Source organism: Pseudomonas sp., assembly GCF_050739775.1.
Classification (GTDB): Bacteria; Pseudomonadota; Gammaproteobacteria; order Pseudomonadales; family Pseudomonadaceae; genus Aquipseudomonas.
In genome coordinates, this window is sequence record NZ_JBOICA010000022.1 from 1 (window position 1) to 57388 (window position 57388).

Consider the following 57388-nt stretch of genomic DNA (forward strand, 5'->3'; position numbering starts at 1 on the left):
GGGCAAGCCCACTCCTACAGGAGCGGGCTTGCCCCGCGATGAAGTCAGGTCCGGTACTCGGCGTTGATTTTCACGTACTCGTGGGACAGGTCAGTAGTCCAGATGGTTTCGCTGCACTGGCCACGACCCAACTCGATACGGATGGTGATTTCCTCTTCGGCCATCACCGCTGAACCCTGGGCCTCAGTGTAGCTGGCACTGCGGCCGCCCTTGCTGGCGATGCAGACATCGCCCAGATAAACGTCGATCAGGCTGACGTCCAGCTCAGGCACACCGGCACGACCAACAGCAGCAAGGATACGGCCCCAGTTCGGGTCGGAGGCGAACAGCGCAGTCTTGATCAGTGGCGAGTGGGCCACGGCGTAACCGACATCCAGGCATTCCTGATGGTTGCCGCCGCCGTTGACTTCGACGGTGACGAACTTGGTTGCGCCTTCGCCGTCACGGACGATGGCTTGAGCCACTTCCATGCACACCTCGAACACGGCTTTTTTCAGCGCCTCGAACAGTGGGCCGCTGGCCTCGCTGACTTCTGCGACATCCGCCTTGCCGGTAGCAATCAGCATGCAGCAATCGTTGGTCGAAGTATCGCCGTCGATGGTGATGCGGTTGAACGACTTGTTGGCGCCGTCGAGCATCAAGTCCTTGAGCACCCGAGGTGCGACCTTGGCGTCGGTGGCAATGTAACCGAGCATGGTGGCCATGTTCGGACGGATCATCCCGGCGCCCTTGCTGATGCCGGTGACGGTGATGGTCACACCGTCATGCTGAAACTGACGGCTGGCGCCCTTGGGCAGGGTGTCGGTGGTCATGATTCCGGTAGCCGCAGCAGCCCAGTTGTTTTCCGACAGATCGTCCAGCGCGGCTTGCAGGGCGCCTTCGATTTTTTCGACGGGCAGTGGCTCACCGATAACACCGGTTGAAAATGGCAATACTGCACTGGCCTCGACGCCAGTCAGCTCGGCCAGCTTGGCGCAGGTGCGCTCGGCGGCAGCCAGGCCCGGAGCGCCGGTACCGGCATTGGCATTACCGGTGTTGGTCAGCAGGTAGCGTACGGTGCCTTGCACGCGTTGCTTGGCGAGGATCACTGGCGCTGCGCAGAAGGCATTGAGGGTGAACACGCCGGCAACGCTGGAGCCTTCGGCGCAGCGCATGACCACCACGTCCTTGCGCCCCGGGCGCTTGATACCCGCAGAGGCGATGCCGAGTTCAAAACCTGGAACCGGGTGCAACGTTGGCAAAGGACCAAGACCAACAGCCATGTAAGCGCTCCTAGAAAAAGTACACCGGGTCGAATAGGCCGGTGCTTGAGATGGAACAACGCCGCGACGGTACGGGCCGGTCGCGGCGCGGTGTTCGTGGATCAGCGGACTGCCGGGCAGATGTCTTTAGTTGATCTGACCGTGGCAGTGCTTGAACTTCTTGCCCGAACCACACCAGCACAGTTCGTTGCGACCCAGCTTCTGGTCGTTGCGCACCGGGGCAGCGGCGACGGCGACTTCAGCGCCCTCTTCCTGCGCCTCGGCTTGCTCCAGACCTGGAACTGAAGCATGCTGGAACTGCATGCGCGCAGCCAGTTCCTCTGCCTCGTGGCGCAGGCGGGCTTCTTCTTCGGCAGGATCTTCGCGACGAACCTGAACGTGCGAGAGCACACGGATGGTGTCACGCTTTATCGAGTCGAGCAGTTCCTGGAACAGGTTGAACGACTCGCGCTTGTACTCCTGCTTCGGGTTCTTCTGCGCATAGCCACGCAGGTGGATACCGTGACGCAGGTGGTCCATGGTCGACAGGTGGTCTTTCCACAGATCGTCCAGTACGCGCAGCAGAATCTGCTTCTCGAAGGTGCGCAGGGCTTCGGCGCTGGCCTGCTCTTCCTTCTCGTTGTAGGCCGCCAGCAGCTCGCTCATGAGCTTCTCGCGCAGGGTCTCTTCGTACAGGTGATCGTCTTCGTCGAGCCACTGCTGGATCGGCAGCTTGACCCCGAAATCGCTGGCCAGCGCTGCTTCCAGGCCTGCCACGTCCCACTGCTCGGGCAGCGATTGCGGCGGGATGTGCTGGGCGACGGTGGCGTCGAGCACTTCCTGACGGAAGTCGGCGATGGTGTCGCCAATGTTGTCGGCTGCCAGCAGGCTGTTACGCATGTGGTAGATGACTTTACGTTGCTCGTTGGCCACGTCGTCGAATTCGAGCAGCTGTTTGCGGATGTCGAAGTTGCGGCCTTCGACCTTGCGCTGGGCTTTCTCGATGGCGTTGGTAACCATGCGGTGCTCGATGGCCTCGCCGGATTGCATACCCAGCGCCTTCATGAAGTTCTTCACCCGGTCAGAGGCGAAGATACGCATCAGACTGTCTTCCAGCGACAAGTAGAAACGGCTGGAACCCGGGTCACCCTGGCGACCGGCACGGCCGCGCAGCTGGTTGTCGATACGACGGGACTCGTGGCGCTCGGAGGCAATCACATGCAGGCCACCGGTTTCGATCACCTGCTGGTGACGCTTCTGCCAATCGGCCTTGATCTGCGCGATCTGCTCGGGGCTCGGGTTTTCCATGGCCGCGACTTCCACTTCCCAGTTACCGCCCAGGAGGATGTCGGTACCACGACCGGCCATGTTGGTAGCAATGGTCAGCGCACCTGGCCGGCCGGCCTGGGCGATGATCTCGGCTTCTTTCTCGTGGTACTTGGCGTTCAATACCTTGTGATCGATGCCTTCCTGCTTGAGCAGGTTGGACATGTGCTCGGAGGTCTCGATGGTGGCAGTACCGACCAGCACCGGACGGCCCTGGGCCATGCTTTCCTTGATGTCGGCGATGATCGCCGCGTACTTCTCGTCAGCGGTCAGGTAGACCAGATCGTTGAAGTCCTTACGCGCCAGCGGCTTGTTCGGCGGGATCACCATCACGTTGAGCTGGTAGATCTGGGCAAACTCGAAGGCTTCGGTGTCAGCGGTACCGGTCATGCCGGACAGCTTGTTGTACAGACGGAAGTAGTTCTGGAAGGTGGTCGACGCCAGGGTCTGGCTTTCGGCCTGGATATTCAGGTTTTCCTTCGCTTCGATGGCCTGGTGCAGGCCTTCGGACAAGCGGCGGCCCGGCATGGTACGGCCGGTGTGCTCGTCGATCAGCAGGATCTGACCGTCCTGGACGATGTACTCGACGTTGCGATGGAACAGCTTGTGCGCACGCAGGCCGGCATAGACGTGGGTCAGCAGGCTCAGGTTATGCGCCGAATAGAGACTCTCGCCCTCGGCCAGCAGGCCGACCTGGGTGAGCATCTCTTCGATGAACTGGTGACCGGCTTCGTTGAGTTCGACCTGACGGCTTTTCTCGTCGATGCTGTAGTGGCCTTCCTGGGTAACTTCGCCCTCGACTTCCTCGATGTGCTGCTTGAGGCGCGGGATCAGCTTGTTGACCTCGATGTACAGCTTGGAACTGTCTTCGGCCTGGCCGGAGATGATCAGCGGGGTCCGCGCTTCGTCGATCAGGATGGAGTCGACTTCGTCGATCACGGCGAAATTCAGCTCGCGCTGGAATTTCTCTTCCATGCTGAAGGCCATGTTGTCGCGCAGATAATCAAAGCCGAATTCGTTGTTGGTGCCGTAGGTGATGTCTGCAGCATAGGCAGCGCGCTTTTCTTCCGGCGGCTGGAACGGCGTGACGACGCCGACGGTCAGACCGAGGAACTCATACAGCGGACGCATCCAGTTGGCGTCACGGCGGGCCAGGTAGTCGTTGACCGTGACCACGTGCACGCCCTTGCCGGACAGTGCGTTGAGGTACACGCCCAGGGTTGCGACCAAGGTCTTGCCTTCACCGGTGCGCATTTCTGCGATAGTGCCTTCATGCAAGGCCATGCCGCCGATCAGCTGGACATCGAAGTGGCGCATGCCCATGACCCGCTTGCCGGCCTCGCGCGCGACGGCGAAGGCCTCCGACAGCAACTGGTCGAGGGTCTCGCCTTTGGCCAGGCGCTCTTTGAACTCTGCGGTCTTGGCACGCAGTTGTTCGTCCGAGAGGGCGACCATCTTCTCTTCGAAGGCATTGACGGACTGCACCGCCTTGAGCAGGCGTTTCACCTCGCGCTCGTTCTTGCTTCCAAAAAGTTTTTTTAACAAAGGCGCAAACATATCGGCAGGATCTTCCACACATAGGGATGGAGGGCGGCCCCGTGAGTCGCCCGTGCAGCCCTTATGGCCGCATGCGAACGAGCATTCTACCCGGAAACGACGGTGAGGAAAGTGGCGGATTTCCACGATGCTGGCACAGCGCTTTGACGGGGCTTTTTTACAATAAGGGCTTTTTCCACAACTTCAACCCATCGGCTACATGAAGTTTTCCCCCAGGCACCCGGACAAGGCGCACGCTGGGGGATCTGATAAGATGCCGGTACTGTAACTTCAGGTGTCCCTTCATGGCTTTTCGCCCCTTGCCGGCTCGCGCCCCCGCTGTTCTTCTGCGCGAAGCCCGGCCGCTCAAAGCCCTGTTCAGCCAGGCCCAGCGCCTGGCGCAACTGCAGAAGCTGCTCGACAGCCAGCTGCAGCCGGCTGCCCGTGAGCACTGCCACATTGCTTCCTGGCGCGAAGGTACCCTGTTACTGATCGTCACCGATGGCCACTGGGCCACCCGCCTGCGCTACCAGCAAAAACGCCTGCAACGCCAGCTGCAGACTCTGGACGCCTTCGCCAGCCTGACCCGGATCCTCTTCAAGGTGCAGCCACCCACCACCCAGAGCCGTGCAGCAGTGCATACCGCCGACCTGTCCACGCGTGCTGCCGAAAGCATCCAGGCGACCGCCGAAGGTATCAGCGATCCGAAACTGCGCGCGGCGCTGGAGCGTCTGGCCAGTCATGCGCGGGACAAGGATCTGTCGAACGGCTGATGCCCAAAAAACAGGCATAAAAAAGGCCACCCGAAGGTGGCCTTAATCACTAGAGAGAGTGTTCGAACTTACACTGCCGCAACCGGACGCATGTAAGAGATCGGTGCCGTACTGGCATCTTCGAAGGTCACCACTTCCCAGGCATCTGTTTCCTCGATCAGCTTGCGCAGCAGCTGGTTGTTCAGCGCGTGTCCGGACTTGTAGCCCTTGAACTCGCCGATCAGGCTGTTGCCCAGCAGGTAGAGGTCGCCGATGGCGTCGAGGATCTTGTGCTTGACGAATTCGTCTTCGTAACGAAGGCCGTCTTCATTGAGCACGCCGTCCTTGTCGACCACGATGGCGTTTTCCACGCTGCCGCCGAGCGCGAGGTTGTGCTTGCGCAGGTACTCGATATCGCTCATGAACCCGAAGGTCCGGGCGCGACTGACTTCCTTCACGAACGAGGTGCTGGAAAAGTCCACGCTGGCACTTTGGGTCCGGTTACGGAACACCGGGTGATCGAAATCGATCTCGAAACTCACCTTGAATCCGTCGAACGGCAGGAAAGTGGCGCGCTTGTCGCCGTCTTCCACTGTCACTTCACGCAGGATGCGGATGAATTTCTTGGCTGCGTCCTGTTCTTCCAGGCCGGCAGATTGAATCAGGAATACGAAGGGTCCTGCGCTACCGTCCATGATCGGCACTTCGGACGCGGAGAGCTCGACGTAGGCGTTATCGATGCCCAGGCCAGCCATGGCCGAGAGCAAGTGCTCAACCGTGTCTACCTTGGTATCGCCATTGACCAGTGTCGTCGACATGGTGGTCTCGCCGACATTTGCCGCGCGGGCGGGAATTTCCACCACGGGGTCGAGGTCGGCACGGCGAAATACGATGCCGGTATCCACAGGTGCAGGTTTGAGGGTCAGGTATACCTTCTCCCCGGAGTGCAGGCCGACACCTGTGGCACGGATGATATTCTTCAGGGTGCGTTGTTTAATCATGGCATTGGCCGCTTCAGCGCAAATTGCGAACTGGTATCAACAAAGGCTGAGGATAATACCAGACCCGGCCTTTGCTGAACACCAATCACCCTTATACCCCTGATAAATTTCATCAATCGGCCTGACGACGCAGGAACGCTGGAATGTCCAGATAGTCCAGATCGTCTTGCGGATTGAGCTTGGCAGCGGCGGCTGCACCAGCATGCGCCTGGTTGCGCATCACGGTCGGACGCTCCAGATCACGGTAGTTCACCGACGCTTGCTCGTGACGAACAGGCGCCGGAGCGGCGGTCTGCACGGCAGCAGTTTGCAGGGTGTTGTCGATAACCTTGAGCGGTTTCTCGATCTTCGCGCCCAGACCAGTGGCAACTACGGTCACGTGCAGCTCGTCGCGCATGTCCGGATCGATTACGGTACCGACCTTGACCATGGCGTGATCGGAAGCGAAGGCTTCGATGATGCTACCCACGTCCGAGTACTCACCCAGCGACAGGTCGGGACCTGCGGTGATGTTGACCAGGATGCCGCGAGCGCCCTGCAGGTTGACGTCTTCAAGCAGCGGGTTGCGGATCGCCGCTTCAGTCGCTTCACGTGCACGGTTCGGACCGCTGGCACAGCCAGTACCCATCATCGCCATGCCCATTTCGCTCATCACGGTGCGCACGTCGGCGAAGTCGACGTTGATCATGCCCGGACGCTTGATGATGTCGGAAATACCGCGAACGGCACCCGCCAGTACGTCGTCAGCCTTGGCGAACGCGGACAGCAGGCTGGCGTCCTTGCCAAGGATGGTCAGCAGCTTCTCGTTCGGGATGGTGATCAGCGAATCGACGCTGTCTGCCAGCGCACGGATGCCTTCATCGGCGATCTGCATGCGCTTGCGGCCTTCGAACGGGAACGGACGGGTCACCACCGCAACGGTGAGGATCCCCATCTCCTTGGCCACTTCGGCGATGATCGGCGCAGCACCGGTACCGGTACCGCCGCCCATGCCGGTGGTGATGAACACCATGTTGGTGCCCTGCAACACTTCGGCGATGCGCTCACGGTCTTCCAGCGCGGCCTGACGGCCGACTTCCGGATTGGCACCGGCACCCAGGCCCTTGGTCACGCCGGTACCCAGTTGCAGGATGGTACGTGCGCCGATGTTTTTCAGCGCCTGAGCATCGGTGTTGGCGCAGATGAACTCGACGCCTTCGATGTTGCTCTTGACCATATGATTGACGGCGTTGCCACCGCCGCCACCGACGCCGATCACTTTGATGACCGGACTTTGCGGGACGTTGTCTACGAGCTCGAACATTTTCCCTCTCCTTACAGTTCTCTAGTTTTTGCGCCTACTACTACTGCTTTGAAACTTTAAAAGTTGCCTTTGACCCAGCGTGTGAAACGCTCGAACGCTGGTGCCTTTGGTTCATCGCCATAGTTGTTGCTGCTGTTACCGGTCAGGCTGACGCCGTCGGACTGCTTGAGCAGTCCGTAGGTCAGTAAGCCCACACCAGTGGAATAGATCGGGTTGCGCACGACGTCGCTCAGGCCCCGAACGCTATGCGGCACGCCCAGGCGTACCGGCATGTGGAAAATCTCTTCGGCCAGTTCTACGGCACCTTCCATCTTCGCCGTGCCGCCGGTCAGGACGATGCCCGCTGGCACCAGGTCCTCGTAGCCACTACGACGCAGCTCGGCCTGGATCAGGGTGAACAGCTCGTCGTAACGTGGCTCGACCACTTCGGCCAGGGCCTGGCGCGACAGTTCGCGCGGCGGACGGTCGCCGACACTCGGCACCTTGATGGTTTCACCGGCACCGGCCAGCTTGGCCAGGGCGCAGGCGTAACGGATCTTGATCTCTTCGGCGTACTGGGTCGGGGTGCGCAGGGCCATGGCGATATCGTTGGTTACCTGGTCGCCGGCAATCGGGATCACCGCGGTGTGGCGGATCGCGCCTTCGGTGAAGATGGCGATGTCGGTGGTACCGCCACCGATGTCCACCAGGCACACACCCAGCTCTTTCTCGTCATCGGTCAGCACCGAGTAGGCCGAGGCCAGTTGCTCGAGGATGATGTCGTCGATTTCCAGGCCACAGCGGCGCACGCACTTCTCGATGTTCTGTGCCGCATTGACGGCGCAGGTGACCACGTGGACCTTGGCTTCCAGACGCACGCCGGACATGCCCAGGGGTTCGCGCACGCCTTCCTGGTTGTCGATCACGTAGTCCTGCGGCAGGGTGTGCAGGACCCGCTGGTCAGCTGGAATGGCAACGGCTTGAGCGGCGTCGAGGACGCGCTCAAGGTCAGCCGCACTGACTTCACGGTCGCGGATCGCGACGATGCCGTGGGAGTTCAGACTACGGATGTGATTGCCGGCCACGCCAACGAACGCCGAGTGGATCCGGCAGCCGGCCATCAGCTGGGCTTCTTCCACCGCGCGCTGGATCGACTGCACGGTCGATTCGATATTGACCACCACGCCCTTCTTCAGGCCGCGAGAAGGATGGGTGCCGATACCGACGATTTCCAGGGTACCGTCGGCCGCGACTTCGCCGACCAGCGCCACTACCTTGGAGGTGCCGATATCCAGCCCGACGATCATTTTGCCGCTATGCGCATTTGCCATGGTCCTGCCTCTCTCTAATTCTTCGCAACGGCGGGTTGGGCCGTCGTCGGTGCAATCGGTTCCCGCCAGCCAACGGCCAGGCCATTGGCGTAACGCAGATCGATGCGGGCGATATTCGTGATCTGTTCTTTGAGTGTCTTGTCGTAAATGGCAATGAAACGGCGCATTTTTTCCACCAGATGATCGCGCCCCAGCAGCAGTTCGATACCTGGCCCGGCGCTACCGGCGCCAGTGGTCAGAAACCAGCTGCCGCGCTCGCGCACCTCCAGCCGGGCAATCGAAAAGCCCATTGGCCGCAACATCTGGCTCAGTACCTGATATTGCTGCATCACTTGTTGCTGCGCCCGCTGCGGCCCGAACAGCTGCGGCAGGTGCTCATAGTTGGCCAATTCGCGCGGGGTGAAGGCCTGCCCCTGGTTATTGAGCAAGGCTTCCTCGCCCCAACGCGCCACTGGCAACTGTTCTTCCAGGCGGATCACCACCTCGTCCGGCCAGACCCGACGTACTTCGGCATGGGCGATCCAGGGCATCTTCTCCAGCTCTGCGCGCATGCTCGCCAGATCAACGGTGAAGAAGCTCGCCGCCACATAGGGGGCGATTCGCTGCTGCACCGCTTGCTGGCTGATGTAGCTGAGGTCGCCCTGCACGGCAATCTTGGTGATCGGCCGGTCGGCGTACGGCATCAGGCGTTGCGCGCCTTCATAGGCGGCAAAACCTGCGGCAACCAGCAGCACCGGCCAGAGCAGACGCTTGAAGACGCTGAAATTGGCCTTGGGCAGGCGCGCCGACAGTGGCTCCTTGGCCACCATCCGGCTGGCACCACGCGGCACCGGCTTGTTGCGGCCGGTGGCGGGTTGCTGATGACGTAACATCGCGCCTTGCATGGGCTTAACCTCGCGCCTCGACGCTGGCCGCCAGGATCGCCAGCACCAACTGCTGGAAGTCCAGACCGGCCGCGCGTGCCGCCATGGGGACCAGGCTGTGATCAGTCATGCCTGGTGCGGTGTTGACTTCGAGCAGCCAGAAACGCCCCTGCTCGTCCTGCATGACGTCCAGGCGCCCCCAGCCAGCGATGCCGATGGCGTCGCAGGCACGAGCGGTCAGGTCGATCAGTTCTTGTTCCTTCTGTGCGCTCAAGCCACAAGGGATCTGGTACTGGGTATCGGAAGCCAGGTACTTGGCGTCGTAGTCGTAGAACGTGTGCGGCGTGCCCAGAGCGATCGGTGGCAATACATGGCCACGCAAGGTCGCGACAGTGAACTCAGGACCGTGAATCCATTGTTCGACCAACACTTGCGAATCGTAGGTAGCGGCGTCCTTCCAGGCGGCGATCAATTCGTTGACACCGTTCACTTTCGCCATACCGATACTGGAACCTTCATGGGCCGGTTTGACGATCAAAGGGAAGCCCAGTTCCGCACCTGCAGAAATACAGTCGACTTCGCTGGTGAGCACGGCGTGACGCGGGGTCGGAATGCCCAGGCTGTGCCAGACCTGTTTGGTCCGCAACTTGTCCATGGCCAGCGCCGAAGCCAGGATGCCACTGCCGGTGTAAGGGATGCCCAGGCACTCCAGCAGCCCCTGCATGCTGCCGTCTTCACCACCACGGCCGTGAAGGATGATGAAGGCGCGGTCGATCTTCTCGCGCTGCAGGCGATCGAGCAGGTCATCGCCGACATCAATGGCGACCACGTCGACACCGGCGCTGGCCAGCGCTTCGACTACTGCAGCGCCGGATTTCAGCGACACCGGGCGCTCGGCGCTCTTGCCGCCATAGAGCACGGCAACGCGGCCGAAGTCTTTCGCAGCAATGGTCGAGTGCAACGTGGCGTATGCGTTATCAGTCATTTCGACTTCCCCTGACTGGTAACAGCACCAGCGAACAACGGACTCTTGAGTAATTGCGGGGCCAGGCCACCAATATCTCCGGCGCCCTGACACAGCAGGATGTCACCGGCACGCAGCAGCGGCTTGACCAGCGGCGCCAGTTCGATGCCGCGCTCGATGTAGATCGGGTCGAGCTGACCGCGCTGACGGATGCTGTGGCACAGCTGACGGCTGTCGGCGCCGGGGATCGGCTCTTCACCGGCTGGATAGACTTCCATCAGCAGCAGTACGTTGGCGTCGGCCAGGACCTGGACGAAGTCGTCGTACAGGTCGCGGGTACGGCTGTAACGGTGCGGTTGATAGACCATCACCAGACGGCGCTCCGGCCAGCCACCACGCACGGCCTTGATCACCGCGGCTACTTCGGTCGGGTGGTGACCGTAGTCGTCGACCAGCATGACGCTGCCCCCGTCCACCGGCAGTTCGCCGTAGACCTGGAAGCGTCGCCCTACCCCCTGGAACCCCGACAAGCCCTGGACGATGGCTTCATCACTGATGCCTTCGTCGGTGGCAATGGCGATGGTCGCCAGGGCGTTGAGCACATTGTGGTTACCCGGCATGTTGACCGACACGTCCAGTGGTTCGCGGTCGCGGCGCAGTACGGTGAAGTGGGTCTGCATGCCCGACTGGCGAACGTTGATCGCACGCACGTCGGCTTCTTCGCTGAAGCCGTAGGTGACCGCCGGACGCTTGACCTGCGGCAGGATCTCGCGCACCACCGGGTCGTCCAGGCACATCACCGCCAGGCCGTAGAACGGCAGGTTGTGCAGGAACTCGACGAAGGTCTTCTTCAGTTTGTTGAAGTCGCCTTCGTAGGTCGCCATATGGTCGGCATCGATGTTGGTGACCACGGCCACCAGCGGCTGCAGGTGCAGGAAGCTGGCGTCGCTCTCGTCGGCTTCGGCGATCAGGTAGCGGCTGGTGCCGAGCTGGGCATTGGTGCCGGCGGCATTCAGACGGCCACCGATGACGAATGTCGGGTCCAGGCCACCGGCGGCGAACACCGAGGCCAGCAGGCTGGTGGTGGTGGTCTTGCCATGGGTACCAGCGACTGCAATGCCGTGGCGGTAGCGCATCAGCTCGGCGAGCATTTCAGCGCGCGGCACCACTGGAATACGCCGCTCAAGCGCGGTGGCGACTTCCGGGTTAGCAGGGTTGATGGCACTGGAAACCACCAGTACATCGGCGCTGGCGGCGTTCTCGGCACGGTGACCGATGAAAATCTGTGCACCGAAGGATTCCAGGCGCTCGGTGACCGCTGAGGTCTTGAGGTCCGAGCCCGAGACCTGGTAACCCAGGTTCAGCAGTACCTCGGCAATCCCGCACATGCCTACGCCGCCGATACCGACGAAGTGGATGCGACGGATACGGCGCATTTCCGGGTGAGGCATGGCTTTTTGAGTTTCAACCATGGGCCACCTCCAGACAGATATCGACCACGGTGCGGGTGGCCGCAGGTTTTGCCAGGCGCCGGGCAGTGGCGGCCATGGCGGAGAGTTTTTCCGGTTGCATCAGCACCTCGTTCAGGCGTTCAGCGAGTTGCGCTGCGCCAGTTGTCGCTTGTGGCATCAGGAAGGCAGCGCCTTCACGGGCCAGATAATGGGCGTTGTGGGTCTGGTGATCGTCGATGGCATGAGGCAAAGGCACCAGCATCGATGGCAAGCCGGCCGCAGCCAGCTCACTGACGGTCAAGGCGCCTGCGCGGCAGACCACCAGATCGGCCCAGGCGTACGCCTTGGCCATGTCCTTGATAAAGGGCTCTACCTGAGCCTCGACTCCAGCCTCGCGATAGCGCTCAGCGGTAATCTGGTCATGCTGCTTGCCAGCCTGATGGAACACCTCGGGACGAATGTCCGCGGGCACCTGAGCCAGGGCCTGGGGCAGCAATTTGTTCAGCGGTTCGGCGCCCAGGCTGCCGCCCAGCACCAGCAAGCGTGGCCGGCGCGCGCCCAGGGGCTCGCGCGGGGTTTGCATGAACAGTTCGCTGCGCACCGGATTACCGGTGGTGCGCAACTTGTCAGACGCGGTAAAAGTACCGGGGAAAGCTTCGCAGACTCGACCGGCCAAAGGCACCAGCAGCCGATTGGCGGTACCGGCGCGGGCATTCTGCTCGTGAACCACTACAGGTACACCACAGAGCCGGGAGGCAACGCCGCCCGGGCCGGTCACATAGCCACCGAAGCCGATTACGCAAACCGGCTTGAGCTGACGAATGATCCGCCGCGCCTGCAACACAGCCTTGATCAGGGTGAACGGTGCCTTGAGCAGCGACAGCTTGCTCTTGCCACGCAGGCCGGCAACCTGAATCAGGTGCAACTGCAGACCCACCTGGGGTACCAGTTCGTTCTCGATACCACGCGGGGTGCCCAGCCAGTGCACGGCATAGCCGCGCGCCTGGAACTCACGGGCACAGGCCAGCGCCGGGAACACGTGGCCGCCGGTGCCGCCTGCCATGATCAGTACATTCTTGCCGTCAGCGGCCATGATTCGGCTCCTCGGCAAAATCGCTTTCATCAAATTCGTGTTCTTCGCTACCCAGGTGGGTGCGACTTTCCCACTCGATCCGTAGCAACAGCCCGACACAAGCGCAGCAAATCACCAGCGAGCTACCGCCGTAGCTGAGGAACGGCAGGGTCAGGCCCTTGGTCGGCAGCAGACCGACGTTCACGCCGATATTGATCAGGAACTGACCAATCCACAGAAAGGCCAGACCAAAGGCCATGTAGGCGGCAAAGTACTGCTTGGCTTTCTCGGCCCACAGGCCGATGTACAAGGCGCGTACGGTGACAAACACAAACAGCGCCACGGTGACCAGCGAGCCGATCACACCCAGCTCTTCGGCGAGTACCGAGAACACGAAGTCGGTGTGCGCTTCAGGCAGGTAGAACTGTTTCTGCACGCTGTTGCCAAGACCAACGCCAAGCCACTCGCCACGCCCGAAAGCGATCAGCGCCTGGGTCAGCTGGTAGCCGGAACCGAACTGGTCGGACCAGGGGTCAGTGAAGGTGATCAGTCGCGCCATCCGGTAAGGCTGAGCCTGAACCAGGACAAACACTGCCGCCACCGCCAGTACCACCATCAAGCTGAAGCGGAACAGGCCCACCCCGCCGAGGAACAGCATAGCGGCGGCCGCGCCCATCATTACCACGGTGGCGCCGAAGTCCGGCTCCATCAGCAGCAGACCGGCCATCGGCAGCAATACGATGAACGGTTTGAAGAAGCCCATCCAGCTTTCGCGCACCTCGGTCTGACGCCGGACCAGGTAACCGGCCAGGTAGATCACCACGAAGACCTTGGCGATTTCCGAAGGCTGCACGTTGAAGAAGCTGAAACCGATCCAGCGCATCGAGCCGTTTACTTCGCGGCCGATGCCCGGCACTAGTACCAGCACCAGCAAACCAAAGGCGCCGACCAGCATGGTGAAGCCCATCTTCTGCCAGGTGGCGATCGGCACCATCATGGTGACGAGGCAGGCGAACACGCCGATGGCCACATACACCAGGTGGCGGAACATGTGATACAGCGGGTTGCCCGATTGCGCCGCGGCCACTTCCGAGGACGCCGAGGTGATCATCACCAGGCCAAGGCCGAGCAACGCCAGGCAACCGGCGAGCATGGCGAAATCGAGGTCTATGCCGCGACCGCTGATCAGCGGTGACGGATAGGGCTTGATCATGCCGAAGATCATGCCAACCCTCCTACGGCTTGAGCGAACAGGCGCCCACGCTCTTCAAAGTTCTTGAACATGTCGAGACTGGCGCAGGCCGGCGAGAGCAATACGGCGTCGCCAGACTGAGCCAGTTCGGCCGAGCGCTGTACAGCTTCATCGAGGGTCTTGACGCGAATCAGCGGCACTTCATCACCCAGCGCCTGGGCCAGCAGTTCAGCATCGCGACCCAACAGCACGACAGCGCGGCAGTGAGCCGCAACCGGGGCACGCAGGGCGCTGAAATCAGCACCTTTGCCATCGCCGCCAGCAACCAGCACCAGCTTGCCGTCAATATCGGCACCCAAACCTTCGATGGCCGCCAGTGCCGCACCGACGTTGGTGGCCTTGGAGTCGTCGTACCAGTTCACGCCGTCGCGCTCGCGAATCCACTGGCAGCGATGGGCCAGGCCCGCGAAGGTACGCAGGCTGGACAACATGGCGTCCATCGGCAAACCGACCGCATGCCCCAGGGCCAGCGCCGCCAAGGCATTGGACTGGTTGTGAGCACCGCGGATTTTCAGTTCGCGTACCGGCATCAGATTCTGGAACTCGAACGCCAGGTACTTCTCGCCATTCTCTTCACGCAGGCCAAAGGCCTTGAAATCAGGCATGTTCAGACCAAAGGTCCAGACCGGTTGGCCCTCGGCCAGCAACGGACGGCTCAGGGCGTCCTGGCGGTTGACCACCACTTGCCGCGCACCACGGAAGATCCGGTGTTTGGCCAGATGATAGGCCGGCAGGCCGCTGTAGCGGTCCATATGGTCTTCGCTGACGTTGAGCACGGTGGCGACTTCAGCGTTGAGCTGGTCGGTGGTCTCCAGTTGGAAACTCGACAGTTCCATTACATACAGCTCAACATCGTCGCTGAGCAGCTCCAGTGCCGGGGTACCGAGATTGCCACCCACGGCCACGCGCTTACCCGCCGCAGCCGCCATTTCACCAACCAGGGTAGTCACCGTGCTTTTCGCGTTGGAGCCGCTGATCGCAATGATCGGCGCCTTGGCATTGCGTGCAAACAGTTCGATATCACCGGACAGCTTGACGCCACGGGCAGCGGCTTGCTGCAGCGCCGGGGTGGCCAAGGCCAGGCCAGGGCTGACATACAGCTCGTCTGCGCGGCAGAGGAACTCTACGTCCAGGTCGCCACAGCGCACTTCCACCTGCGGGTAATCGCGGCGCAGGGTTTCCAGCTCCGGCGGTTGCTCACGGGTGTCGGCGACCGCAAAGGCAACGCCCCGGTTCGCCAGGAAGCGAACCAGGGACATGCCGCTCTTGCCGAGGCCGACAACGATGCGGAAGTGGTCAGAAGCGATCAGTGACACGCGTTTCTACCTCAGTTTCAGGGTGGCAAGGCCGATCAGCACCAGAATCACGGTGATAATCCAGAAGCGGACGATCACCCGAGGCTCGGGCCAACCCTTGAGTTCAAAGTGGTGGTGAATCGGGGCCATGCGGAACACCCGCTTGCCGGTCAACTTGAACGAAGCCACCTGGATTACCACCGACAGGGTCTCCATGACGAACACGCCGCCCATGATGAACAGTACGATTTCCTGACGAACGATGACCGCAATGGTGCCCAGCGCCGCACCCAATGCCAGGGCACCGACGTCGCCCATGAACACCTGGGCCGGATAAGTGTTGAACCACAGGAAGCCCAGACCGGCACCGATCAGCGCGCCGCAGAACACGATCAGCTCACCGGCGCCCGGCACGTAAGGAATCAGCAGGTACTCAGCGAATTTCACGTTACCCGACAGGTAGCAGAAGATGCCTAGGGCGCCACCGACCATGACCGTAGGCATGATCGCCAGGCCATCGAGGCCATCGGTCAGGTTCACCGCGTTGCTCGAACCGACGATCACGAAATACGTCAGCACCACGAAACCGATACCCAACGGAATGGTGACATCCTTGAGCATCGGCACGATCAGGGTGGTTTCCACGCTGGTCGGTGCAGTCATATAAAGGAAAATCGCCGCGCCCAGGCCGAACACCGACTGCCAGAAGTATTTCCAGCGGCTTGGCAGGCCACGCGAGTTCTTCTCGATCACCTTGCGGTAGTCGTCGACCCAGCCGATGGCACCGAACAGCAAGGTGACGATCAGTACCACCCAGACATAACGGTTGGTCAGGTCGGCCCACAGCAGTGTGCTGATGCCGATGGCCGAAAGAATCAGGGCGCCCCCCATGGTCGGGGTGCCGGACTTGGACAGGTGCGATTGCGGGCCGTCGTTACGAACCGCTTGGCCGATCTGGCGAATCTGCAGGGTACGAATCATCCAGGGGCCCAACCACAGGGCCAGCGACAACGCGGTCAGTACACCGAGAATTCCGCGCAGGGACAGGTACTGGAAGACCGCGAAGCCTTTGTAGAACTGTTGCAGATACTCAGCCAGCAGCAGCAGCATTAATGTTTCTCCCCGCTGGAACCGCACAAAGCCGCCACGACGTTCTCCATCGCAGCGCTGCGCGAACCCTTGATCAAAATGGTGGTGTTGCTGGCCTGCTCGGCGGCGCTAACGGCGTCGATCAGGTCAGCTTGATTAGCGAAATGTCGGGCATTGGTACCGAACGCTGCTACCGCGTGAGCCATGTTCGGGCCCACCGCATACAGTGCCGAAACCTTGTCTTTGGCGTACTCGCCTACCTGCCGATGCCCTTCCTCAGCCCACTGGCCCAATTCGCCGATATCCCCGAGCACCAGGACGGTGCGGCCGGAAAAGCCGGCGAGTATATCAACGGCAGCGCACATCGAGGTGGGGTTTGCGTTGTAAGTGTCGTCAATCACCCGCACGCCGTTCGGCGCCATCTGCACCACAGTGCGGCCCTTGACCGGTTGCACGGCATTCAAGCCCTGGACGATACCGTCCAGCGTCAGACCAAAGGCATGCGCGGCGGCAGCGGCGGCCAATGCGTTGGCAACGTTGTGGGTGCCGAGCAGGTTGAGCTGAACCCGCGCCACACCCAATGGGCTGTGCAGGTCGAAAGACGGGCAACCGCGCTCATCGTGAGCAATGTTGCCGGCGTGGAAATCTGCATCAATATGGTTCAGCGCAAATGTCAGCACCGCACGATTGCTGGCGCGCTGCTTCCAGGTGCCAAAGGCCTTGTCTTCAAGGTTCAATACGGCCACGCCATCCTGCCCCAGGCCTTCGAGGATTTCGCCCTTGGCTTCGACAATCTTTTCTGGCCCGCCGAACTCGCCGACATGAGCGGTACCGGCATTGTTGATCAGTGCCACCTGCGGTTTAGTCAGACCGACGGTGTAGGCGATTTCGCCAATGCGCGAAGCACCCAGCTCGATGACCGCTGCAGTATGTTCCGGGGCAATTTCGAGCAGGGTCAACGGTGCACCGAGGTCATTGTTCAGGTTGCCGCGAGTAGCCAGGACCGGACCACGGGTACGCAAGATGCTGGCGAGCATTTCCTTGACCGTGGTCTTGCCGCTGGAACCGGTAATGGCGGCGACAGGCTTGTCGAAGACGGCGCGGTTCAGGGCGCCCAGTTGACCCAGGGCCAGTCGACAGTCAGCAACCAGCAGCTGCGGCAGGTTGCTGCCCGGCACTGCACGTTCGACCAGGGCAGCAACAGCGCCCTTGGCCTGTACTTCATTCAAGTAGTCGTGACCATCGAAACGCGGCCCGGCCAGGGCGACAAAAAGTTGCCCGGCAACGATTGCGCGGCTGTCGATACTCACACCGGTAAAGGTGGCATCACCACTCACCAGGCGGCCCTGCAGAGGCGCAGTCAACTGGCTGAGGGTCAATGGCTTAAGCATGGGGAACCTCCCAGACAGCGAGCGCCTTCTCGGCTTCGACCAGATCGGAAAAGTCATGACGCTGACCGTTGATTTCCTGGTAGTCCTCGTGGCCCTTGCCGGCCAGGACGATCACATCGTCGACACCAGCGCTGGCAATCAACTGGGCGATGGCGGTTCCGCGCCCGGCAACGAATTCGACTGCATCGGCCTTGGCAAAACCCGGGCGAATGTCGGCAAAGATCTGCTGCGGGTCTTCTGTACGCGGGTTGTCATCGGTGACCAGCACGCGGTCAGCCAGGCGCTCGGCCACTTCGGCCATCAAGGGGCGCTTGCCGCGATCGCGATCGCCACCACAGCCGAACAGGCACAGCAACTGGCCCTTGGCGTGCGGGCGCAGGGCTTGAAGCACTTGCTCCAGCGCATCAGGGGTGTGGGCGTAATCGACCACCACCAGCGGCTTGCTGCCGCCGCCCAGGCGCTGCATGCGTCCGATCGGGCCTTCCAGCGCCGGGGTGACCTTGAGAATTTCATCCAGCGCATAGTCCAGCGCCAGCAGGGTACCGACCGCCGCCAACATATTACTCAGGTTGAAACGGCCGAGCAGGCGGCTGCGCAGGGTGCGTTCGCCCTGGGCAGTGACGATCACTGCGCGCACACCGTCGTCGTCAAAATGCGCTTCGCGGCAGTACAGCGAAGCGTCGCTGTCCTTGAGGCTGTAGCTGATCAGACGCGACTCAGCGTGCTCAGCCGCCAGCCGACGACCGAAGTCGTCATCCAGGTTGACCACCCGGCACCGCAGGTTCGGCCAGGCGAACAGGCGTGCCTTGGCGTCTTCGTAGGCCTGCATGCTGCCGTGGTAATCGAGATGATCACGCGACAGGTTGGTCATCACCGCGATGTCGAATTCCAGGGCTGCGACCCGCCCCTGATCCAGGGCATGGGAGGAAACCTCCATGGCGACAGCTTTCGCCCCGCCCTTCTTCAAGTCATTCAGGGTGGCCTGCACGGCAATCGGATCTGGCGTGGTCAGGCGACCGCTTTGCAGCTCGCCATAGAAGCCAGTACCCAGGGTGCCGATCAAACCGCAGCGCTGGCCGAGCTTGTCCAAGGCCTGGGCCACCAGCTGAGTGACGCTGGTCTTGCCGTTGGTGCCAGTGACACCCACCAGATTCAGTTGACGGCTCGGCTCGCCATAGAAGCGTCCGGCAATATCCGACAGCTGGGCAATCAAGCCCTTGACCGGAATCAGCGGCACTTCGGTAATCGGCAGCACGCTGGCGCCTTCAGCCTCATAGGCCACCGCAGCCGCGCCGCGCTTGAGCGCATCGGCAATGTGCTGGCGACCATCGACCTGCGCACCGGGCACCGCCAGGAACAGGTCTCCCGGACGGATGTTACGGCTATCCAGCGTCAGCTCGCGAATCAGCGGATCGCGGCTGGCCTGGGGGAAAAGCTTACTCAATGGCATCGTCATCAACCGCGCCCTCCCTTGGCGGGCGCAGCATCAACCTGCTGCTGTGGAATGACCGGCGGCAGGTTGTCCGGCGGAATGTTCATCAGGCGCAACGTGCCGGACATGACCTTGCTGAAGACCGGTGCCGAGACCAGACCACCGAAGTAGCCACCCTTGCTCGGTTCGTCGATGACCACGACCACGGCATAGCGCGGATCGCTCATCGGCCCAAAACCGGCGAACAGCGAGCGGTAGGAATTCTCGGTGTAGCCTTTGGAACCGATAGTGGCTTTTCGAGCGGTACCACTCTTGCCACCGACGTGATAGAACGGCACCTGGGCCCGGTACACGCCGCGTGGTGCTTCAATGACTTGCTGGACCATGCCCTGGATGGTCTTGGCGACCTCCTTGGGCACGACCTGAGTGGATTCTGGCGTCTTGTCGACTTTAAGGATGCTCAACGGTACCATCTTGCCATCGTTGGCCAGTGCAGCGTAGGCATGCACCAGCTGCAGCGCGGTCACCGACAAGCCGTAGCCATAGGACAGGGTCGCGGTTTCAGCCTTGCGCCACTCGCGGTGGTTCGGCAGGTTGCCGACCCGCTCACCGGGGAAGCCCAGGCCGGTGTACTGGCCCAGACCGAGCTGGGACATCACCCGGTAAATCGATTCGCCGCCGATATCGAAGGCGATCTTGCTCATGCCGACGTTACTGGAGTTGATCAGGATGCCGGTCAGGTCGAGGATCGGCCCCTCACTCTTGGACACGTCACGAATGGTGTAACGACCCAGCTGCAAGGTACCCGGATAGACTTCGACCTTGTCGGTCGGTTTCCAGCGCCCGCTCTGCAGCGCAGCACTCATGGACAACGGCTTGACCGTGGAACCGGGCTCGAACACATCGATGATCGCGCGGTTACGCATGGCCGCCGGGAACATGCTGCGGCGGTTGTTGGGGTTGTAGGTAGGCTGGTTGACCATGGCCAGCACTTCACCGGTCTTCACATCCAGGATCACCAGGCTGCCCGCCTTGGCTTCCTGCTCGGCAATCGCATTGCGCAGCTCGCGGGTCGCCAGGTATTGCAGGCGCAGGTCGATAGACAACGCCAAGGTCTTTCCGGCCTTGGCGTTTTTGGTTACCTGGATGTCTTTAATCAGCCGGCCGCGCCGGTCCTTGATGACTTGGCGCTTGCCGGGCACACCGGCCAGCCATTCATCGTAGGCCAGCTCCACCCCTTCGCGACCGTGGTCATCGAGATCGGTAAAGCCAACCATGTGCGCGGCGACATCACCGGCCGGGTAGAAGCGACGAAATTCCTCGATGCCATAGACACCAGGAATCTTCAGATCAAGCACCACCTGCCCCTGCTCCGGGGTCAAGCCACGCACCAGGTAGATGAACTCCTTGCTGGCTGTTTGCTCCAGGCGTTGGGTCAACTGTTGCGGACTTTGCTTGAGCGCGGCGGCCAGTGCCGGCCAGCGCTCCTTGGACGCCTGCATTTCCTTGGGGTTGGCCCACAGGGTGGTGACCGGGGTACTGACCGCCAGCGGTTCACCGTTGCGGTCAGTGATGAGTCCGCGGTGCGCAGGAATCGGGATATGGCGCAGGCTGCGAGCATCGCCCTGGCCCTTGAGGAAGTCACGGTCAACGACCTGCAGGTCGATGATACGCCAGGCAATCGCACCGACCATCAGCGCCAGCAAGGCGATGACCACGCGGAACCGCCACGGATAGAGTGCGCCTTCAAGTTTCATCATGGCGCCACCATCCGTACTTCATCGGCGGCAGGGATGCGCATCTTCAGTTGTTCACTGGCCAGGTTCTCGATACGGCTGTGGGCAGTCCAGGTGCTTTGTTCAAGAATCAACCGGCCCCACTCGGCCTGGGCCTTGTCACGCTCACTGAGTTCACCGAACAGGGTATTGAGCAACTGACGGTTCCAGTGTGCGCTATACGACACCGCCACCGAAGAAACGAGCACGGCAATGAACAGCAGAAGCATCAGCAAGCTTCCGCCTGGCAAAGGCTTGGCGAACAAGCGGCTCACCGCAGTTTCTCGGCAACGCGCATGACGGCGCTGCGCGAACGAGGGTTGGCCTTGAGCTCGGCTTCGGAGGCGAACTGCGCCTTGCCGTGCACCTTGATCTTCGGCTCGAAATGCTTGTGCTGCACGGGCAGGTTACGCGGCAGGTTGTCGGCTTCGCCCTTGACCAGCTTGCGCATGAACAGTTTGACGATGCGGTCTTCCAGGGAATGGAAGCTGATCACCACCAGACGGCCACCCACTTCCAACGCCTCGAGCGCTGCTTCAAGGCCGGTTTCAAGGTCGCCGAGCTCGTTGTTGACGTGAATGCGCAAGCCCTGGAAGGCACGGGTCGCCGGGTTCTTGCCCTTTTCCCAGGCAGGGTTGGCAACCTTGAGTACTTCGGCCAGGTCGCCAGTGCGTTCAAAAGGCGTGATCTCACGACGCGCCACTACAGCATTGGCCATGCGCTTGGCAAAACGCTCTTCGCCATACTCTTTGAACACACGAGCGATTTCTTCGGCCGGGGCGGTGGCGATGAACTCGGCAGCGCTAATGCCACGCGTCGGGTCCATGCGCATGTCCAGCGGGCCGTCATTGAGAAAGCTGAAGCCACGCTCCGGATCATCGAGCTGTGGCGAAGAAACCCCCAGGTCCATCAATATGCCGCTGACCTTTCCAGCCAGGCCACGCTGGGCAACTTCATCGCCCAACTCGGCAAAACTGCGTTGCACAATGACAAAGCGGCCGTCTTCGGCCGCCAGCGCTTGCCCGGTGGCAATCGCTTGAGGATCCTTGTCAAAACCCAGCAACCGCCCTTGCGGCCCGAGCTTGCTGAGAATCAGCCGGCTATGCCCGCCGCGCCCGAAGGTGCCATCCAGATAGCAGCCATCGGCGCGTACGGCGAGAGCCTCGACGGCTTCGTCAAGCAGTACGGTGATGTGGTTAAAGCCGCTATCTATAGTCACAGGATCAAATCACGCAGTTCATCAGGCATGGCGCCCGGTTGTTGAATAGCTGCAAGGTCGGCTGCCGAAACTGCGTTCCAGGCATCCTCGTCCCACAGCTGAAATTTGTTCAGTTGCCCCACCAGCATCGCCTTCTTGTCGAGCTTGGCGTATTCGCGCAAACGCGGAGGCACCAGGAAACGCCCGCTGCCATCAAGCTCCAGATCCACCGCATTGCCGATCAGCAAACGCTGCAGGCGACGGTTCTCTTCACGCAATGACGGCAAGGCGCGCAACTTGGCTTCAATCAGTTCCCACTCATCGAGCGGGTAGACACACAAGCAGGGGTCGACCGCGTCGATGGTCACGATCAACTGTCCGGAACTACGCGAATCGAGCTCGTCACGGTACCGGCTCGGCATTGCGAGACGGCCCTTTGCGTCGAGGTTGATGGCGTTTGCTCCGCGGAACACGGCTGCGATTCCCCACTTGTTTGCTTTTTGTGTTCAGAAAACCCACTTCGTGCCACTTTCTGCCACTTGTGCACACTATAGGAATTCGCCTACAACACCGTCAAGGCGCTCCTATAAGGAAATCCCTTACAGATCGGAGATTTAGCGCAAGAAAGGAAGATGAACGGATAAACCGGAGAGGTTTTTGACGAAAAAAATCAAACACACTCAGACAAATAGAGCGTGAAGTTAAAGTAATTTATTAAGAGTAAGATTTTTTCGGTATTACCAAGACACATCTGCTATCGATTCAAGCAGGAGGGGAAGAGGTGGAGAGTCGATCTGTAAGCCGGGTTCTGTCGAGGACAGTCATTCCTCTACGACGGCCATCACTGGACGCCTTTAGCAACCTACCCGGTTCCAACGCGGGCCGCGCCATATGGAACCCTATTTGGTCTTGCTCCGAGTGGGGTTTACCTAGCCACGAACTGTTGCCAGTCGTGCGGTGCGCTCTTACCGCACCTTTTCACCCTTACCGGCACCGAAGTGCTTAGGCGGTTGTTTTCTGTGGCACTTTCCGTAGGCTCGCGCCCCCCAGGCGTTACCTGGCACTCTGCCCTATGGAGCCCGGACTTTCCTCCCCCCTCTTTTGCGGAACAAAAGAAGGCAGCGACTGTCCGATCGACTCTCCGCCGCAAAGGTTAACGGCAGAGACGCTCAAGAACAAGCGATAAAACAAATAGCGGCACTAGGCCATTAGTTGTCTTTCTGTTTTTCCAGAGCTACCTGATACAACACATTCTTGCGCACGCCGGTAATTTCCGCCGCCAGGGCCGCAGCCCGCTTGAGCGGCATCTCCGCCAGCAGCAGGTCAAGCACCCGCATTGCCTCGCTACTGACCGCCTGCTCATCTTCCGGCGCAGTCCAGCCAGCCACCAACACCACGCATTCACCACGCTGCTGATTGCTGTCAGCTTCGACGAAAGCCCGCAACTCACCCAGTGGCAAGCCCTTGAGGGTTTCAAAGGTCTTGGTCAGCTCGCGCGCCAGTAAAGCAGGACGCTCTGCACCAAACACCTCTTCCATATCCTGCAGGCATTCGAGGATCCGATGCGGTGCCTCGTAGAAGATCAGGGTACGCGGCTCTTCCTTGACCTGGCTCAGACGCGCCCGGCGCCCAACCGCCTTGGCGGGCAGAAAACCCTCGAAGATGAAACGGTCAGAAGGCAGACCTGCGGCCGACAGCGCCGCAATCAAGGCGCAGGCCCCGGGCACCGGAACCACGGCGATGCCGGCGGCACGCGCCTGACGCACCAGGTGGTAGCCAGGGTCAGAAATCAACGGCGTGCCGGCATCGGAAATCAGCGCCACATTATCGCCAGCCAGTAAACGCGTGAGAAAGCGACTGCCTTCGTCCCGTTCGTTGTGTTCGTGGCAGGCCGCCAAGGGGGTATTGATACCGAAGTGTTGCAACAAGCGAATGGAATGACGCGTGTCTTCAGCGGCGATCAGGGCCACATCACTGAGCACTTTCAGCGCCCGCGCGCTCATGTCATCCAGGTTGCCGATGGGCGTGGCCACCACGTACAGCGTGCCAGCAGTGGAATGGGAAGCCCCTGGAACATCAGTCACAGCACACACCTGTCGTGTTGAACAAAGCGCCATTGTAGCCCGACTGACGGCAACAATGCGTAACCTGCAAGGCCTGCACAGCGCATTCCACGACCTATATTGAAGGATTAACGCCAGCAACATCGCGCCCCGGCCAGCGCTTGGGTACAATTGCCAGTTAATTTGATCGAGTAACAGGACCCTTACATGATCGCTTGCCTGCGGCTGTTCACAGCCCTTTGCTTCGCCGCCCTGCTGGCAGCCTGCGCCAGCTCGCCTTCGCCGAGCCTCGGCGAACTGCCGCGCACCCCGGACGCCAGCATCGAGCAACTGCTTGAACAGGCCGCCACCAGCAAGACACTGGACCAAGCCGCCCTGCTGCGCCTGAGCGCCGCCGACCTGGCTTATCGGCAAAAGGATAACGTGCGCGCGGCGCAAATCCTTGAGCAGGTGCCGGTAGATCAACTCAAACCGGCCCAACAGATCTTCGCCAGCACGCTGAGCGCCGAGCTGGCCATGAGCCGCAACCAGCCCAAAGCAGCCCTGACCGCCCTGATCCATCCAAGCCTGGCGCGCCTGGGTGAACTGCCAGACGAACAACAGCGGCGCACCCGCAGTGTGCAGGCCAACGTGCTGGAAGCCAATGGCCAGACCCTGGCCGCCGCCCAGGCCCGCGTAGACCTGGCGCCCCTGCTCAGCGGCAACGCCGCCAGCGCCAACCAGGACGCCACCTGGAACCTGGTCGCCGCCCTGCCCAGCGATCAACTGCAAGGCGCCAGCACCGGCACTGGCACACTGGCCGGCTGGGCCAGCCTGGCCCTGGCGGTGAAAAGCGCCGGCACCCTGGAACAGCAACAGGCCGCCATTGCTACCTGGCGCAGCCAGCACCCCGAGCACCCGGGCGCCCTGCAACTGCCGCTGCCACTGGTCAAGCTCAAGGAAATGGCCAGCCAACCGCTGACCAAGATTGCCCTGCTGCTGCCGCAAGAAGGCCAATTGGCCGGTGTCGCCCGCGCCCTGCGCGATGGCTTCATGGCCGCACACTTCCAGGCCCAGCAAGCCGGACAGAAACCGCCTGCCATCGAAGTGTTCGACAGCTCGCGCCTGACCTCCCTGGATGACTTCTATCGCCAGGCCCAGGCAGCTGGCGTGCAACTGGTCGTTGGCCCGCTGGAAAAACCACTGGTCAAGCAACTCGCCGCGCGCCCACAACTGCCGATTACCACCCTGGCCCTGAACTACAGTGATGCCAGCCAGAACGGCCCGGCGCAACTGTTCCAGTTCGGCCTGGCCGCCGAAGACGAAGCTCGCGAAGTCTCGCGCCGCGCCCACGCCGACGGCATGGTTCGTGCCGTTGCCCTGGTTCCCCGTGGCGAATGGGGCGACCGGGTCCTCAAGGCATTCCGCCAGGACTGGGAAGCCAAGGGCGGTACCCTGCTCGCCGCCGAGCACGTTGACCAACCCGTGGCGCTGGCCCAGCAGATCGCCGATCTGTTCCAACTGCGTCAGAGTGAAGGCCGCGCCAAGAGCCTGCAGAACACTGTAGGCGGCAACGTCTCGGCTCAGCCATCGCGTCGCCAGGACATCGACTTCATCTTCCTTGCCGCCACCCCTCAGCAAGGCCAGCAGATCAAGCCGACCCTCAATTTCCAGTACGCCGGTGACGTTCCGGTCTACGCCACCTCGCACCTGTACAGCGCCAGCGGTGACGTGAACCAGTACAACGACATGAACGGCATCCGCTTCTGTGAAACGCCATGGCTGCTCGATACCAACAACGCTCTGCGCCAGCAGGTCGTGAGCCAGTGGCCACAGGCCGCCGGCAGCCTCGGCCGCCTGTATGCCATGGGTATCGACGCCTACAGCCTGGCGCCACGCCTAGGCCAACTGAAGGCACTGCCGGATAACCGCATCGAAGGCCTCTCCGGCAGCCTGAGCATGAACCCGAACCAGCGCATCGAGCGTCAGCTGCCTTGGGCCGAGTTCTCCGGTGGCCAGATCAAACGCCTGCCCGACACCCCTCGCTGATGCCTGACAGTTCACGCCAACAGGCAGGCCAGGCCGCCGAGCGGCATGCCCTTGAGTACCTTCAGGGGCAAGGCCTGCGCCTGCTGGCGCAGAACTGGCGGTGCAAACGTGGCGAGCTTGATCTGGTCATGCTCGACAGCGATACAGTAGTATTCGTCGAAGTTCGCTATCGGTTACATGCGGACTTTGGCGGTGCGCTCGGCAGTATCGACGAGCGCAAGCAGGACAAACTGGTGCTAGCCGCCGAGTCTTTTCTGCACAAGGAAACACGCTGGGCCAACCATCCCTGCCGTTTCGATGTGATCGCCGTGCAAGGCAGAGGCCACTCGGGCCAAGCGCTCCAATGGCTGAAAAACGCCTTCGAATGCTGAGCCCGCCCTGACCCTGCACCTTTACCCCTACAACTTTTTTGCTCTTTGCTTCGCGGGCTGCACAGTCATGTGCCGGGACCTTTTCTGTACACTCCCGACACGCCCGACCAGCCGCCCTACTTAAGGTCTTACTGATGGACATGCAATCCCGAATTCGCCAGCTTTTCCAGGCCAGCATCAACACCAAGCAACAGGCGATGGAAGTCCTTGCACCGCACATCGAGCAAGCCAGTCAGGTCATGGTCAACGCGCTGCTCAACGAGGGCAAGATGCTCGCCTGTGGCAACGGCGGCTCGGCCGGCGATGCCCAGCACTTCTCCTCCGAACTACTCAACCGCTTCGAACGTGAGCGCCCGAGCCTGCCGGCCATCGCCCTGACCACCGACAGCTCGACCATCACCTCGATCGCCAACGACTACAGCTACAACGAAATCTTCTCCAAGCAGATACGCGCCCTGGGGCAACCGGGTGATGTCCTGCTGGCGATTTCGACCAGCGGTAACTCGGCAAACATTATTCAGGCGATCCAGGCCGCACATGATCGCGAAATGATTGTCGTAGCTCTGACCGGACGCGATGGTGGCGGCATGGCCTCGCTGCTGCTGCCCGAAGACGTCGAGATTCGCGTTCCGGCCAATGTCACCGCACGTATCCAGGAAGTCCACCTGCTGACGATCCACTGCCTCTGCGATCTGATCGACAGCCAATTGTTCGGGAGTGAAGAATGACCCCTAAGCGCATCGGCCTGATGGCCCTGACCCTGTGCCTGAGCCTGAGCGGCTGCAGCTCGGTTCTCACCGCCACCCGTGACACACCGATCGAAGATGACCGCGGCACCCGCACCTTCGGTAGCAAGATCGATGACTCGCTGATCGAGACCAAGGTATCGGTCAACGTTGCCAAGGCCAGTCCCGACCTGGACAAGAACTCGCACATCGTGGTCAGCAGCTTCAACGGCATCGTCCTTCTCGCCGGACAGACTCCGCGCGCCGACCTCAAGAATCTGGCCGAGCAGGCTGCTGGCCAGGTTCAGCGGGTGAAAAAGGTGCATAACGAACTGCAGGTGCTGCCGCCCTCCTCGATCCTGGCGCGCAACAACGACGCTTGGCTGACCACCAAGATCAAGGCCCAGATGCTCACCGACAACAGCATTCCCGGATCGCGGATCAAGGTGATCACCGAGAACGGCATCGTTTACATGCTCGGCCTGCTGACCCAGCAGGAGGCTACCCGCGCCACCAACTTGGTGCAGGGCGTGTCGGGCGTGCAGAAGATCGTCAAGCTGTTCGAATACATCGACTGAATCCCCGGGTCCGCTCGCGCAGGCCAGCGCGGATGAATCCGCGAAGGGCCGCGCAGCGACCCCAACCTTCACTACACCTAGCTCAGGAAGTACCCATGAAAAACGGCCTGCTGTCGACCCTTCTGATCGGCGCCTTCGCCACCCTGGCCGGCTGCTCCAGCCCTAGCCTGATCACCCTCAACGACGGCCGCGAGTTCCAGGCAGTCGATGCCCCTCGCTACGAGCGCAGCTCTGGTTTTTACGAGTTCGAGCAACTGGACGGCAAAGTGACCCGCATCAACAAGGACCAGGTCCGCACCATCACCGACTTGTAATCGGGACAAACGGGTAAAAAAAGGCGACCCTATGGATCGCCTTTTTTATTACTTCACAACCTTCAGGCTTGGACGCCCGCTTGGCCGTGGTGGCTGGCCGCCCGCAGGCGGGCCATCATCATCCGGCTCGACGCTATCTTCCTCTTCATCGTCGTCGAGCAGCGGCGGCTCGAACTCGAAGACCATGCCCTGGCCATTTTCCCGGGCATAGATACCGAGAATCGCACCGGCAGGCACGAACAGGGTATGGGCAACCCCGCCAAAGCGCCCCTCAAAGCTCACAGCGTCGTTATCCATGTGCAGATGACGTACGGCACTGGGTGAGATGTTCAAGACGATCTGGCCATCGCTGGCGAAGCCCAGGGGCACCTGTACCGCCGGGTACTCGGCATTGACCAGCATATGCGGGGTGCAGTCGTTGTCCACGATCCACTCATAGAGTGCACGTACCAAATAGGGGCGACTGGAGTTCATCGACAGCTCCTTAAAACCTAGCGCATTTCACGTTCAGCAGCGGACAGGCTTGCCTGGAAAGCTTCGCGGGCAAACTGTCGCTCCATGTAATCAAGCAACGGCTTGGCCGGCCGCGGCAATTCAATACCCAACACTGGCAAACGCCAGAGTATGGGTAGTAGACAACAATCGACCAGACTTTGCTCCTCACTGAGGAAACAGGGCTTGTCGGCAAACAATGGCGACACACCAGTCAGGCTTTCGCGCAGCTCCTTGCGGGCCTGAACGCGAGCGGCTTCCTTGCTGCGCGGATCGAGAATCAAGTCAACCAGCGCACACCAATCGCGCTGGATGCGATGGATCAGCAGCCGGCTGTTGGCCCGGGCTACCGGATACACCGGCAACAGCGGTGGATGCGGATAACGTTCGTCGAGGTATTCCATCACCACAGTCGACTCGTACAACGCCAGATCGCGATCGACCAGGGTCGGCACGCCACCATAGGGGTTCACTTCGACCAGCTTGGGCGGCAGGCGTCCGGGATCGACATTAATGATCTCGACGCTGACACCCTTCTCGGCGAGAACGATGCGCACCCGATGAGAATAATGGTCAGCGGGGTCGGAGTAGCAGGCTAACCGGTTGGTCACGCCCATAGTGGTCCTCCTCGCAGATGAAATTATAGAAGCTACAAATGCAAACGCGCCCTGCGGGAACCTCCGTTATCCAGAGGCCCCCCAGGGCGCGTTCAACTACCAGAAACTACTGCGTGATCAGTGCACGTCCTTCCAGTATTCGCGCTTGAGCAGGTAAGCGAATATGAAGAAGAAGGCCAGGTACAACAGCACGTAGGTGCCGATGCGCTGACTTTCCAGTTTGACCGGGTTGGCCGAGTAGGCCAGGAAGGTCACCAGATTCTTGACCTTCTCGTCGAACTGCTCTTCGGTCAGGGTACCGGATTTCGGCTCGACGGTCAGCTGGTCGCACGCTTCATGGGTCAATGGCGACCCCGTCAGCGGGTCGAATTGCTTCTTGCCATCGACTTCGGTCTGCACCTGTTTGCAACCGATGACCTGGTTACCTTGCAGGCCAACCAGCACGTTAGGCATGCCGACGTTCGGGAAAACCTTGTTGTTCACCCCGTACGGACGCGACTTGTCTTCGTAGAAGCTGCGCAGGTAGCTGTACAGCCAGTCAGTGCCACGCACCCGGGCGACCAGGGTCAGGTCAGGCGGCGCGGCGCCAAACCAGGTCTTGGCATCGTCAGGTTTCATGCCGATCTTCATGTGGTCGCCAATTTTGGCGCCCGTGAACACCAGCTTCTCGAGCATCAGCTCGTGAGGAATGCCCAGATCGTCAGCAACCCGCTCATAACGCTGGAACTTGGCGCTGTGGCAACCCATGCAATAGTTGGCAAAGGTGCGCGCGCCATCTTGCATGGCGGCCTTGTCGGTCAGATCGATATCGACCTTGTCCAGCGCAACGCCTTGAGAGGCCGCAAAGGTCAGCGAGGGCATCACTGCCAGAATCAATACTGCAAATAGCTTTTTCATCAGCCAGTCACCCTTTCCGGAACCGGTTTGGTCTTCTCAAGCCTGGTGTAGAACGGCATCAGAATGAAGTAGGCGAAATACAGGAAGGTGCATACCTGCGACAGCAGCGTGCGGCCCGGGGTTGGCGCCAGTACGCCGAGCACGCCGAGGATCACGAACGAGACGCAGAACAGCACCAGCCAGGCCTTGCTCATCCAGCCCTTGTAACGCATGGACTTGACCGGGCTGCGGTCGAGCCATGGCAGGACGAACAGCACGGCAATCGCAGCGCCCATGGCGATAACGCCCAGAAGCTTGTCCGGCACCGCCCGCAGGATCGCGTAGAACGGCGTGAAGTACCAGACCGGGGCAATGTGCTCAGGGGTCTTGAAGGCGTTAGCCTGCTCGAAGTTCGGTTTTTCCAGGAAATAACCGCCCATTTCCGGGAAGAAGAACACCACCGCACAGAACACGAAGAGGAACACGACGACGCCGACGATGTCCTTCACGGTGTAGTAAGGGTGGAAGGCAATGCCATCAAGCGGCACACCGTTCTCGTCCTTGAGCTTCTTGATATCGACGCCATCAGGATTGTTCGATCCCACTTCGTGCAGCGCCAGGATGTGCAGCACCACCAGGCCGAGAATGACGATCGGCAGGGCCACAACGTGCAGGGCGAAGAAGCGGTTCAGGGTGATGCCGGAGATCAGGTAGTCACCACGGATCCACTGAGTCAGGTCATCGCCGATCACTGGAATCGCGCCGAACAGCGAGATGATCACCTGGGCACCCCAGTAGGACATCTGGCCCCATGGCAGCAGGTAGCCCATGAAGGCTTCAGCCATCAGTGCCAGGTAGATCAGCATGCCGAACACCCAGACCAGCTCGCGAGGCTTCTGGTACGAGCCGTACAGCAGGCCGCGGAACATGTGCAGGTAGACGACGATGAAGAACGCCGAGGCGCCGGTGGAGTGCAGGTAGCGCAGGATCCAGCCGTATTCGACGTCACGCATGATGTATTCGACCGAGGCGAATGCCTCTTCGGCCGACGGCGTGAAGCTCATGGTCAGCCAGATGCCGGTGACGATCTGGTTAACCAGCACCAACAGTGCCAGGGAGCCGAAAAAGTAGAAGAAGTTGAAGTTCTTCGGTGCGTAATACTTGCTGAGGTGGTCTTCCCACATCTTGGTCGCGGGGAAGCGGGCGTCAACCCAGTCCATGAACTTACTCATCACGCGTTCTCCTGATCGACGCCGACGACAATGATGTCGTCCGACTCATAAGAGTGCGGCGGCACTGGCAGATTGAGCGGCGCCGGCTGGGACTTGTAGACGCGGCCAGCCATGTCGTAGTGCGAACCGTGGCACGGGCAGAAGTAACCGCCGACCCACTTCGGACCCAGGTCGACCGGGGCGACTTCAGGGCGGAAGGTTGGCGAGCAGCCCAGGTGGGTGCACAGGCCGACCAACACCAGGATCTCCGGCTTGATCGCACGGTTTTCCGGGTTGACGTAAGTGGGTTGAACCGATGCCTTGGACTCAGGGTCGGAGAGGTCGCCTGCGATTTTCTTGAGGTTGCCAAGAATTTCTTCGGTACGGCGGACGATGAAGACCGGCTGGCCACGCCACTCAGCAATCATCTGCTGACCTGGCTCTACCTTGGCGATATTGACCTTCACCGGTGCACCTGCGGCTTTCGCCTTCGCACTGGGGAACCATGACCCCACGAACGGGACCGCAGCCCCCACCGCTCCTGCAGCACCCACCACGGACGTGGCTGCTACGAGGAAGCGACGTCGGCCTGCATTGACGCCGTCATTGCTCATTCAGTCCTCTCCCATCAGCTTTATGGCCTGTTACAACAGGCATCTACTAAGTAATTTCTGAACTGCTAAAAATTTGCCGCATGGTAATGAAAAGACCCTTCTCTGACAAGGTGATTAGCCCGCAACCAAGGCGCAATCCCTTATAGCTCTTGACTTGCGTCTATGCGGCAAGTTGTCACAGTAAAGACCAGCATAGTTATTCAAGACATAAAAAAAGCCCGATTCCACCAGGAACCGGGCTTTTTTTGAACGCCGAAGCGAAATTAACGCTTGGAGTACTGAGGACGCTTACGTGCTTTACGCAGACCCACTTTCTTACGCTCGACTTCACGAGCGTCACGGGTAACGAAGCCAGCTTTACGCAGAGCGCTACGCAGGGTTTCGTCGTAGTCCATCAGTGCACGGGTGATACCGTGACGGATTGCACCGGCCTGGCCGCTGACACCACCACCGATAACGGTGACGTAGATGTCGAACTTCTCGGTGGTTTCGGTCAGTTCCAGCGGCTGGCGAACTACCATGCGCGCGGTTTCACGACCGAAGAACACGTCCAGAGAACGGTTGTTGATGGAGATGTTACCGGTACCTGGACGCAGGAAAACGCGAGCGGTTGCGGTCTTGCGACGGCCAGTGCCGTAATTTTGAGTCGCCGACATAATGAACTATTCCGTTAAATCTTCAGTTCTTGGGGCTGCTGAGCAGTATGAGGGTGAGCAGCGCCCGCATAGACTTTCAGCTTACGGTACATGTCGCGACCCAGTGGGTTTTTAGGCAGCATGCCTTTAACCGCGGTCTCGATCACGCGCTCTGGGGCCTTGGCGATCAACTTCTCGAAGTTGATTTCCTTGATACCGCCCGGGAAGCCGGAGTGGGAGTAGTACATTTTGTCCGAAGCTTTGGCGCCAGTAACACGGATCTGCTCGGCGTTGATGACGACGATGTAGTCGCCGGTGTCAACGTGAGGAGTGTATTCTGGTTTGTGCTTGCCACGCAGACGGCTAGCGATTTCGGTAGCCAGACGACCCAGGGTCTGACCAGCGGCGTCAACTACGAACCAGTCGCGCTTTACTGTTTCCGGTTTAGCAGTAAAAGTTTTCATTCTTTATAGCCTCAGGGGCCGCCCAGCGAAAATAAGACGGCAGATCTTACTGGATAGTGCGCACCTTGACAAGTCAAGGACACAGCCGCACACGGACGCTATCGGGGGCTCGGGTCAGCGCGTCCAATATTCGGCAGGGTTCTTCTGTGAGCGGGGCATCACTCCCACCGCACCGAGAGGGGCTGAATTATCCAGATTGCGAAAAAAAATTCAACCTGCTTTTATGCTTATTTTGCCAGGGAGACGCCAATGGACTACCGCCAGCTGGGCCGCACCGAGCTCAACGTCAGCGCGCTGTGCCTGGGCACCATGACCTGGGGCGAGCAGAACAACCAGGCCGAGGCGCTCGCCCAGATCGAACGCGCCAAGGCCGCCGGAATCAACTTCATCGACACCGCCGAGATGTATCCGGTGCCACCGCGCCCGGAAACCTATGCCGCCACCGAGCGCATCATCGGCAACTGGTTCAAGGCCCGCGGCGATCGTGCCGACTGGATCCTGGCCAGCAAAGTCGCAGGCCCAGGCAACGGCATCAGCCACATTCGCGATGGCCAGCTCAAGCACAACCGCCAACACATCGTCACCGCTCTGGACGAAAGCCTCAAGCGCCTGCAGACCGACTGGATCGACCTTTACCAGTTGCACTGGCCCGAGCGCAGCACCAACTTCTTCGGCAAGCTGGGCTACCAGCACCTGCCCCAGGATCACTTCACCCCACTGGAAGAAACCCTGGAAGTGCTCGACGAGCAGGTCAAGGCCGGCAAGATCCGCCATATCGGCCTGTCCAACGAAACACCCTGGGGCACCATGAAGTTTCTGCAACTGGCCGAGAGCCGTGGCTGGAGCCGCGCGGTGTCGATCCAGAACCCCTACAACCTGCTCAACCGCAGCTTCGAAGTGGGCCTGGCGGAAATTGCCATCCGTGAACAATGCGGTTTGCTGGCCTACTCGCCGCTGGCCTTCGGCATGCTCTCGGGCAAATACGAACACGGTGCGCGACCAGAAAAAGGCCGCCTGACCCTGTTCAGCCGCTTCTCGCGCTATTCCAACCCGCAGACCGTAGCGGCCTGCAGCCGTTATGTGAAGCTGGCCCGCGACCACGGCCTGGACCCGGCGCAAATGGCCCTGGCCTTTGTCAGCCGCCAGCCGTTCGTGACCAGCAACATCATTGGCGCGACCACCTTGGAACAACTGGACAGCAACCTGGCCAGCTTCCCCCTCAAGCTCTCTGACGAGCTTCTGGCAGCCCTCGAAGCCATCCACCAGGACCAGCCCAACCCAGCCCCCTGAGGCGCTTTAGCGGTTCCCGTGCAGCGCGCGGGAACCCAGGGTAGACACAACGGCCAAAAAATAAGACGATCCAGCCGGTGATTGACCACTCTACCCTATAAGAATAACGAAAATGATGTTTACCCAACCCACCGCGTCCTTGCGACGCGTCAGTATCCTGGCCATCGATAACGTCTTTGCTTCGACGCTGATGCAGGCCAAGGACTTCTTCCACCTGGCCAGCCTGCGTTATGGCAAGCAACTGGGCCTGGGCTTGCAGCCGATGTTCGAGACCCGTCTGGTCAGCCCCGACGGGCAGCCTGTGCGTAGTTTCAGCGATGTCCTGCTACCGGTGGACAGTGGCCTGGAACAGGCCGACGTGATCATCCTGCCGGCCTTCTGGGACGATTTCGATGCACTCTGCCAGCGCTACCCCCAGGTCCTGCCCTGGCTACGTGAGCAGCATGCCCGCGGCGCGGTACTTTGTGGCGAAGCCAGTGGCGTGTTCTGGCTGGCCGAGTCCGGCCTGCTCGACGGCAAGGAGGCGACCACCTACTGGCGTTTCTTCAACCAGTTCGCCGAACGCTTCCCCAAAGTCAGCCTGAATCAGGACAAGCACCTGACCGATGCCGACAACCTCTATTGCGCTGGCGGCACCACCTCGGCCTGCGACCTGTATATCTACCTGATCGAACGTTTCTGCGGCGCCAACGTCGCCCAGGCTGTAGCCCGCGACATCCTCTACGAGGTGCAGCGCAACTACACCCCGGGGCGCATGGGCTTTGGCGGGCAGAAACTGCACCAGGACCTGATCATCCTGCAGATCCAGCAGTGGCTCGAAGAACACTTTGCCGACAAGTTCCGCTTCGAAGACGTGGCGCGCAACCATGGCATGAGCATCCGCAACTTCATGCGGCGCTTCCAGAGCGCGACCGGCGACAAGCCGCTGCACTACCTGCAGCGGCTGCGGATTGAGACGGCCAAAGGCTTGTTGTCAGGCACGCGCAAAAGCATCAAGACCATCAGCTATGAGGTCGGCTATGACGATGCGAGTTTCTTTGCGCGCCTGTTCAGGCAACACACCGAGTTGTCGCCGAATCAATATCGGCAGCAGTTTATGCAGGAGGCCTGAAGGTAACGCTATCAGTGTAGGAGCCGGCCTTGCCGGCGATGGGCTGCAGCGCAGCCCCACTTAGCAAGGCGTTGCCTTGCATCGCCGGCAAAGCCGGCTCCTACATGTACGATGAATTAAGGCTTGTGCGCCCGCGAGAGGAATTCGTGGGACTGCATTTCCAGCAAGCGGCTGAGGGTGCGCTGGAATTCGAAGGTCAAACGTCCACCGGTGTACAGGTCCTTGAGCTCAACCTCGGCCGAGATGATCAGCTTGACGTTGCGGTCATAGAATTCGTCGACCATGTTGATGAATCGCCGGGCGATGTCATCAGTGGCCACGCTCATCTGCTCGACGTCACTGAGCAGCACGGCATGGAAGATCTTGCCCAGTTCGATGTAGTCGTTCTGGCTGCGCGGGCCGTCGCACAGCTCGCGGAAGTCGAACCAGGCCACGTCGTCACAGGTGCGCAACGCACGAATCTCACGGTTCTCGATCACCAGCACGTCGTTCTCGACCGCCTGAGTGCACTCCGGCGTCAGCGCTCGGAAGCTCTTGCGCAGGCTTTCGTGAGCCGCTTCGTCCAGCGGGAAGTGGAACAGCTCGGCCTGCTCCAGGTGACGCAGACGATAGTCAACGCCGCTGTCGACGTTGACGATCTCGGTGTTCTGCTTGATCAGGGCGATGGCCGGCAGAAAGCGGGCGCGCTGCAGGCCGTCCTTGTACAGGCCATCGGGCACGATGTTGGAGGTGGCCACCAGGGTCACGCCGTTCTTGAACAGCTCCTCCATCAGGGTGCCGAGGATCATCGCGTCGGTGATGTCGGAAACAAAGAACTCGTCGAAGCAGATCACCCGCGCTTCATCGGAAAAACGCTTGGCGATGATGGTCAGCGGGTTCTTCTCACCCTTGAGGGTTTTCATTTCTTCGTGCACGCGCTTCATGAAGCGGTGGAAGTGCGTACGCACCTTCTGCTTGAACGGCAGCGCCTCGAAAAAAGTATCGACCAGGTAGGTCTTGCCGCGCCCTACCCCACCCCAGAAGTACAAGCCTTTAACAGGCGCCTGCTCCTTCTTGCCGAACAGCTTGCCGAACACACCCGGCTTGCTGTTCTGCGCCGCGATCAGATCGTCGTACAGGCGTTGCAGATGACGCACCGCTGTTTCCTGCGCCGCGTCATGGAAGAATTCGGGACGTTTCAGATCTGCTTGATATCGTTCTAGGGGCGTCATAATTCGTTAGCAAGGTAACAAAAACGGGCCGTCACTGTAGCGACGGCCCCGGATAATGGCAATCAGACTTGCGTCAAGCCGCTCAGTCCTGCTGTGGTTGCAAGGCCGCGCGCAGGCTCTCGATGGCAGTATCGCGCGCAGCCTCATCGGCCAGCTGCGGGCCATCGGCAACGCACTCACCTTCCAGCCACAGGCTGAAGCCCAGGCCTTCAGTACGCACGTCCAGCTCACCACCCTGCTGCAGCTGCTTGCTCACGGCGCCAGCAGTCTTGCCATCGGCAAAATTGCGCGACAGCAGCAGTTGCTCACCGTCGGCTGCCAGCAAACGGAAACGGAAGCTGCCGTCGTCTTCACGGAAGCTGACAAAGCGCGCCGCCTTGACGGCCTTCTTCTTGACCTGGGCTGTACCCTGCTCGATGCTGCGGAACGAGCGCAGACCAACGGCCTCGCGCAGCTGCTCGAGGAACGGAGAAGCCACCTTGCGGGCTTTCTGGGCACCGGCCAGCAAGATATCTTCCAGGTCTGCCGGGCGGCTGATCAGCTGGTGATAGCGCTCGCGCGGCTCGCTCAACTGGCCATCGAGCAGCTGGAACAGGCGCTGCTTGGCTTCGCCCCATCCCAGTCCCTGCAGCAGCTCGCCGCGGAACTCGTCAGCTTGTGCCGGGGTGGCAAAGGCCTGGAACAGGGTGAACAGGTGCGCGTTGTCCGGATCCTTGGCCTCGCCCGGGGCGCGGGAGTCGGTAACGATGCGCGAGATCGCGTCCTTCATGTCCTTGGCGCTGGTGAACAACGGGATGGTGTTGTCGTAGCTCTTGGACATCTTGCGTCCATCCAGGCCCGGCAAGGTCGCCACGCTTTCTTCAATCAGCGCTTCGGGCATGGCAAAGAATTCCTTGCCCTGGCCGAACAGGTGGTTGAAACGCTGGCCAATATCACGGGCCATTTCCACGTGCTGGATCTGGTCGCGGCCGACCGGCACCTTGTTGGCGTTGAACATCAGAATGTCGGCGGCCATCAGTACCGGGTAGCTGTACAGGCCCATGCTGATACCGGCATCCGGGTCTTCGCCACTCTCGACGTTCTTGTCCACCGAGGCCTTGTAGGCGTGAGCACGGTTGAGCAGGCCCTTGGCCGCCACGCAGGTCAGCAGCCAGGTCAGTTCGGGGATTTCGGGGATGTCGGACTGGCGATAGAAGGTCACGCGCTCCGGGTCCAGACCACCGGCCAGCCAGGTCGCGGCGATTTCCAGTCGCGAACGCTGGATGCGCTGCGGGTCATCGCATTTGATCAAGGCGTGGTAGTCGGCCAGGAAGTAGAACGAGTCGACACCTGGCTCACGGCTGGCGAGGATCGCCGGGCGAATGGCACCGGCATAGTTGCCCAGGTGAGGCGTGCCCGTGGTGGTGATACCGGTAAGGATGCGCGTAGTCATGGGTAATCGCTTATCAGGCTTGTATCAGTTCGAAAGGCGCGGCAGCACCAGATCCTTGAGGTCGGTGAGCTTGCCATGAAAAAAGTGTCCGCATTCTGCCACTTTCAGCAGCTCATGGGGACGCGGGAGTGTGTCGGACCAGGCGTAGACGATCTGCGGATCGATCACTTCGTCGGTTTCCGGCTGGATCACGCTCAGGGCGCAGTCCTGTGGCAAAGCGTCGTGTTCCTGCAAGCGCATCACCGCCGGCGCCACCATGAACAGGTGCTTGAGCGCCACACCATCAGCTTCCAGGCGACCGCCGAGGCTGGCCGCGACGAAGCCGCCGAATGAAAAACCCATCAGGGTCAGCGCTACATCCGGATGCTTTTCCCGCAACCAGGTCGCTGCCGCCTGGGCATCGTCCACTTCACCACTGCCCATATCATGGCTGCCGGCACTGGCGCCAACGCCACGGTAGTTGAAACGCAGGGTGATGTAGCCGGCATCGCGGGCGGTGCGCTGCAGCATCGATACCACCTTGTTGGTCATGGTCCCACCCTGCACCGGGTTGGGGTGACAGAGCAATACCACGCCACGGGCGTCGGCAACATCAAGGTACAAGGCTTCCAGTTGGCCGACCGGGCCATCGATGAATACGGGGGTTTCGCGGATAAGCAAGGATAAACTCCGTGACCTCGGAAAGGGTCGACTCGTCTAGCTGAATGATTCTGTCTGAGATATTTGCGATCGTTCGCGGTATACAGCGCAGGTCCGAGCCGTTAACGTAAAGCAAAGCCGTTTATAGAGGAAGGACTCGTGGAACTCTCGCTCTTAGTTTGGTTGTTGCCGACCCTGGCCCTCGTCGTGGGCGTCGTCGTTGGTTTCCTGGTCGCCCGCCTGCTGCCCAATGCCGCGCCGAGCAGCACTCAGCGGCAGCTGGACGATATCCAGGAACGCTTCGACAGCTACCAGAATGAGGTGGTTACTCACTTCAACAGTACGGCTGCGCTGGTCAAGAAACTGACCCAAAGTTACCAGGAAGTTCAGGATCACCTGGCCGATGGCGCCAACCGCCTGGCCCTGGACGAACTGACCCGCCAGCGCCTGCTGGCTTCCCTGCACTCGGAAGCCGTACAGGCCCCGCGTGATCGCCTGACACCGCCCAAGGACACCGAGGTACCACGCGACTACGCGCCGAAAGCGCCGAACTCGCCGGGCATGCTCGATGAGCATTACGGGCTCAAGCGTAACTGACAAATAGCCCCGCCGATTGGCGGGGCTATTTATTGGGGCTGCTGCCCCGCGATGGTCATCTTCAGCTGTACCAGGGCGCAGCCTCTGAGCCGCAGCCATAACGCTCCAGCGCCCGATCCAGCACCTGCTGCTCCACACGTCCCTGGCGGACCAGGCTGTGCAAACTGGCCAGCACGATACTGAAGCGATCAACCTCGAAAAACCGTCGCAACTGCTGGCGGGTATCGCTGCGACCGAAGCCATCGGTGCCCAGGGTGACATAGGGTGCCTGCACATACTCGGCAATCAACTGCGGCCAGGCGCGCACATAATCAGTTGCGGCAATGACCGGCGCACTGCCCTCCAGGCAACGCTGTACATGACTGACACCCGCACTGTCTTGCCCCAAGCGACTGGCCCGGTCGATATCCCGTGCCTCGCGCGCCAGTTCGCTGAAGCTGGTGACACTGAACACTTCGCTTTCAATCTGCCAATCGCGGGCCAACAGTTCGCTGGCAGCGATAACCTCGCGCAGGACCGCCCCGGAGCCCAACAGCCGCACGCACCCCTGAGCCACCGCTACGCGCTGTTCGACATAGCGGTACATGCCGCGCAATACCTCTTCACGCACCTGCGCTGGCAGGGAAGGTTGTGGATAGTTTTCGTTCATCACCGCCACGTAATGGAACTCGTCGCGTTGCTCGCTGAGCATGCGCCGCGCCGCATATTCGAGAATCACCGCCAGCTCACCGGCAAAGCATGGCTCCCAGGCCCGGCAATTGGGAACCATCGAGGCCATTACCAGACTCGAACCGTCCTGATGCTGCAAACCTTCTCCACCCAGGGTCGTGCGACCGGCGGTAGCCCCCAGCAACAGACCACGGGCACGCTGGTCGGCGGCAGCCCAGATCAGATCGCCGACGCGCTGAAAACCGAACATCGAGTAGTAGATGTACACCGGCAGCATCGGCTCGCCATGCACCGCGTAGGACGTTGCTGCCGCCACCCAGGAGGAAATCGCCCCGGCCTCGGTGATGCCCTCCTCCAGCAATTGGCCGTCGCGAGCTTCCTTGTAAGACAGCAGCGAGCCAGCATCCTCAGGCTCATAGCACTGCCCCTGGGGTGAATAGATACCAATCTGGCGGAACAGGCTGGCCATGCCGAAGGTGCGCGCCTCATCGGCGACGATCGGCACCACACGCGGCCCCAGCTCCGGTGCCTTGAGCCAGGCGCTGAGCATGCGTACCGCAGCCATGGTGGTGGACATTTCCTTGCCTTCGGCCTGTAAGGCAAAGCCGCCCATAGTCTCCAGCGCCGGCACCGGTATCGAACGCACGTCGCTGCGCCGGGCTGGCAACGGCCCACCGAGCGCGAGTCGACGCTCGCGCAGGTAGCGCATCTCCGCACTGTCGTCAGCCGGACGATAGAACTGCAACTGCTCGACCTGACTGTCGCTGAGCGGCAAATGAAAGCGATCTCGGAAAGCCAACAAGGCCTGGACATCGAGTTTTTTCGCTTGATGCGCAGTCATCCGCGACTCGCCGGCCGCGCTCATCCCGTAGCCTTTCTTGGTCTTGGCCAGGATCACGCTCGGCCGCCCCTTGCAGGCCTTGGCCGCGGCAAAAGCGGCGTACAACTTGCGAAAGTCGTGGCCACCACGCTTCAGCGCGCTGATCTCGGCGGAGCTCATGTGCTCGACCAGTTTCTGCAGGGCCGGCTGCTGGTTGAAGAAATGTTCGAGGTTATAGGCCCCATCCTTGGCACCAAGGTTCTGGAACTGGCCATCCGGTGTCGCCGCCAACTGACGCAACAGAACGTGCTCGGTATCACGTGCAAACAGCGCATCCCATTCCGAGCCCCAGAGCACCTTGATCACGTTCCAGCCAGCACCGCTGAACAGGGCTTCGAGCTCCTGGATGATCTGCCCGTTGCCACGCACCGGGCCGTCCAGGCGCTGCAGGTTGCAGTTGACCACAAAGGTGAGATTATCCAGTTGCTCACGCGCAGCCAGGGTCAGGCCGGCGATGGACTCCGGCTCGTCCATCTCGCCATCACCGAACACGCCCCAGACATGCCGGGCGCAGGTGTCGAGCAGTTGGCGGTTGTGCAGGTAACGCATGAACCGCGCCTGGTAGATCGCATTGATCGGACCGATGCCCATGGAACCTGTGGGAAACTGCCAGAAGTCGGGCATCAGCCAGGGGTGTGGATAAGAGCACAGGCCATTGCCCGCGACCTCCTGGCGGTAACTGGCCAGTTGCTCTTCACTCAGCCGCCCTTCGAGAAAAGCCCGAGCATAGATGCCAGGAGCCGAATGCGGCTGGAAGAACACCAGGTCGGCGCTGCGTTGTTCAGCGCCGGACTCGCCACGAAAGAAGTGCTGGAAACCGACCTCGAAGATTTCCGCCGCCGAGGCGTAACTGGCGATGTGTCCGCCCAGGTCGCCATAGGCGTGGTTGGCGCGCACCACCATGGCCAAGGCGTTCCAGCGCAGGAGGCTGGTGATCCGCTCTTCAAGCTCCAGATCACCCGGGTAGGCGCCCTGCTGCTCCACCGACAGGGTATTGCGATAGGCCGAGAAGGGCTGGGCACCGCGCTCCAGGCCCAGCTCACGCGCATGTGTTTCCAGCTGTTCAAGAAGAAATCGCGCACGCTCGGGGCCACAGTGCTGCAAGGTCGAATCCAGCGCGTCGAGCCACTCGGCGGTTTCGCCCGGGTCACTGTCGGCCTGTGGGTCATCACCCAGGCGACGCGGCACACCTTCACCTGGCACAAGGCTCATCATTGCCACCATTGCATTGACCTCATCCTTGATGGTTTCAGGCGCAGGCCTTCAGTGCCTGCTCGATATCGGCCAACAGGTCGTCAATATCCTCAAGACCGACCGACAGCCGCACCAACCCTTCCGAGATGCCGTACTGGGCACGCTCCTCAGGGGTATAGCTGGAATGGGTCATGCTTGCCGGGTGCTGGGCCAGGGATTCGGCATCCCCCAGACTGACGGCGCGACTGAACAGCTGCAGGGCATTCATGAAACGTCGCCCGGCACTGATCCCACCCTTGAGCTCGAAGGCGATCATGCCACCGGGCAAGCGCATCTGCCGCTGGGCCAGTTCATATTGGCTGAAGCCAGGCAGGCCGGGATAGTTGATCAACTCCACTGCCGGATGCTGTTCCAGGTACTCAGCGACGGTCTGGGCGTTGCTGCAATGACGCTCCATGCGCAAGGTCAGGGTCTTGATGCCGCGCATCAGCAAAGCGGCATCCTGAGGTGACATTACCGCACCGGTCATGTCCTTGAGGCCTTCGAGTCGAATCCGATCCACAAGCGCTTTTCGCCCTACCACCAGGCCGGCAGTGATATCACCATGGCCACTCAAGTACTTGGTCGCCGAATGCACCACCAGGTCGGCGCCCAGCTCCAGCGGTCGCTGCAGATACGGCGTGCAGTAGGTGTTATCGACCACCACGGTGATTTCGCGCTGGTGGGCAAGTTTCGTCACCGCGGCAATATCGGCCATCTGCATGTTCGGGTTAGCCGGTGTTTCGAAGTAGATCACCTTGGTTTGTGCACTGATCGCCGCCTCAAGCGCCTGCAGGTCGGCCATGTCGACATGACGGACCTTGACCCCGAATTCACCGATGCCATGGTGTAGAAAGGCAAAGGTGCAGCCGTACAAGGTTCGCCCTACCAGTACTTCATCACCTGGCCGCAGCAATGTCCACAGGGTGGCGGTTATCGCCCCCATCCCCGAGGCCAGGGCCAACCCGGCCTCACCGCCCTCGAGCGAGGCCATTCGGTCTTCCAGCAGGGCCAGGGTGGGGTTGGAAATACGCGTATAGAAATGTCCGCCCTGCTCCCCGGCAAAGCAGGCTGCGCCGTACTCAACCGTAGGGAACGCGAAGGTGGCGGTCTGGTAGACCGGTGGAACCAGTGCCCCCTGGTGGGCCAATGGGTCATAGCCGTGGTGGATAGCACGGGTAGCAAAACCTGAATCCTTGGTGGAGCCGCTCATGACAACAGCCTCTTGTGGTTTGTTATAAGCTTATGCCACTGAGGTGCTGATTTTTTTCCAAATATGACCACTGCTGAGCGTGGTTATTAACAATAAAACAATGAATCCAGGCCACGGAGGGCAAATCATGCCTGCCGCCATCGACCGTACCGACCGCGCCCTGCTGGCTGCCCTGCAGGACAATGCACGACTGACCATTTCCGAACTTGCCGACAATGTCGCCCTGACCACTTCGCCATGCTGGCGGCGGGTCAAGCTGCTCGAAGAGAACGGCTACATCACCGGCTACCAGGCCATCCTTTCCCCCAAAGCCCTGGGCTTTGGCGTCACCGCGTTCGTCAGCATCATGATGGACTCGCACTCCAAGGACATGGCCCGGGCGTTTGAGCAGCGGCTGATGGAGATTCCTGAAATTGTTGCCTGTCACAACATCTCTGGACGTTATGACTTCTTGCTGGAGATTCTGGCGCGGGATCTGGAGTCGTTCGGCGAGTTCGCCCGGGAGGTGCTGCAGACATTGCCGGGTGTGAAGGAGATCTATTCGAGCTTCTCGTTCAAGGCGGTGAAAGAGAAGCGGGTGATACCGGTGTCGGAGAAGCATATTTGACACTGTGTGGGGCTTGCCCCGCGATGCATTTGTTCAGGCATCAAAAAACCCCACCTGGGTGGGGTTTCCTGTTCATCTGCAGTGCTTAGATCGCACCACGCTTGCGCAGCAGCTCCAGCACCTGCTTGACGCCCTCTTCCAGGCTGACGTTCTGGGTGTCGATCACAAGATCGGCATCCAGCGGCACATCATACGGGAAGCTTTCGCCCGGGATGTTGTCGCCACCAGCAGCATACAGACCCTGCGGGTCACGCTCGCGGCAGGCCATTGGCGAGGCCTGAACGTAAACAGTGAGCAAGCGCTCCTTGCCGATCAGTGCCTTGGCCTGTTCACGGCCTTCGGCATCCGGAGCAACGAAGGCGGCCAGGGTCAGCAGGCCGGCTTCGTTGAACTGACGGGCAACGTGGGCGGCACGGCGCCAGTTCTCGGTACGCCCGGCACGGTCCTGAGGCAGGCCTTTGTTCAGGTCGTGACGCAGGTTCTGGCCATCGAGCACATAGACCGCACGGCCCATGTCGAACAACTTGCGCTCTACGGCGTAGGCCAGGGTGCTCTTGCCCGCGCCCGACAGGCCGCTGAACAACACGGTGGCTGGCTGCTGACCGAAGCGCAGGGCACGCTCTTCGGTGGCCACGTGGGCCTGCTTGCCGTGCTGGCCGATGGTGCCGTGAGGCACGACCGGCGGCGCGATGATCATGCCGGCGCCGACAGTGCCGTTGGTCAGACGGTCGATGACAATGAAGGCACCCGTGGTGCGGTTGCTGTCATAGCCGTCCAGGGCGATCGGGGCGTCGAGACTGACTTTGACCTTGCCGATTTCATTGAGCTGCAGCGCGCTGGCAGCGCCGTGCTCCAGGGTGTTCACATCGACTTTATGAGCGATGCTGGCAATCGAGCCCGGTACATAGCTGGTGGCGCGCTTGATGTCGTATTTTTTGCCCGGCAGCATTGGCTCTTCAGCCATCCACACCAGCATGGCGTCGAACTGGTCGGTCACTGGCGGAACGTTGTCGGCATGCACCAACAAGTCACCACGAGAGATGTCGATCTCGTCTTCCATGGTCAGGGTCACGGCCTGGCCGGGGCCGGCGTTCTCCAGCTCACCTTCGAAGGTGACGATGGACTTGACCCGGCTGCTCTTGCCCGATGGCAGCACGACGACTTCATCGCCCTTGTGCACCACGCCGCTGGCCAGGGTGCCAGCAAAGCCGCGAAAGTTCAGGTTCGGCCGGTTGACGTACTGCACCGGGAAGCGCAGGTCGGTGAAGTTGCGGTCAGCCGCCACTTCCACGGTTTCAAGAATTTCCATCAGCGCAGGGCCGGTATACCACGGCGAACGCTCGCTGCGGTTGACCACGTTGTCGCCCTTGAGCGCCGACATCGGCACGAAGTGCAGGCTGCTCGGGGTCATGTTGATGGCTTCGGCAAACTTCAGGTAGTCGGCCTTGATGCTCTCGAACACGCCTTCGTCGAAGCCCTTGAGGTCCATCTTGTTCACCGCCACGACGATGTGCTTGATGCCCAACAGCGAAGCGATGTAGCTGTGACGACGGGTCTGGGTCTGCACGCCGTAACGGGCATCGACGAGGATGATCGCCAGGTCGCAGGTGGACGCACCGGTGGCCATGTTACGGGTGTACTGCTCGTGGCCCGGGGTGTCGGCGATGATGAACTTGCGCTTGGCGGTGGAGAAGTAGCGGTAGGCGACATCAATGGTGATGCCCTGCTCACGCTCGGCCTGCAAACCGTCGACCAGCAACGCCAGGTCGATGTCGTCACCGGTGGTGCCGACCTTCTTCGAATCGCGGGTGATAGCTTCCAGATGGTCTTCGTAGATCATCTTCGAGTCGTGCAGCAAGCGCCCGATCAGGGTGCTCTTGCCGTCATCGACGTTACCGCAGGTCAAGAAGCGCAGCAGTTCTTTACGTTCGTGCTGGGCCAGGTAAGCGAGGATGTCCTCGCTGATCAAATCAGATTGGTGCGACATGAAGAGACCCTAACTTAGAAATAGCCCTGACGTTTTTTGTCTTCCATAGAGCCGGCGCCATCGTGGTCGATGACACGGCCCTGGCGCTCGGAAGTGCGGGTCAGGAGCATTTCCTGAATGATGTCGGTGAGGCTTTCGGCCTCGGACTCCACCGCACCCGTCAACGGGTAGCAGCCAAGGGTACGGAAGCGCACTTTCTTTTTGACGATGCGGGCTTTTTCTTCATCAGAGAGGTGCTCGAGGATGCGCTCGTCATCGATCATGATCAGGGTGCCGTTCTTCTCGATCACGTCGCGCTCGGCAGCGAAGTACAGCGGCACGATCGGGATGCCTTCAAGATAGATGTACTGCCAGATGTCCAGCTCGGTCCAGTTCGACAGGGGGAACACGCGAATCGACTCGCCCTTGTTGACCTTGCCGTTGTAGACGTTCCACAGCTCCGGACGCTGGTTCTTCGGATCCCAGCGGTGCTTGCTGTCGCGGAACGAGTAGACACGTTCCTTGGCCCGCGACTTCTCTTCGTCGCGGCGCGCGCCACCGAAGGCGGCGTCGAAGCCGTACTTGTCGAGCGCCTGCTTGAGGCCCTCGGTCTTCATGATGTCGGTGTGCTTGGCACTGCCGTGGGTGAACGGGTTGATGCCTTGGGCAACGCCGTCCGGGTTCACGTGAGTGATCAGTTCCAGGCCCATCTCCTCGACCATCTTGTCGCGGAAGCTGTACATCTCCTGGAATTTCCACTGGGTGTCGACATGCATCACCGGAAACGGCAGCTTGCCCGGGAAGAAGGCTTTGCGTGCCAGGTGCAGCATCACGGCCGAATCCTTGCCGATCGAGTACAGCATCACCGGGTTATCGAACTCGGCGGCCACCTCACGAATGATGTGGATGCTCTCCGCCTCCAACTGTTTCAAATGCGTCAGTTTGTCGACCATGGCTACTCACGGAAATACGATCTTATGGACGGCCTGCGGGCCGTGTTCGAGCGAGCCACTTTATCACAGCACTCAATTCTATTTAGGCGGCCAACTAGAACGAAACAATATAAGAATATGCCCTGCCGTTTTAGCCTCAGATCGGGTTCGGACAGTCGATGAACAGGTGCTCCAGGGCGAAGCGCCGCGCCAGGTAGTCACCCAGCGCCTGCACGCCGTAGCGCTCAGTGGCATGGTGACCGGCGGCAATGAAGCTGATGCCGTTCTCCCGGGCGCTGTGGAACGTCTGCTCAGACGCCTCACCGCTCAGGTACAGGTCTACCCCGGCGGCAATCGCCTGATCGATGTAACCCTGCCCACCCCCGGTGCACCAGCCGACCCGGCGAATGATCTGCTCGCCCTCGATCACCAGTGGCTCGCGGCCCATGACCTCCTGTACCTTGCGGGCGAAGTCCCGCGCCGACATGGGTTCGGCCAAAGAACCGAGCAGGCCGACCACCCGCGGGTTGTCCGGGTCCAGCGGGCCTTCGACGGTGATATCGAGCTGACGGGCCAGTTGCACGTTGTTGCCGACCTCAGGGTGCAGGTCCAGCGGCAGGTGGTAAGCCAGCAGGCTCAGGTCGTTGTTGAGCAAGGTCTTCAGTCGGCGCTGCTTCATCCCGGTGATGCAAGGGTTCTCGCCCTTCCAGAAATAACCATGGTGCACCAGCACCAGGTCGGCTTCGGCTTCGACTGCCGCATCCAGCAACGCCTGGCTGGCGGTGACGCCACTGACGATGCGGGTGACTTGCGGGCGCCCTTCGACCTGCAGGCCATTGGGGCAGTAATCCTGGATTTTTGCACTGCCGAGGTAGCGTTCGGCTTCCTCAACCAGGGTGCTCAGGGCAACAGCCATGACAAGACTCCTCAATTCAGCAGTTCAGCGCGGCGCAAGGCCCCGTATAATAACCGCTATTATGGGCCGTCGCCGGGTTTGGGGAAACCGACGGCGGATGCCTGGGGGCCTGCACGCTGTATCAACGGCTCGGTTGCGATTTAGCAGTTCCTGCACCGCTTCGGTCGCAGTATGATCGCGCGCGCTCACTCCCACGCAGTATTAGCGGCCCTTTGCCCACTCCCAGGATTCGTTCAATGTTCAAGGCTTTGCGTTACTTTGGCTGGCCGCTGCTGGTCGGCGTGCTGATCGCCCTGCTGATCATCCAGCGCTTTCCGCAATGGGTCGGCCTGCCCAGCCAGGACGTCAACCTGCAACAGGCACCGCAGACCACACGGGTCATGCAGGGGCCGGTGTCTTACGCCGACGCCGTAAGTAACGCCGCACCTGCGGTGGCCAACCTGTACACCACCAAAGTGGTCAACAAAACCGCCCACCCGCTGTTCGAAGACCCGCAATTTCGCCGTTTCTTCGGCGACAACCTGCCCAAGCAGCGGCGCTGGGAGTCGAGCCTGGGCTCGGCGGTGATCATGAGCCCGGAAGGTTATCTGCTGACCAACAACCACGTGACCTCCGGTGCCGACCAGATCGTGGTAGCACTCAAGGATGGCCGCGAAACCCTGGCGCGGGTCATCGGCAGCGACCCGGAAACCGACCTGGCAGTGCTCAAGATCGACCTGAAAAACCTGCCGGCGATCACCATCGGCCGCTCCGACAGCATCCATATCGGTGACGTTGCCCTGGCCATCGGCAACCCCTTCGGTGTCGGCCAGACGGTAACCATGGGCATCATCAGCGCCACAGGCCGCAACCAACTGGGCCTGAACAACTACGAAGACTTCATCCAGACCGACGCTGCGATCAACCCGGGCAACTCCGGCGGCGCGCTGGTGGACGCCAACGGCAACCTGACCGGCATCAACACGGCGATCTTCTCCAAGTCCGGTGGTTCCCAGGGGATCGGCTTCGCCATTCCGACCAAGCTGGCCCTGGAAGTGATGAAGTCGATCATCGAGCACGGCCAGGTGATTCGCGGCTGGCTGGGTATCGAAGTGCAGCCGCTGAGCCAGGAACTGGCAGAGTCGTACGGCATGCAAGGGCGTCCGGGGATCGTGGTGGCGGGGATCTTCCGCGACGGTCCGGCGCAAAAGGCCGGCCTGCAACTGGGTGACGTAATTCTCAGCATCAACGGCGAACCAGCGGGTGACGGGCGTCGCTCGATGAACCAGGTAGCGCGGATCAAACCCAACGACAAGGTGGCGATCCAGGTGATGCGCAATGGCAAGGAGTTGAAGCTGACGGCTGAAATCGGCTTGCGTCCACCGCCAGCGCTGGCGGCCAAAGAAGGACAGTGATCGGTTAAAAGCATCGCGGGGCAAACCCGCTCCCACAGGGATATCCCTGGGGGAGCGGGTTTGCCCCGCGATGGAGTCAGTGCAGAATCTGGCTGAGGAACAACTTGGTCCGCTCATTCTGCGGCCGGTCGAAGAAGTCGTCCGGTGCCGCCTGCTCCACAATCTCCCCCTTGTCCATGAAGATCACCCGGTTCGCCACCGTTCGGGCGAAGCCCATTTCGTGGGTCACACAGAGCATCGTCATGCCGTCCTCAGCCAGGCTGACCATGGTATCGAGCACTTCCTTGACCATCTCCGGATCGAGCGCCGAGGTCGGTTCATCGAACAGCATGATCTTCGGCTTCATGCACAGCGCACGGGCAATCGCCACCCGCTGCTGCTGACCACCGGACAGTTGCCCCGGAAACTTGTGCGCCTGCTCCGGAATCCGCACCCGCTCCAGGTAGTGCATGGCGATTTCCTCGGCCTTGCGCTTGGGCAGCTTGCGCACCCACATCGGCGCCAGGGTGCAGTTCTGCAGGATGGTCAGGTGCGGGAACAGGTTGAAATGCTGGAACACCATGCCGACTTCACGGCGGATCGCTTCGATCTGCTTGAGGTCGTTGGTCAGTTCCACGCCATCGACCACGATGCGGCCCTGCTGGTGCTCTTCCAGACGGTTGAGGCAGCGGATGGTAGTGGACTTGCCCGATCCCGACGGGCCACACAGGACGATACGCTCGCCCTGGCGCACATTCAGGTTGATGTCCTTGAGCACGTGGAACTGGCCGTACCACTTGTTCACGCCCTGCATCTGAATAATGCCTTCAGGGCTCACAGGCTGTTTGATCGCTTCACTCATGGGAACACTCCTAACGCTTGTGGCCTGTGTCCAGCTTGCGCTCCAGATGCATGGAGTAGCGGGACATACCGAAACAGAAAATCCAGAAAACCAGGGCGGCGAACACATAGCCCTCGGTCGCCATGCCCAGCCAGGTCGGGTCGGCAGCAGCCTGCTTGACGCTGTTGAGCAGGTCGAACAGGCCGATGATGATTACCAGACTGGTGTCCTTGAACAGGGCAATGAAGGTGTTGACGATGCCGGGAATCACCAGCTTCAGGGCTTGCGGCAAAATCACCAGGCCCATTGAGCGCCAGTAGCCCAGGCCCATGGCCGCCGCCGCTTCGTACTGGCCTTTGGGTATGGCCTGCAGGCCGCCGCGCACCACTTCGGCGATGTACGCCGACTGGAACAGGATGACCCCGATCATCGCCCGCAGCAGTTTGTCGAAGCTCATGCCCTCGGGCAGGAATAGCGGCAGCATTACCGACGACATGAACAGCACGGTGATCAACGGCACGCCGCGCCAGAACTCGATGAAGGTCACACAGACCACCTTCACCGCCGGCATGTTCGAACGCCGTCCCAGCGCCAGCAGGATGCCCAGCGGCAAGGCACCGACGATGCCCACGGTGGCGATCACCAGGGTCAGCATCAGCCCGCCCCACTGGTTGGTCGGTACCGTGGCCAGACCCAGGTAACCGCCGTGCAGCAGGGTGTAGGCGATGACCGGGTACAGCACCAGGAAGCTCAGGCCGTAGATCGCCTTGCGCGGGAAACGCGAGATGAACAGCGGCGCGGCGCCAATCACCGCCAGCCACACCGTCAGATCGACCCTCCAGCGCAGTTCAGTGGGGTAGTAGCCGTACATGAACTGGCCGAAGCGCTGCTGGATGAACACCCAGCAGGCGCCCTCCTTGGTGCAGTCGGCGCGGGTGGTGCCGACCCAGTTGGCGTCAAAGATCGACCACTGCAGCAGCGGCGGCACAATCAGCCAGACCAGGTACAGGGCAAACAGCGTGAGCAGGGTGTTGAGCCAGCTGGAGAACAGGTTGTTGCGCATCCAGGCCAGCACGCCGACGGTTTTCACCGGTGGCGGCATATCAGGTTTGAAAACATGGGTACTCATGCGCGTATCCTCACCGCTCGATCAGCGCAATGCGCTTGTTGTACCAGTTCATCAGCAGGGAAATGCTGATGCTGATGGCCAGGTAGACGCTCATGGTGATGGCGATCACCTCGATGGCCTGGCCGGTCTGGTTGAGCACGGTCCCGGCGAACAGCGAGACCATTTCCGGATAGCCAATACCGGCCGCCAGCGAAGAGTTCTTCGCCAGGTTCAGGTACTGACTGGTCAACGGTGGAATGATCACCCGTAGCGCCTGGGGAATGATCACCTTGCGCAGCGTCGGGCCTTCACGCAGCCCCAGGGAACGGGCCGCCTCGGTCTGGCCATAGCTGACCGAGCGAATGCCCGAACGCACGATCTCGGCAATGAACGCCGCGGTATAGATGGTCAGCGCCAGGGTCAGGGCCAGCAGCTCGGGGATCAGTACCCAGCCACCGACGAAGTTGAAACCCTTGAGCTGCGGCATTTCCCAGTGCAGCGGGCTGCCAGCGAGCAACACGCTGAGCGCCGGAATGCCGAAGAACAGGAACAATCCAACCCAGAACTTGTGAAACGGCTCGCCAGTGGCTTCGAAGCGCCGGTTGGCCAGGCGCACCATCACCACAATGGCAACGATGGCCAGCACCAGGCTGACGACAAATGGCCAGAATCCTTCGGCCATGGCAGCACCGGGCATGTTCAGGCCCCGGTTGCTGATAAAGAAAGCGTCGTTGATGTTGATACTGCCCCGCGGTCCCGGCAGGGTCAGGAACACCGCGAAATACCAGAACAGGATCTGCAACAGCGGTGGGATGTTACGGAAAGTCTCGACATACACAGTGGCCAGCTTGTTGATCATCCAGTTCGGTGACAGCCGGGCCACACCGATGATGAACCCCAGCAGGGTCGCCAGGACGATGCCGATAAAGGTCACCAGCAGGGTGTTGAGCAAACCGATGACGAATACCCGGGCATAACTGTCCTGCTCGGTGTAAGGGATCAGGTGCTGGGCGATGCCGAAACCGGCACTGCGCTCGAGAAAGTCGAAACCCGAGGTGATCCCGCGGTGTTGCAGGTTGGTCTGGGTGTTATGAAACAGGTACCAGCCCAGAGCGATCACCGCGACCACGGTGATGATCTGGAACAGCCACGCACGCACACGTGGATCGTTAAGGGATAGCCCCTTAGGTGCGCCGATTTGATTTTGCATGTAATGCCCCGCAAGGAAGGGATGCGAACAGCCTGCGACGGCTAGGTGCCGCCGCAGGCCGCAGCCGTCAGCGCACCGGTGGCGCGTACTGGATGCCGCCGTTGTTCCACAGGGCGTTCAGACCGCGGTCGATTTGCAGTGGGGTTTCCTTGCCCAGGTTCTTCTCGAACACTTCACCGTAGTTGCCGACCTGTTTGACGATCTGCACGACCCAGTCCTTCGGCAGTTTCAGGTCCTTGCCGTATTCGCCGTCAGCGCCGAGCATACGGGCCACATCAGGGTTTTTGGTGGCCTTGGCTTCTGCCTCGACGTTCTTCGAGTTGATGCCCATTTCCTCGGCATTGAGCATGGCGAACAGGGTCCATTTGACGATGCTGAACCACTCTTCATCGCCTTTACGTACCACTGGGCCCAGCGGCTCCTTGGAAATGGTTTCCGGCAGTACCACGTAGTCGGCCGGCGCCGCCAGCTTCGAGCGCTGTGCGTAGAGCTGCGATTTGTCCGAGGTCAGCACGTCGCAACGGCCGGATTCCAGCGACTTGGCGCTTTCGTCGGAGGTGTCGAAGGTAATCGGGGTGTACTTCAGGCCATTGGCGCGGAAGTAGTCGGAGACGTTGAGTTCGGTGGTGGTACCGGCCTGGATGCAGATGGTTGCACCGTCCAGTTCCTTGGCGCTGGAAACACCCAGCTTCTTGTTGACCAGAAAACCGATGCCGTCGTAATAGGTAACACCGGCGAACACCAGGCCCATGCCGGCGTCACGGGAGCTGGTCCAAGTGGTGTTACGCGACAGCACGTCGACCTCGCCGGACTGCAGCGCGGTGAAACGCTCCTTGGCGTTGAGCTGGCTGAACTTGACCTTCTTGGCGTCGCCGAACACGGCTGCAGCTACGGCGCGGCAGACGTCTGCGTCGATACCAACAATATTGCCCTTGGCATCCGGAACCGAGAAGCCCGGCAAACCGTCACTGACGCCACACTGAACGAAGCCCTTCTTCTGTACGGCGTCCAGGGTCGCACCTGCTTGTGCGATACCGCTGATACCCAGCACGGTAGCAGCGGTAACCACTGCCAGGGTGGATTTCAACATCTTCATTCAAACCTCCAGTTTTGCTCTTGTTGTATTGAGCCGGGATTGCACCGCACCCTTATGAGGCGCATCCGACCCGTGTTGGCTTGTTTTTGGGTCAATTGGCGCAATGCGCTGTTCTGTGACAGCCTTGGGGACCGCTAACGGGTGTTACCGTCCAAAACGTGTAACCTCGCATCAGGAGTTTCATAGCAAAGCGCGTACCACACTGAGCGGCTAAAGCGTTTCAGTTCTCGTCAAGAGGGAAACTTGCAGCGTTGCGACAGGTTTTTCCCGGATTTACCCGACGCGCCTTCATTTCATGCACGCAAACAAGAGCGCGCGCACACTTTCGGAGCAGTCATGACCCACCCGCTGATTCTCGAACCACAAAAAACCGCAGACGCCTGTGTGATCTGGTTGCACGGCCTTGGGGCCGACCGTTACGACTTCATGCCGGTGGCCGAAGCCTTGCAGGAAGTTTTGCTGAGTACCCGTTTCGTCATGCCCCAGGCGCCAACCCGGCCGGTGACCATCAACGGTGGTTATGAAATGCCCAGCTGGTACGACATCAAGGCCATGACCCCGGCGCGGGCCATCGACGAGGAACAGCTGCAAGCCTCGGCCGACCAGGTGATTGAACTGATCAAGGCCGAACAGGCAAAAGGCATCGACCTGGCCCGTATCATCCTTGCCGGCTTTTCCCAGGGTGGCGCGGTAGTGCTGCACACTGCTTATATAAAGTGGCAGGAAGCCCTGGGTGGCGTGATAGCCCTGTCGACCTATGCGCCGACCTTTGTCCAGGAGCGTCAACTGAGCGCTTGCCAGCAACGCACCCCGGCCTTGTGCCTGCACGGTGTCTACGATCAGGTGGTGCTACCCGCCATGGGCCGCACCGCCTACGAACACCTCAAGCACTGGGGCATCAACGTCAGCTGGAAGGAATACCCGATGGAGCACGCAGTACTGCCCGAGGAAATCAACGATATAGGCGTCTGGCTGGCGGAGCGCCTGCGCTAAAAAGAAGGCTTCCCTGTAGTTGTCAGCGCAATCCACTACGCCGCGCCCGATTCTTGCATTACACTGGCCGGCGTACATTCCTTAACCAATTGATGAGATGACCGTGCTCAAAGCACTCAAGAAGATGTTCGGCAAGAGCGAGGTTGAGCAACTCGCCACCGAGACCGCTGCCCCCGTGAAGCAGCCACCTGCACCAGCCAAGGCCCCTGCCCCGGCCGCTGCGCTCAAGACCGAGGCCGCCGCACCGGCACGCGCCGAGAAACCAGCCGAGCCCAAGCCGCGCCGTGAGCGCAAGCCAAAACCAGCAGCCTCCACCTGGAAGCTGGAAGATTTCGTGGTCGAACCGCAAGAAGGCAAGACCCGTTTCCATGACTTCAAGCTCTCGCCCGAGCTTATGCATGCGATCCACGACCTGGGCTTTCCTTACTGCACGCCGATCCAGGCGCAAGTGCTGGGTTACACCCTGCGCGGCAAGGACGCCATTGGCCGCGCCCAGACCGGCACCGGCAAGACCGCAGCCTTCCTGATCTCGATCATCACCCAGCTGCAGCAGACCCCGCCGCCCAAAGAGCGCTACATGGGTGAGCCACGGGCACTGATCATCGCCCCGACCCGCGAACTGGTGGTGCAGATCGCCAAAGATGCCGCGGCGTTGACCAAGTACACCGGCCTGAATGTGATGACCTTCGTCGGCGGCATGGACTTCGACAAGCAGCTCAAGGCCCTCGAGGCGCGCCACTGCGACATCCTGGTTGCCACCCCAGGCCGCCTGCTGGACTTCAACCAGCGCGGCGAAGCGCACCTGGACATGATCGAGGTGCTGGTGCTGGACGAAGCCGACCGCATGCTCGACATGGGCTTCATCCCCCAGGTACGGCAGATCATCCGCCAGACCCCGCCCAAGAGCGAACGCCAGACCCTGCTGTTCTCCGCCACCTTCACCGAAGACGTGATGAACCTGGCCAAGCAGTGGACCACCGACCCTGCCATCGTCGAGATCGAGCCGGAAAACGTTGCCAGCGAAACCGTCGAACAGCACGTCTACGCCGTGGCCGGCAGCGACAAGTACAAGCTGCTGTACAACCTGGTTACCGAGAACAAGTGGGAACGGGTGATGGTCTTTGCCAACCGCAAGGACGAAGTGCGGCGCATCGAAGAACGCCTGGTGCGCGATGGCGTCAACGCCGCCCAGCTGTCGGGTGACGTGCCCCAGCATAAGCGCATCAAGACCCTGGAGAGCTTCCGCGAAGGTCGCATCACCGTGCTGGTCGCTACCGACGTGGCCGGTCGCGGCATCCACATCGACGGCATCAGCCATGTGATCAACTTCACTCTGCCGGAAGACCCGGATGACTACGTACACCGTATCGGTCGTACCGGCCGTGCCGGCACCAGCGGTGTGTCGATCAGCTTCGCGGGTGAGGATGACTCCTACCAGTTGCCGGCCATCGAAGCGCTACTGGGTCGCAAGATCAGTTGCGAGATGCCGCCGACCGAACTGCTCAAACCAGTGCCGCGCAAGCATCACTGAATACTGACAGTCGTCTGAAAACGCAGCCCTGGCTGCGTTTTTTTATGCCGCTGATATTGTCCGAATATACAAACAGTCCATAATAGACAAAACAGTTTATTTGGAGTCTCGTATGTCCGCGCCTCTCGTCATCGATCAACAGCACGCTCGCCAACTGCTGACACAGGTGGATGTTCCACAGATCCTGCGCAACCTGTTCCGTGATCTGGCGGCCGGACAAGCGGTGCAGCCGCCGCAACAGCTGGTGGAGTTTCCTGCTGGCCAGGGCGACTTCATCAACTACGGCGGTGTACTGGCGCAAGAGCGTGTGTACGGGGTCAAAACCTCGCCCTACATTGTCCGTGAGCAAGGTCCGCTGGTCACCGCCTGGACCCTGCTGATGTCCATGGACAGCGGCCAGCCTCTATTGCTGTGCGATGCCGGGGAGCTGACCACCGCGCGTACCGCCGCCACCACCGCGGTGGCGGTCGACGCCCTGGCCGCGGCCAGCGCCCGACGCCTGACCCTGATCGGCAGCGGTCCGATCGCCCGTGCACACCTGCACTATGTTCGCGACCTGCGCGACTGGCAGGACATCCGCCTGTATTCGCCAAGCCTGGCCGAGCAAAGCGCCGAGCAACGTCAGTCGCTGCTTGACCTCGATCCACGCCTGGCGCTCAGCGACAGCCTCGAACAGGCCGTACAGGATGCCGACGTGATCATGCTGTGCACCTCCTCGGCCACCCCGGTCATCGACCCGAGCACCTTGAGCAAACCGGCCCTGATCACCTCGATCAGCACCAATGCCGTGCGCGCCCATGAAGTACCGCCAGCCAGCCTCGGCGCCATGGAAGTGTATTGCGATTACCGGGTAACCACCCCTGGCAGCGCCGGCGAGATGCGCATCGCGGCCGAGCAACATGGCTGGCAACCCGAGGCTATCGTCGGCGATCTGGCGCAGTTGTTGAGCAACCAGGCCCCTGCCCCGACCTATAAGCGCCACGCCTTCTTCCGCTCCATCGGCCTGGGCCTGGAAGACATCGCCCTGGCCAATGCCCTGTACCGTCTGCAGCGCGCCGACTGAGGAGACTTCCATGCAACAGGCTGACTTCATCATCATTGGCGCCGGTATCGCTGGCGCCTCCACCGGCTATTGGCTGGCCAGTCACGGCCGGGTGCTACTGCTCGAACGCGAATCGCAGCCTGGCTACCACTCCACTGGCCGCTCGGCCGCGCTCTACACCGCCGCCTACGGCACCCCGCAGGTGCGTGCACTGACCCTGGCCAGCCGTGAGTTCTTCGACCACCCGCCAGCAGGGTTT

General features: G+C 60.9%; 53 protein-coding genes and 1 other RNA gene (1 of these 54 cut by a window edge). 15 read left to right on the forward strand and 39 right to left on the reverse strand.

Annotated elements, in window-relative coordinates:
* Positions 1–44: 44 nt before the first annotated feature.
* Together argJ and secA are read right to left on the reverse strand one after the other, a co-directional pair.
* Entirely contained in the window at positions 45–1262 is a 1218-nt protein-coding gene (gene argJ / locus ACRESH_RS13295) for a bifunctional glutamate N-acetyltransferase/amino-acid acetyltransferase ArgJ (protein WP_431742433.1), read from the reverse strand.
* A 126-nt stretch (positions 1263–1388) separates the two neighbouring features.
* On the reverse strand, positions 1389–4124 hold the full coding sequence (secA, locus tag ACRESH_RS13300) for a preprotein translocase subunit SecA (protein ID WP_431742434.1): 2736 nt from the start codon (positions 4122–4124) through the stop codon (positions 1389–1391).
* Between the two features lie 284 nt (positions 4125–4408).
* Between secA and ACRESH_RS13305 the strand changes: the two genes are divergently transcribed.
* Positions 4409–4876, forward strand: a complete 468-nt coding sequence (locus ACRESH_RS13305; protein WP_431742435.1) for a DUF721 domain-containing protein — start codon at positions 4409–4411, stop codon at positions 4874–4876.
* Positions 4877–4944: 68 nt separating this feature from the next.
* On the opposite strand, the gene lpxC is transcribed toward ACRESH_RS13305, so the two are convergent.
* The 18 genes from lpxC to rsmI all read right to left on the reverse strand — a co-directional run bounded on the left by lpxC (position 4945) and on the right by rsmI (position 24335).
* Complete coding sequence (gene lpxC / locus ACRESH_RS13310) at positions 4945–5856, reverse strand: UDP-3-O-acyl-N-acetylglucosamine deacetylase (RefSeq protein WP_028943297.1); 912 nt, start codon at positions 5854–5856, stop codon at positions 4945–4947.
* A 112-nt stretch (positions 5857–5968) separates the two neighbouring features.
* Entirely contained in the window at positions 5969–7159 is a 1191-nt protein-coding gene (gene ftsZ / locus ACRESH_RS13315) for a cell division protein FtsZ (RefSeq protein ID WP_431742436.1), read from the reverse strand.
* 56 nt (positions 7160–7215) lie between these two features.
* Entirely contained in the window at positions 7216–8469 is a 1254-nt protein-coding gene (ftsA, locus tag ACRESH_RS13320; RefSeq protein WP_431742437.1) for a cell division protein FtsA, read from the reverse strand.
* 14 nt (positions 8470–8483) lie between these two features.
* Positions 8484–9353 (reverse strand): cell division protein FtsQ/DivIB, encoded by an 870-nt coding sequence (locus tag ACRESH_RS13325; protein WP_431742438.1) that lies wholly within the window; start codon positions 9351–9353, stop codon positions 8484–8486.
* A 4-nt stretch (positions 9354–9357) separates the two neighbouring features.
* Positions 9358–10317: a D-alanine--D-alanine ligase gene (locus ACRESH_RS13330; protein WP_431742439.1), complete on the reverse strand. Its 960-nt coding sequence runs from the start codon at positions 10315–10317 to the stop codon at positions 9358–9360.
* A complete protein-coding gene (gene murC, locus ACRESH_RS13335; RefSeq protein ID WP_431742440.1) occupies positions 10314–11768 on the reverse strand; it encodes a UDP-N-acetylmuramate--L-alanine ligase in 1455 nt (484 codons plus the stop codon). The genes ACRESH_RS13330 and murC overlap by 4 nt, the downstream gene beginning before the upstream one ends.
* Positions 11761–12840, reverse strand: coding sequence for an undecaprenyldiphospho-muramoylpentapeptide beta-N-acetylglucosaminyltransferase (gene murG / locus ACRESH_RS13340; protein ID WP_431742441.1), 1080 nt, complete (start codon positions 12838–12840; stop codon positions 11761–11763). Before murG ends, murC begins: the two co-directional genes overlap by 8 nt.
* Complete coding sequence (ftsW, locus tag ACRESH_RS13345; RefSeq protein WP_431742442.1) at positions 12830–14044, reverse strand: putative lipid II flippase FtsW; 1215 nt, start codon at positions 14042–14044, stop codon at positions 12830–12832. Before ftsW ends, murG begins: the two co-directional genes overlap by 11 nt.
* Complete coding sequence (gene murD / locus ACRESH_RS13350; protein WP_431742443.1) at positions 14041–15387, reverse strand: UDP-N-acetylmuramoyl-L-alanine--D-glutamate ligase; 1347 nt, start codon at positions 15385–15387, stop codon at positions 14041–14043. Before murD ends, ftsW begins: the two co-directional genes overlap by 4 nt.
* A gap of 6 nt (positions 15388–15393) precedes the next feature.
* Complete coding sequence (mraY, locus tag ACRESH_RS13355) at positions 15394–16476, reverse strand: phospho-N-acetylmuramoyl-pentapeptide-transferase (RefSeq protein ID WP_036996790.1); 1083 nt, start codon at positions 16474–16476, stop codon at positions 15394–15396.
* Positions 16476–17846, reverse strand: a complete 1371-nt coding sequence (locus ACRESH_RS13360) for a UDP-N-acetylmuramoyl-tripeptide--D-alanyl-D-alanine ligase (RefSeq protein ID WP_431742444.1) — start codon at positions 17844–17846, stop codon at positions 16476–16478. The genes mraY and ACRESH_RS13360 overlap by 1 nt, the downstream gene beginning before the upstream one ends.
* Entirely contained in the window at positions 17839–19302 is a 1464-nt protein-coding gene (gene murE, locus ACRESH_RS13365; protein ID WP_431742445.1) for a UDP-N-acetylmuramoyl-L-alanyl-D-glutamate--2,6-diaminopimelate ligase, read from the reverse strand. Before murE ends, ACRESH_RS13360 begins: the two co-directional genes overlap by 8 nt.
* Positions 19302–21035: a peptidoglycan D,D-transpeptidase FtsI family protein gene (locus ACRESH_RS13370; protein WP_431742498.1), complete on the reverse strand. Its 1734-nt coding sequence runs from the start codon at positions 21033–21035 to the stop codon at positions 19302–19304. The genes murE and ACRESH_RS13370 overlap by 1 nt, the downstream gene beginning before the upstream one ends.
* The gene (gene ftsL, locus ACRESH_RS13375; protein ID WP_431742446.1) at positions 21035–21328 is read right to left on the reverse strand and encodes a cell division protein FtsL; all 294 of its coding nucleotides are present in this window, start codon (positions 21326–21328) and stop codon (positions 21035–21037) included. The genes ACRESH_RS13370 and ftsL overlap by 1 nt, the downstream gene beginning before the upstream one ends.
* Complete coding sequence (gene rsmH / locus ACRESH_RS13380; protein ID WP_431742447.1) at positions 21325–22272, reverse strand: 16S rRNA (cytosine(1402)-N(4))-methyltransferase RsmH; 948 nt, start codon at positions 22270–22272, stop codon at positions 21325–21327. Before rsmH ends, ftsL begins: the two co-directional genes overlap by 4 nt.
* A complete protein-coding gene (gene mraZ, locus ACRESH_RS13385; protein WP_010220775.1) occupies positions 22269–22724 on the reverse strand; it encodes a division/cell wall cluster transcriptional repressor MraZ in 456 nt (151 codons plus the stop codon). Before mraZ ends, rsmH begins: the two co-directional genes overlap by 4 nt.
* A 308-nt stretch (positions 22725–23032) precedes the next feature.
* Positions 23033–23392: RNase P RNA component class A (rnpB, locus tag ACRESH_RS13390), an RNA gene on the reverse strand.
* A 67-nt stretch (positions 23393–23459) separates the two neighbouring features.
* Positions 23460–24335, reverse strand: a complete 876-nt coding sequence (rsmI, locus tag ACRESH_RS13395; protein WP_431742448.1) for a 16S rRNA (cytidine(1402)-2'-O)-methyltransferase — start codon at positions 24333–24335, stop codon at positions 23460–23462.
* Between the two features lie 186 nt (positions 24336–24521).
* Between rsmI and ACRESH_RS13400 the strand changes: the two genes are divergently transcribed.
* The 5 genes from ACRESH_RS13400 (at position 24522) to ACRESH_RS13420 (ending at position 28330) form a co-directional block, all read left to right on the forward strand.
* Positions 24522–26342 (forward strand): penicillin-binding protein activator, encoded by a 1821-nt coding sequence (locus ACRESH_RS13400; RefSeq protein WP_431742449.1) that lies wholly within the window; start codon positions 24522–24524, stop codon positions 26340–26342.
* Positions 26342–26713: a YraN family protein gene (locus ACRESH_RS13405; protein WP_431742450.1), complete on the forward strand. Its 372-nt coding sequence runs from the start codon at positions 26342–26344 to the stop codon at positions 26711–26713. The genes ACRESH_RS13400 and ACRESH_RS13405 overlap by 1 nt, the downstream gene beginning before the upstream one ends.
* A 134-nt stretch (positions 26714–26847) precedes the next feature.
* Positions 26848–27441 carry a phosphoheptose isomerase gene (locus ACRESH_RS13410; RefSeq protein ID WP_273909448.1) on the forward strand — a complete coding sequence of 198 codons (594 nt, stop codon included), beginning with the start codon at positions 26848–26850 and terminating at the stop codon, positions 27439–27441.
* Positions 27438–28016 carry a BON domain-containing protein gene (locus ACRESH_RS13415; RefSeq protein WP_431742451.1) on the forward strand — a complete coding sequence of 193 codons (579 nt, stop codon included), beginning with the start codon at positions 27438–27440 and terminating at the stop codon, positions 28014–28016. The genes ACRESH_RS13410 and ACRESH_RS13415 overlap by 4 nt, the downstream gene beginning before the upstream one ends.
* A gap of 95 nt (positions 28017–28111) precedes the next feature.
* On the forward strand, positions 28112–28330 hold the full coding sequence (locus tag ACRESH_RS13420; protein ID WP_431742452.1) for a YgdI/YgdR family lipoprotein: 219 nt from the start codon (positions 28112–28114) through the stop codon (positions 28328–28330).
* A 48-nt stretch (positions 28331–28378) separates the two neighbouring features.
* Here ACRESH_RS13420 and ACRESH_RS13425 read toward each other — a convergent pair whose 3' ends face one another.
* The 7 genes from ACRESH_RS13425 to rplM form a co-directional block, all read right to left on the reverse strand.
* Entirely contained in the window at positions 28379–28804 is a 426-nt protein-coding gene (locus ACRESH_RS13425) for a ClpXP protease specificity-enhancing factor (RefSeq protein WP_431742453.1), read from the reverse strand.
* 17 nt (positions 28805–28821) lie between these two features.
* A complete protein-coding gene (locus tag ACRESH_RS13430) occupies positions 28822–29439 on the reverse strand; it encodes a glutathione S-transferase N-terminal domain-containing protein (RefSeq protein ID WP_038607195.1) in 618 nt (205 codons plus the stop codon).
* 117 nt (positions 29440–29556) lie between these two features.
* Positions 29557–30336, reverse strand: a complete 780-nt coding sequence (locus ACRESH_RS13435) for a cytochrome c1 (RefSeq protein WP_431742454.1) — start codon at positions 30334–30336, stop codon at positions 29557–29559.
* Positions 30336–31547, reverse strand: a complete 1212-nt coding sequence (locus ACRESH_RS13440; RefSeq protein ID WP_431742455.1) for a cytochrome b — start codon at positions 31545–31547, stop codon at positions 30336–30338. The genes ACRESH_RS13435 and ACRESH_RS13440 overlap by 1 nt, the downstream gene beginning before the upstream one ends.
* Positions 31547–32140, reverse strand: a complete 594-nt coding sequence (gene petA, locus ACRESH_RS13445; RefSeq protein ID WP_431742456.1) for a ubiquinol-cytochrome c reductase iron-sulfur subunit — start codon at positions 32138–32140, stop codon at positions 31547–31549. The genes ACRESH_RS13440 and petA overlap by 1 nt, the downstream gene beginning before the upstream one ends.
* Positions 32141–32403: 263 nt before the next feature.
* The gene (gene rpsI, locus ACRESH_RS13450) at positions 32404–32796 is read right to left on the reverse strand and encodes a 30S ribosomal protein S9 (protein ID WP_038607185.1); all 393 of its coding nucleotides are present in this window, start codon (positions 32794–32796) and stop codon (positions 32404–32406) included.
* 14 nt (positions 32797–32810) lie between these two features.
* The gene (gene rplM, locus ACRESH_RS13455; protein WP_203479503.1) at positions 32811–33239 is read right to left on the reverse strand and encodes a 50S ribosomal protein L13; all 429 of its coding nucleotides are present in this window, start codon (positions 33237–33239) and stop codon (positions 32811–32813) included.
* Positions 33240–33488: 249 nt separating this feature from the next.
* Between rplM and ACRESH_RS13460 the strand changes: the two genes are divergently transcribed.
* Positions 33489–34529, forward strand: a complete 1041-nt coding sequence (locus tag ACRESH_RS13460; RefSeq protein ID WP_431742457.1) for an NADP(H)-dependent aldo-keto reductase — start codon at positions 33489–33491, stop codon at positions 34527–34529.
* A gap of 214 nt (positions 34530–34743) precedes the next feature.
* Entirely contained in the window at positions 34744–35640 is an 897-nt protein-coding gene (locus ACRESH_RS13465; protein WP_431742499.1) for a GlxA family transcriptional regulator, read from the forward strand.
* A gap of 116 nt (positions 35641–35756) precedes the next feature.
* On the opposite strand, the gene zapE is transcribed toward ACRESH_RS13465, so the two are convergent.
* From zapE to ACRESH_RS13480, 3 genes are all read right to left on the reverse strand, one after another.
* On the reverse strand, positions 35757–36851 hold the full coding sequence (gene zapE, locus ACRESH_RS13470) for a cell division protein ZapE (RefSeq protein ID WP_431742458.1): 1095 nt from the start codon (positions 36849–36851) through the stop codon (positions 35757–35759).
* Positions 36852–36933: 82 nt separating this feature from the next.
* Entirely contained in the window at positions 36934–38283 is a 1350-nt protein-coding gene (locus ACRESH_RS13475) for a tryptophan--tRNA ligase (RefSeq protein ID WP_431742459.1), read from the reverse strand.
* 24 nt (positions 38284–38307) lie between these two features.
* Positions 38308–38943, reverse strand: coding sequence for an alpha/beta hydrolase (locus ACRESH_RS13480; RefSeq protein ID WP_431742460.1), 636 nt, complete (start codon positions 38941–38943; stop codon positions 38308–38310).
* 138 nt (positions 38944–39081) lie between these two features.
* On the opposite strand from ACRESH_RS13480, the gene ACRESH_RS13485 reads away from it, so the two are divergent.
* Positions 39082–39519: a YhcB family protein gene (locus tag ACRESH_RS13485; protein WP_136474665.1), complete on the forward strand. Its 438-nt coding sequence runs from the start codon at positions 39082–39084 to the stop codon at positions 39517–39519.
* A gap of 61 nt (positions 39520–39580) precedes the next feature.
* On the opposite strand, the gene mdeB is transcribed toward ACRESH_RS13485, so the two are convergent.
* Together mdeB and ACRESH_RS13495 are read right to left on the reverse strand one after the other, a co-directional pair.
* On the reverse strand, positions 39581–42280 hold the full coding sequence (gene mdeB, locus ACRESH_RS13490) for an alpha-ketoglutarate dehydrogenase (protein WP_431742461.1): 2700 nt from the start codon (positions 42278–42280) through the stop codon (positions 39581–39583).
* 37 nt (positions 42281–42317) lie between these two features.
* Complete coding sequence (locus tag ACRESH_RS13495) at positions 42318–43514, reverse strand: methionine gamma-lyase (protein WP_431742462.1); 1197 nt, start codon at positions 43512–43514, stop codon at positions 42318–42320.
* 127 nt (positions 43515–43641) lie between these two features.
* On the opposite strand from ACRESH_RS13495, the gene ACRESH_RS13500 reads away from it, so the two are divergent.
* Positions 43642–44121, forward strand: a complete 480-nt coding sequence (locus ACRESH_RS13500) for an Lrp/AsnC family transcriptional regulator (protein ID WP_431742463.1) — start codon at positions 43642–43644, stop codon at positions 44119–44121.
* 85 nt (positions 44122–44206) lie between these two features.
* On the opposite strand, the gene cysN is transcribed toward ACRESH_RS13500, so the two are convergent.
* The 3 genes from cysN to ACRESH_RS13515 all read right to left on the reverse strand — a co-directional run bounded on the left by cysN (position 44207) and on the right by ACRESH_RS13515 (position 47935).
* Entirely contained in the window at positions 44207–46108 is a 1902-nt protein-coding gene (gene cysN / locus ACRESH_RS13505; protein ID WP_431742464.1) for a sulfate adenylyltransferase subunit CysN, read from the reverse strand.
* A gap of 14 nt (positions 46109–46122) precedes the next feature.
* Positions 46123–47040, reverse strand: a complete 918-nt coding sequence (cysD, locus tag ACRESH_RS13510; RefSeq protein WP_342624280.1) for a sulfate adenylyltransferase subunit CysD — start codon at positions 47038–47040, stop codon at positions 46123–46125.
* 136 nt (positions 47041–47176) lie between these two features.
* Positions 47177–47935: a Nif3-like dinuclear metal center hexameric protein gene (locus ACRESH_RS13515; RefSeq protein ID WP_431742465.1), complete on the reverse strand. Its 759-nt coding sequence runs from the start codon at positions 47933–47935 to the stop codon at positions 47177–47179.
* Between the two features lie 236 nt (positions 47936–48171).
* Between ACRESH_RS13515 and algW the strand changes: the two genes are divergently transcribed.
* Positions 48172–49329, forward strand: coding sequence for a Do family serine endopeptidase AlgW (gene algW / locus ACRESH_RS13520; RefSeq protein ID WP_431742466.1), 1158 nt, complete (start codon positions 48172–48174; stop codon positions 49327–49329).
* A gap of 76 nt (positions 49330–49405) precedes the next feature.
* Here the strand turns inward: algW and ACRESH_RS13525 are convergent, their stop codons facing one another.
* The 4 genes from ACRESH_RS13525 to ACRESH_RS13540 form a co-directional block, all read right to left on the reverse strand.
* Positions 49406–50170, reverse strand: coding sequence for an amino acid ABC transporter ATP-binding protein (locus ACRESH_RS13525; RefSeq protein ID WP_400169934.1), 765 nt, complete (start codon positions 50168–50170; stop codon positions 49406–49408).
* A 10-nt stretch (positions 50171–50180) separates the two neighbouring features.
* Positions 50181–51278, reverse strand: a complete 1098-nt coding sequence (locus ACRESH_RS13530) for an amino acid ABC transporter permease (protein WP_431742467.1) — start codon at positions 51276–51278, stop codon at positions 50181–50183.
* 10 nt (positions 51279–51288) lie between these two features.
* Positions 51289–52467 (reverse strand): amino acid ABC transporter permease, encoded by a 1179-nt coding sequence (locus ACRESH_RS13535; protein ID WP_431742468.1) that lies wholly within the window; start codon positions 52465–52467, stop codon positions 51289–51291.
* Between the two features lie 67 nt (positions 52468–52534).
* Positions 52535–53563 (reverse strand): amino acid ABC transporter substrate-binding protein, encoded by a 1029-nt coding sequence (locus ACRESH_RS13540; protein ID WP_038607138.1) that lies wholly within the window; start codon positions 53561–53563, stop codon positions 52535–52537.
* 336 nt (positions 53564–53899) lie between these two features.
* Here ACRESH_RS13540 and ACRESH_RS13545 point away from each other — a divergent pair, with 336 nt between their 5' ends.
* The 4 genes from ACRESH_RS13545 to ACRESH_RS13560 form a co-directional block, all read left to right on the forward strand.
* Positions 53900–54556, forward strand: a complete 657-nt coding sequence (locus tag ACRESH_RS13545) for an alpha/beta hydrolase (RefSeq protein ID WP_431742469.1) — start codon at positions 53900–53902, stop codon at positions 54554–54556.
* A gap of 103 nt (positions 54557–54659) precedes the next feature.
* Positions 54660–56087: an ATP-dependent RNA helicase RhlB gene (gene rhlB, locus ACRESH_RS13550; RefSeq protein WP_431742470.1), complete on the forward strand. Its 1428-nt coding sequence runs from the start codon at positions 54660–54662 to the stop codon at positions 56085–56087.
* A gap of 112 nt (positions 56088–56199) precedes the next feature.
* Positions 56200–57150, forward strand: coding sequence for an ornithine cyclodeaminase family protein (locus ACRESH_RS13555; protein ID WP_431742471.1), 951 nt, complete (start codon positions 56200–56202; stop codon positions 57148–57150).
* A gap of 10 nt (positions 57151–57160) precedes the next feature.
* Positions 57161–57388, forward strand: the 5' portion of a protein-coding gene (locus ACRESH_RS13560; RefSeq protein ID WP_431742472.1) for an NAD(P)/FAD-dependent oxidoreductase. Its footprint extends 903 nt past the window's final position; 228 of the gene's 1131 nt are visible here — the first part of the coding sequence; the start codon lies at positions 57161–57163; its stop codon lies beyond the right edge, outside the window.

What these genes read in the sequence shown, in the direction of transcription:
- argJ (WP_431742433.1), bottom strand. Translation starts at nt 1,262, where the DNA reads ATGGCTGTTGGTCTTGGTCCTTTGCCAACGTTGCACCCGGTTCCAGGT.
- ACRESH_RS13545 (WP_431742469.1), top strand. Translation starts at nt 53,900, where the DNA reads ATGACCCACCCGCTGATTCTCGAACCACAAAAAACCGCAGACGCCTGT.
- murG (WP_431742441.1), bottom strand. Translation starts at nt 12,840, where the DNA reads ATGGCCGCTGACGGCAAGAATGTACTGATCATGGCAGGCGGCACCGGC.
- ACRESH_RS13475 (WP_431742459.1), bottom strand. Translation starts at nt 38,283, where the DNA reads ATGACTACGCGCATCCTTACCGGTATCACCACCACGGGCACGCCTCAC.
- murE (WP_431742445.1), bottom strand. Translation starts at nt 19,302, where the DNA reads ATGACGATGCCATTGAGTAAGCTTTTCCCCCAGGCCAGCCGCGATCCG.
- cysN (WP_431742464.1), bottom strand. Translation starts at nt 46,108, where the DNA reads ATGTCGCACCAATCTGATTTGATCAGCGAGGACATCCTCGCTTACCTG.
- ACRESH_RS13525 (WP_400169934.1), bottom strand. Translation starts at nt 50,170, where the DNA reads ATGAGTGAAGCGATCAAACAGCCTGTGAGCCCTGAAGGCATTATTCAG.
- ACRESH_RS13540 (WP_038607138.1), bottom strand. Translation starts at nt 53,563, where the DNA reads ATGAAGATGTTGAAATCCACCCTGGCAGTGGTTACCGCTGCTACCGTG.
- ACRESH_RS13495 (WP_431742462.1), bottom strand. Translation starts at nt 43,514, where the DNA reads ATGAGCGGCTCCACCAAGGATTCAGGTTTTGCTACCCGTGCTATCCAC.
- ACRESH_RS13305 (WP_431742435.1), top strand. Translation starts at nt 4,409, where the DNA reads ATGGCTTTTCGCCCCTTGCCGGCTCGCGCCCCCGCTGTTCTTCTGCGC.
- ACRESH_RS13555 (WP_431742471.1), top strand. Translation starts at nt 56,200, where the DNA reads ATGTCCGCGCCTCTCGTCATCGATCAACAGCACGCTCGCCAACTGCTG.
- secA (WP_431742434.1), bottom strand. Translation starts at nt 4,124, where the DNA reads ATGTTTGCGCCTTTGTTAAAAAAACTTTTTGGAAGCAAGAACGAGCGC.
- rplM (WP_203479503.1), bottom strand. Translation starts at nt 33,239, where the DNA reads ATGAAAACTTTTACTGCTAAACCGGAAACAGTAAAGCGCGACTGGTTC.
- ACRESH_RS13420 (WP_431742452.1), top strand. Translation starts at nt 28,112, where the DNA reads ATGAAAAACGGCCTGCTGTCGACCCTTCTGATCGGCGCCTTCGCCACC.
- ACRESH_RS13330 (WP_431742439.1), bottom strand. Translation starts at nt 10,317, where the DNA reads ATGACTGATAACGCATACGCCACGTTGCACTCGACCATTGCTGCGAAA.
- ACRESH_RS13425 (WP_431742453.1), bottom strand. Translation starts at nt 28,804, where the DNA reads ATGAACTCCAGTCGCCCCTATTTGGTACGTGCACTCTATGAGTGGATC.
- murC (WP_431742440.1), bottom strand. Translation starts at nt 11,768, where the DNA reads ATGGTTGAAACTCAAAAAGCCATGCCTCACCCGGAAATGCGCCGTATC.
- ACRESH_RS13325 (WP_431742438.1), bottom strand. Translation starts at nt 9,353, where the DNA reads ATGCAAGGCGCGATGTTACGTCATCAGCAACCCGCCACCGGCCGCAAC.
- ACRESH_RS13400 (WP_431742449.1), top strand. Translation starts at nt 24,522, where the DNA reads ATGATCGCTTGCCTGCGGCTGTTCACAGCCCTTTGCTTCGCCGCCCTG.
- algW (WP_431742466.1), top strand. Translation starts at nt 48,172, where the DNA reads ATGTTCAAGGCTTTGCGTTACTTTGGCTGGCCGCTGCTGGTCGGCGTG.
- ACRESH_RS13430 (WP_038607195.1), bottom strand. Translation starts at nt 29,439, where the DNA reads ATGGGCGTGACCAACCGGTTAGCCTGCTACTCCGACCCCGCTGACCAT.
- ACRESH_RS13535 (WP_431742468.1), bottom strand. Translation starts at nt 52,467, where the DNA reads ATGCAAAATCAAATCGGCGCACCTAAGGGGCTATCCCTTAACGATCCA.
- ACRESH_RS13440 (WP_431742455.1), bottom strand. Translation starts at nt 31,547, where the DNA reads ATGAGTAAGTTCATGGACTGGGTTGACGCCCGCTTCCCCGCGACCAAG.
- ACRESH_RS13370 (WP_431742498.1), bottom strand. Translation starts at nt 21,035, where the DNA reads ATGAAACTTGAAGGCGCACTCTATCCGTGGCGGTTCCGCGTGGTCATC.
- lpxC (WP_028943297.1), bottom strand. Translation starts at nt 5,856, where the DNA reads ATGATTAAACAACGCACCCTGAAGAATATCATCCGTGCCACAGGTGTC.
- ACRESH_RS13410 (WP_273909448.1), top strand. Translation starts at nt 26,848, where the DNA reads ATGGACATGCAATCCCGAATTCGCCAGCTTTTCCAGGCCAGCATCAAC.
- mraY (WP_036996790.1), bottom strand. Translation starts at nt 16,476, where the DNA reads ATGCTGCTGCTGCTGGCTGAGTATCTGCAACAGTTCTACAAAGGCTTC.
- zapE (WP_431742458.1), bottom strand. Translation starts at nt 36,851, where the DNA reads ATGACGCCCCTAGAACGATATCAAGCAGATCTGAAACGTCCCGAATTC.
- ACRESH_RS13500 (WP_431742463.1), top strand. Translation starts at nt 43,642, where the DNA reads ATGCCTGCCGCCATCGACCGTACCGACCGCGCCCTGCTGGCTGCCCTG.
- ACRESH_RS13405 (WP_431742450.1), top strand. Translation starts at nt 26,342, where the DNA reads ATGCCTGACAGTTCACGCCAACAGGCAGGCCAGGCCGCCGAGCGGCAT.
- ftsZ (WP_431742436.1), bottom strand. Translation starts at nt 7,159, where the DNA reads ATGTTCGAGCTCGTAGACAACGTCCCGCAAAGTCCGGTCATCAAAGTG.
- rpsI (WP_038607185.1), bottom strand. Translation starts at nt 32,796, where the DNA reads ATGTCGGCGACTCAAAATTACGGCACTGGCCGTCGCAAGACCGCAACC.
- ACRESH_RS13360 (WP_431742444.1), bottom strand. Translation starts at nt 17,846, where the DNA reads ATGCTTAAGCCATTGACCCTCAGCCAGTTGACTGCGCCTCTGCAGGGC.
- ACRESH_RS13460 (WP_431742457.1), top strand. Translation starts at nt 33,489, where the DNA reads ATGGACTACCGCCAGCTGGGCCGCACCGAGCTCAACGTCAGCGCGCTG.
- cysD (WP_342624280.1), bottom strand. Translation starts at nt 47,040, where the DNA reads ATGGTCGACAAACTGACGCATTTGAAACAGTTGGAGGCGGAGAGCATC.
- ftsA (WP_431742437.1), bottom strand. Translation starts at nt 8,469, where the DNA reads ATGGCAAATGCGCATAGCGGCAAAATGATCGTCGGGCTGGATATCGGC.
- ACRESH_RS13415 (WP_431742451.1), top strand. Translation starts at nt 27,438, where the DNA reads ATGACCCCTAAGCGCATCGGCCTGATGGCCCTGACCCTGTGCCTGAGC.
- mdeB (WP_431742461.1), bottom strand. Translation starts at nt 42,280, where the DNA reads ATGAGCCTTGTGCCAGGTGAAGGTGTGCCGCGTCGCCTGGGTGATGAC.
- petA (WP_431742456.1), bottom strand. Translation starts at nt 32,140, where the DNA reads ATGAGCAATGACGGCGTCAATGCAGGCCGACGTCGCTTCCTCGTAGCA.
- ftsW (WP_431742442.1), bottom strand. Translation starts at nt 14,044, where the DNA reads ATGATCTTCGGCATGATCAAGCCCTATCCGTCACCGCTGATCAGCGGT.
- ACRESH_RS13515 (WP_431742465.1), bottom strand. Translation starts at nt 47,935, where the DNA reads ATGGCTGTTGCCCTGAGCACCCTGGTTGAGGAAGCCGAACGCTACCTC.
- ACRESH_RS13530 (WP_431742467.1), bottom strand. Translation starts at nt 51,278, where the DNA reads ATGAGTACCCATGTTTTCAAACCTGATATGCCGCCACCGGTGAAAACC.
- ACRESH_RS13435 (WP_431742454.1), bottom strand. Translation starts at nt 30,336, where the DNA reads ATGAAAAAGCTATTTGCAGTATTGATTCTGGCAGTGATGCCCTCGCTG.